Here is a 57,671-nt window from a genome sequence, read left to right as displayed (position 1 = left end):
TAAGTGCATATACCGCGAGTAAGAAAAATCTTAGAAAAACTTTTAAAATTAATTTTAAAAAAGATGTTTAGGAATGATTTGCATGGGTATACTATTACTACAAGGCAAACTGAAGGAGCTAGTCAGAGAAGTAAGCTGCTAGATCTGGAAGAGATGCACAGCCTTGGCGGAAAATTTTTCTTTACTGGCAAGTGGTACACTCGGTTTGGGAATCTGCTTTTTAGATTCCAATAGAAAGACAGGTTTACCAGGTAATGCGAAAGAAGTTTTTTGTGTAAGTGCAAGTGAAATACCTGCTTCAAAGAAGTTAAGCAGTGTAGGATGCAAGACGCATACGACGAGGGTACAATATCGTTAGTATGGAGTAATCGCAACATAAAATTTTCCGCATAGTAAGAAAAGAGCAGTCAGCGATTGAGAATTTTCAATCGCTGACTGCTTTTTGTTTTTCCCCTCTCCAAAGTGATTTGTTTAGCATGATTGAAAACTGGGAAAACAATGTATAAGAAACAATTACGAGGAGGAATACGTTATGAAAAAAAGAATGGCTTTGACTGCAATTGGTTTAGGTGCGGCATTTTTAATGCGCAACAAAGATGCGCGAGACAAATTGTCTCGACAATTTGACGAGTTCAATGACACTCCTATGCGCGGAGATCGTAAAGACCATCAACAGCAATCCGAACCTAATAAAGGATTACTAGGTAGATTTTTAAATTAAAACATTCGATTATAAAGGAGCAGATCTGCATGAGTGAAGATAAAAAAGTATTTACAGAAAAAGATCGCAACCAGGCAAAGGGCGGTTACATGGATAACCCTGAAAATTTAAAGACTGATAAAGAAAGTATTTACGATATGCATGAGGATATGCAGACCGTAGACGCTATTCCATTAGAAGATGTTCGTATGGAAGAGGAAGAAGAAAGAAATCATCGTGAGACAAAAGATCGTTCATCAAGCGAAGAAAAATTCGATAGAAAATAATCACATTAAACTCAAGACCACAGCCCACTCTTGAATTAAGAGCAGGCTGTGGTCTTTAGATTTCATTAGAAACTCTAGAATCATGATGCTGTCATTATTTCATGCAATGGTTTTTACACCATTTTCAAAAGCGCTTCCGACCCAATCATACCTGCTGTGATACCGTATTGTTCAGCCTCAAGTGTGACTGATTCCAGCGGTGCTGCAAGCAATTGCTCAATCGTTTTCACGCCAACAGCACGACCCGCAACAATTTTGCGGTCCGCTAGCACACTATTTAATAATCCTACATCGAGTGCACCACACATAATATACCCTTTGTCATTCGAAACTGTAAGTAACGTCGTTTTCGGTAATTTTACCGTGACTGCTTGAAATGACTTTCCATCTATAGAAATGCTTTGGTGTTCGATCAAGACACCCACCCCTTTCTTTATCAGCATATGATGAACCATTCAAAACGTGAGAAATTTTAAAACACTACACACTCTTCACTGCATACTGCATCAAATACTCAAAATACCTTCGGTCACCGAAGTAGGCTTTTGCATCCTGAATCATTTCATAAAGTCTAATAGTCACTGTTCCAAAACTCTATTCATTGTTAATGGTTTGTATTACCTGTCGTTTTATTAGTCAATTAGATACATATTAGAGCTTTTTTTAGTGTATCTATGTTTTTAACAAAATAAAAAAACAACTTAAGTCTTATTATTCTTTCAGAAAATAGAAGAAAACTCTTGTAATCTGCTTTCTTCAGCTTTATTATAGAAAAATGTTGCGAAGATGATTCGTACCAAACAATCATAAGGAGTGTGGTCTGATGGGAAATGTTACAAGAGAAGATATTTATCAATTCGTGAAAGAAAATAATGTCAATTTCATCCGTCTTCAGTTTACTGATATTTTTGGCATGATTAAGAATGTAGAGATTCCGATCAGCCAGCTCGAAAAGGCGCTGGACAATAAAATGATGTTTGACGGATCTTCTATTGAAGGTTTTGTACGGATTGAAGAATCGGATATGTATTTAGTACCTGATTTGGATACATGGATGGTATTTCCCTGGCCTTCAGGTACTGGAAGAGTGGCACGCTTAATATGCGATGTCTACTTAGCGAATGGTGAACCTTTTTCTGGAGATCCCCGCGGTAATTTAAAGCGGATAATTGAAGAAATGAAAGGGCTTGGATTTACTGATTTCAACTTAGGACCTGAACCGGAATTCTTTCTTTTTAAACTAGATGCAAATAAGCAACCGACAATGGAGCTGAATGACCATGGTGACTATTTTGATTTGGCACCCATCGATCTAGGTGAAAATTGTCGTAGAGATATTGTGTTGGAACTTGAAGAATTAGGATTTGAAGTGGAAGCTTCCCATCATGAAGCGGCGCCTGGACAACATGAAATTGATTTTAAATATGCTGATGTATTAACTGCTTGCGATCATATTCAAACCTTTAAACTAGTCGTTAAGACGATAGCACGTAAACACGGATTACATGCCACATTCATGCCTAAGCCCTTATACGGTGTGAGTGGCTCGGGCATGCATTGCAATGTTTCTCTATTTAAAGATGGTGAGAATGTCTTTTTTGATGAAAATGGCGAACGTCAATTAAGTGAAACTGCTTATCATTTCATGGCCGGAGTATTGGATCATGTACGGGGCTTCACCGCCATCACAAATCCAACCGTCAATTCTTATAAACGTTTGGTGCCTGGCTACGAAGCGCCTTGCTACGTCGCTTGGTCCTCACAGAACCGTAGTCCATTGATCCGCATACCCGCATCACGTGGAATGAGTACACGTGTTGAAGTGCGTTCTGTCGATTCTTCGGCTAACCCTTATTTGGCAATGGCCGTTATATTAAAAGCTGGTCTTGATGGTATTAAGCGCAAGCTGACTCCACCAGCTCCTGTTGATCGTAATATTTATGAGATGAAGGCAGATGAGCTTGCAGAAAATAACATTGGGTTATTACCGACTGACCTTGACCATGCACTCATCGCGCTATCAGAAGACTTGATTATACAAGACGCACTGGGTTCACATATTTATGCGAACTTCAGTGAAGCAAAACATCAAGAATGGGAAAGCTACCGAATTACGGTGCATCCATGGGAGCTTGAACGATATATGAAGATGTATTAATAGGACTTCGCAATAGTAGGATATACGATAAAGTAAACGGCTGTAAGTACAGCCGTTTTTTTAATAGAGAAAATTATATAGAATCCATTCTATTGTCGAATGGTCTTACTGCATTTACTATAAGAAGATAAGGAGGTTTCGCTATGATTACGATTTGGTTTAATGCACTCTTCTATACAATGCAAAATGAAGGACATACAATAGATGCTTTACTGACAAAAGAGGGGAAAATAGTAGCGACCGGCTCATATGATGAATTAAAAGATCGAGCCGATGAACACATGGACTTGCAAGGTGCTTTTGTTTATCCAGGATTTATCGATAACCATATGCACATAATAGGACAAGGTGAAAAGTTATTACGCCTTGATTTATCAAACACTACTTCTTCAGAGGACATGATGGAGTTACTTCTGAATGCGTATAAAGATTTGCCAATGGATGAGTGGTTTATTGGAGAAGGTTGGGATGAGAATAGTTTTCCTGACAAGAAAATCTTCACACGCTATGAGTTGGATGCTGTAACAGATTCACCTATGTTATTAAAACGCACTTGCTGGCATGCAGCGGTCGTGAATTCAAAGGCGCTCGAACTCGCTGGTATTACAAAAGATACACCTGATCCTGATGATGGTGTCATTGAGCGCGATCATAATGGAGAACCAACGGGGTTATTGAAAGAAGGCGCTATGCAACGAGTGCTTCAACTTTTACCAAATCCAACAGTGGCCTATGTCACGAAAGCATTGGAAACCTCTGTTGATCACCTACTGTCTGTTGGCTTGACAGGTGTTGTGACGGATGACTTAGGTTACTATGGTAACTATCAGACACCATTGAAAGCCTTCAATAACGTGCTTGGTGGCGATCGTAAATTCCGTGCCCATTTACTGCGTCATTTTAGCGTGTTTCCTGATTTGATAGAGGATCAGGCTCACTATAATACACCATGGGTAGAACCCGGCGAGATGAAGTTCTTTATTGATGGCGCTTTTGGCGGTAGTACCGCGTTGTTAAGTGAGCCTTACTCCGATGAACCTGATAATGTAGGAACCGCCGTATTAACTGATAAAGAGCTCGAGAACCATATGAAAATGGCAAGACACTATGGAGAAGCTGTTGCCATACATATGATTGGAGATTTGGCAGTCGAAAAAGCACTAGATGTCATTGAAAAGTACCCTGTTCCAGCCGGAAAGAAAGATCGGTTTATACATGTCATTTTATTACGAGAAGATTTAGTGGAGCGAATGCAAAAGCTTCCGATTGTTTTAGATATACAGCCCGCTTTCGTTCCTTCTGATTTCCCTTGGGTTGGAGACCGACTCGGTAAGGATCGGCTTGATTGGGCATATTCATGGAAGAAGCTTCTAACTAAAGGATTTATTTGTGGCGGTGGATCAGATGCACCTATTGAAGACCCGAATCCTTTGCTTGGAATGCACGCAGCGATCACAAGAAGATTAAGTATAGAAAAGCATGAAGGGTATTTGCCAGATGAAAAACTAAGTCGCTACGAGGCAGTACAATTATTTACTTCGGGTGCAGCAGCTACTATAGGTAAAGCTAATTCACGAGGAAAGCTTTCAGTTGGATTTGATGCAGACTTCACTGTCTTGAAAGAAGATCTTTTCACCGTAGAAGTGGATCGAATAGCCGAAGTACAAGTAGAGAAAACTATAGTCGCTGGTGAAGTGATGTATACAGCGAATACATGATAACTGTTTAGTAAGTAGCGAATGGGGAAAACTTTCCGAAAAGGAGGTTTTACTTTGGAATTGCTAAAAGTACAAGGAGAACTGGATTGGAAGAAGCTAACGCGTAACGTGTTGATTCCGGTCATCGGTGGATCTATTATCGGATATCTTGCCAACCGAAATACACAACAACAGTATGCTGAGCTGGAGAAGCCTTCATTTTCTCCTCCTGGGGCTACATTCCCTATTACTTGGACGGTCCTGTACACGATGATGGGTGTAGCGAATTACCGCGTAGAAATGAAGCAGAGTGCAAAAAGATACGATGCGGCTATCCCTCTATATGACGTTCAATTAGGTCTCAATTTTCTTTGGTCCTTCCTATTCTTCAAATGGAATTTACGAGGTACTGCATTGATCGAGATGACGATCATGTTAGGGGCAATTGCTATGACTGCTTATGAATTCAATAAAACGGATCGGACCGCTGGCGCATTAATGGTCCCGTATATCGGATGGGTCATGTTCGCTCTAGTATTAAATTACTCTACGTGGAAATTAAATAAGTGAAACAGAAAAATGTCCCTGCCACTTCCGGCTGGGACATTTTTCATTGTTACTTATAGTGATTTTGATTATAGTTCATACGCTCTGCAGTCTTATAAGCATCATACATTCCCCAAATCCATACAATCGGATACGTAATGAAACCAATACCTACAAACATGAGTAGACCGTTAATTCCTTGCAAGATAATAAGTAAAATCCCTTTAAGGATTTGTCCATTATAAATTTGACCGACGCCAGTCCAGAAAAAACTTAGCACGGCCGCAATACCTGGATGCTTAAACATGTCATCTCCCCTTCCTGGCTGTTACTTCTATCTTACATTATGCAGAAAGGGAATGACAAGGTGTTTACTATATGGTATATCAGAAACGGTCTTTATCCAATGGTGCGCCCTTGACGTCTACATCACCATCTTTTTCTAAATGCACTTCTTCACGTTTCACTGTTTCGTGAATCGTTTCATTTTCTACAACCTCACGTTTCTTGAGAATGATCTCTTCCGTGACGACTGGCTTCTTAGTTACTTCCACCCGTTCTTCAGTAATCGGAATACGTATCGTCTCATCATCTTCTCTAAACGCTGTCACATCTTGATCGTAGCGACTGTCAAGACTCGCTTCACCTTCTACTACAGGTCTACGTTCAATTGTTACTTCATCGTGTGATACGCTAACGTCTACTGACCTAGGTTCTTCCACTACTTCTTTTTCTACTCGGATTTCTCCACGCTGTGTTTCATGCTTTTCCACTTGAAGACGTTCTTCATGCAAACGTAAACTCTCTTCTTCTGTATTAGTATTAGAGAAGGCATGTTCATTTGTATGCAAGCCATGATCAACGTCACGATTCTGATGGTTAAGTGTTTGATCAGGTAATGTTTGGCTCAATCTGAATGCTGGATCTCCACCATTGAGTTCCTGGTCTGTTACGCTCATACCATTTGCTCCAAGATTGACGTCTGTACTTTTTCCATCTCTACCGTAGAAATCCGTATTGTCCATATAGTGTCGATTCGCTTCACCGGAGTCAACATAGAGCAGCATGCCGCCCTGTTCAATTTCCTGATAATATTTCAATGTGTCCTCTTTACCGAACTCTAAGCTATCTACCATACGACGTACATGATCTTCTCCCGTTACGAAGCCCATGAATCGATCCCACCATGAATCATCAGCGGATTTAATTTCTGCATCTGTATTACTTCTAACCATAGTTAATTGATCATCGTCTTTTACAACTACATAAATATTGTCTTCGGGCCATCCTTCTTTTTTCAGATCATCCAAACGATTCACCAATTCTGTTTCATTATAGTACATTCCAATATACCTATTCTTCCCCATCTAAATCTCCTCCTAATATTATAATGTATTATGTTAAATTCTTTTATCTTCGTGTTGATACATTTACCCCAGTAATTTAAGATAGAAACATTTTCAGTAAATTGTTTATGAGAGGTATAAATAATGACCTGGAAGGAATGCTAATATAAAGGAGTGATTTCATGCTGGAATTAGATACGTCGATTGAAGGCAAAATGGCTTGCTTTGGGACTTTACGGGATAAAGTGGATCAGCACGGGTATCATTTTGGCGGGGGCTGGGATTATGATAAAGGTAGTTTCGATTCGATCCTTCATAGAGAAGCTGGAGAAACCATTTATTTACGTGTTCCCTTTGAAGTCCATGACGGAGAACTTGATGATTTCAACACATCCATCAAATTCAAAAAGCCATACGTAATCAAACATGTGGTCAATACAGGACTAGATCCTGACTCAAGCTCTTTAATAAGTGGTTCTTTCAATCAATTCCAAGAACCATTGGATCGGGATGCAGAAATTCGTGATAAGAGTCGTTGGGAAATTGCTGGGGAACTCGCCATTGAAGAAATATTGCAGTACTTGGAATAAAAAAGAGGATCTTCTTGCCGGCTTCGGTAGAAGATCCTCTCTTTATTATTCTGTTATATTTTGTACCTTTTCATCCATCTCATTTGAACTCAACACTTCTTTAGGAAATTTCACGAAAACCGGTTCAAGTTCACTCATTAACTCTTCTAATTCAGCTCCAGTATAGAAAAATGATTCGAAGTATTTAGCATTTCCATTTGACTCCACTACTATTCTCAGCCGTTGCAAAGGTTCTTTACCAGCTAAATCTTCATCTGACATGATCACTTCTTCACCGACATAATTGGCTTGATGGATCCAAGATGTTCCTGATTGATCTTCTCCTCTAGCAAACGAAAGGAGTTCTTCTGTATCGATCGTTTGTTTTTTCAATGAAATCCCTCACTTTACCTGTTTGCTTTAGTGTTCCCTGTTGATGATTCTTAAAACACTTCAATTTTCGAAGTATAGGTCTCTATGAAGACTGCAGCCTGGATTAAAGTTCGCTTTACAGGAAGGACATTGATAGGAGCTATGAAAGTATTCGTTGATCGTGAGTTCATGATCACACGCACCACAAAGTATGGCTTTCATGTCAAACCGACTAGCTGGCCAAACGGCAAGTTGACCGCAACCAGTTTCTTCATGGCATAAGTGACATGGGAAGTAGGTATCGCAGCAATAGAACTTGATGGCAATTCGGTCTGTTTCTGTTGCGTAATGAATGCAGCGCGTTTCATCATCAACTAGTAGCCCCCGAACTTCATGTCTGTGTTTTTTCATTTTACCCACTCCTTACGTTCATCATAAAAGCGGAATAGTCAGTATGCAAGATAAAAAGACATCTCAGCAACCGTAAGTTTACGACTACTAAGACATCCTGTGTCTACATATCTTTATGAGTAAATGGACACTTTCCAGTTAGCGGCACGCTGTCGTCACCGATGAAAAATTGTTTCCATTCGTTATGTGTTGGGTCTCCAAAATGACTAATGTCGGGATGCTTTGGTAGGTCATCCCACAGCTCTACACGTTCACGAACTTTCTCGCGCGAGTTGATTCCACCTTTTTCCGTACCGGTAAGACCTTTGAAAATTTTGCGCGGCTGAAACCCGATGACCATTGCATTTCCTAAGTCACGAGTCTTTCGCTGCTTATAGGCTGGCGCATTACCGAAAGCAAAAACCGGCTCTCCTTGGAAATGAAAATCCCATAGATAATGGTCAGGATCTCGTGGCGCTTCAACAGGCCATTGTTCTTGGTCTTCTGTATGCAAATACTGCAAAATATCCCAAAACTGCTGGCGATACTCCTCTATTGTTCCTTCTTTTTCAAAAGGTTCGACAAATACAAAGAGACCATGGCGTTTATGCTTTGGATTTTCAAATAGCATCAAAAATGCTTCCAATGCCTGGGGCAAGTTCGACCAGTCATTTTTAGACACGTAAGCGTATCGTAGTTCGCCTTTATTTTCGCCAGCCATTCCAAAATAGCATGGGAATGTCTTATCAGTCACGATAGTATGAAACGTCTGATATTCTCTCAGTAACCATTCTGGCAAATCATTGCGTTCTGCGAAGTCTTCCTTTGTTAATAAAGCGCTTGATGTTTGAATCAACGTTTTATCCCCCTCTAACTTACTATGCTGTATATCCTTTACCCTGTCGTTTGCAATATAACACATGCGTTTCTCGAATTCAGGATAGTAACCTATATACTATACAGAAGATGATGAGGCATTATGAGTGTTATATTCACTTTCATTTCAGCTCTATACTTTCTACTTCATTTCCGTAATATTTGATTTAATCTAATTGAAGAGATATCTAGATCCAATCAAAAAACACCTTATCGATTTTCATTCGACAAGGTGTTCTTTCATTGTAAAGGTTTTGGGGTTTCCTGTATTTCATCTATTGTCTGCATAACTAATGTAACTGCCTGACTTAAGGCACTACCACCGCCAAGCGCTGCAGCGACACCGACTGCTTCCAAGACTTCAGGAACAGTAGAACCAGCATCCATAGAAGCTTTTGTATGGTAAATGATGCAATACTCACTATGTGCATAGACACTTACAGCCAATGCAATTAGCTGCTTATATTTCTGGCTGATTTCTCCTTCTTCAAAACTGATCTCTGTGAATTCATGGAATGATTTCATTAACTTAGGTAATTTTTCACTCATTGCGCCCATACCGGTTTTGTAATCTTGCAGTACTGCATCCGTAAATGTATAGTCTTCCATAAAATTGCCTCCCGTCATAGCAACAGTATGTCCAATTCTTTGTTTGCTATTCAGCGATAACGGAAATGGTATAAGCAATCACAAATCAAGGAGGCTCCTCATGAAAATTGTTGTCACGGGTGATACCCATATTCCAGGAAGAGGCAAAGCTTTGCCTGTTAGATTGATAAAAGAATGTAAAACAGCTGATTTGATTTTACATACAGGTGATTGGAAATCCATCGAAGTCGTACAGATGCTTTCTGAACTCGCAGAGGTGCAAGGTGTTTCAGGAAATGTGGATGGCGAGGATATAAAAAGACAATTCCCATTGCAACAAGTGATTCAAGTGGGTCACGTGAAAATCGGCTTAGTACATGGTCACGGGGAGAAACAGACAACCGAAAAACGTGCGATTGCAGCATTTGAAGGAGTGCCACTAGACATCATTATTTTTGGACACTCCCACATTCCTATGCTTCGGTATATGAATAAAACCCTATTGTTAAATCCCGGATCTTCAACCGACAAGCGTAAACTACCTCATTACTCGTTCGCTATCTTACATATTGAGGAGGAGATTCGTGCAGAGTTAGTATTTTTTGATGATAAAACGTGAATTACAGAACGAATGGATTAATAGGTCCAGCCGCGATTGTATTGAACAGGGGATTCAATTTCAACACCGAGTTCTTTAGCTGCTGTATATGGCCAGTAAGGATCTCGTAATAATTCACGAGCAAGCAATACCATATCCGCACGGTCATTTTGTAGAATTTCTTCTGCTTGTAGCGCTGACGTAATCAATCCTACTGCACCTGTAGCAATATTTGCTTGCTGGCGAATCACATCCGCAAACGGCACTTGATAGCCTGGGAATGGATGGATAGCAGCTGGAACTACACCACCAGAGCTCACGTCGACTAGATCGACGCCCTGTTCTTTCATCCAACCCGCCATTTCTGCATACTGCGAAGGATCCATGCCCCCCTCTTGATAATCTTCTGCTGAGATTCTGACAAATAATGGACCTTCCCAAACAGAACGGATGGCATCGATCACTTGGCCTAGTATACGGTAACGATTTTCTGCTGATCCACCGTATTCATCCTCACGATGATTACATAGTGGAGTCAAGAACTCATTAAGTAAATAACCATGTGCACCATGGATTTCAATCACGTCAAAACCAGCTTGTTTGGAACGGATTGCTCCTTGTTTGAATGCTTCAATCGTTTCCTTAATATCAGCGATAGTCATTTCTGCTGGTGTTTTATATTTCTCATTGAACGCAATGGGGCTTGGCGCATGAATGGTTCCATCCACTGTCGCCTTTCTTCCTGCATGTGCTAATTGGATACCGGTACGGGCACCATGTTGTTTCATCAAACGAACGATTTCAGTTAGACCTTCAATATGCTCATCTGACCAGATTCCTAAATCTTCACTTGAGATTCTTCCTTGCGGTTGAACGGCTGTTGCTTCAACGATGATCAGGCCGACTTGTCCTACCGCACGGGCAGCATAATGGGTTTTATGCCAATCCTCTACTTTTCCATCCTGATTATGTGAAGAATACATACACATCGGTGCCATTGCAATACGATTTTTAAACTCTACGCCACGTATAGTATAAGGGCTAAATAATTTTGTCATGAATAATTCCTCCTCTGCTAGTCGCTAGGGAAAGTATAGCAAATCTATATGTTTTTTTAATGTTTGAGGATTTTAAACCAACTTTATGAAACATTTGGTAGTACTTGAACGTATAGTAGACTATATAAAAGGAGGTATTCTCATGAACCCACTCATTACGATATGGACACAACCTAAGCAAACAATTCGTTATGTTCTCGAATACAAAACATGGAGTTATAGTTTTTTCATCTTATTCCTTGTTTCAGTCAGCGTCGGTATGACATCCTTTGCTGAAACGGATATCTTACCTGACCTTTCATTGCCTGTAATTATTCTGCTCAGTATCGTGTCGTCGTTCATTGGGACGATTATCAGCCTGTTTATCAGTTCTGCTCTCTACACATGGGTAGGTAAATGGCTTGGAGGTAAAGGGAATTTCAAGGATATGGTGCAAATGTCGCCGATCGCTTCGATTCCGATGATTTGGATGATGCCGATTAACTTGCTACTAGTCATTATTTTCGGTAAGAATTTATTTGTTGATATGATGAACAACGCAGATGCTGATGTATTTGGAACATTATCTGTTGTATTAATGCTTACCAACTTACTCACACTAGGGTTAGGCATTTTCGGTACCGTGATTTTATCTAAAGGTATTGGGATTGTCCATCACTTTTCTTCTTGGCGCGGATTTGGTACGATTCTAATTGTTACTGGTTTATTTTTAGCATTAATGATTCCATTTATCATCTTTTTGGTATTTGTACTACTTGCTTACTAAATTCAACAATAAAAAAAACTGAAGACGACTCCATTTCTGGATTTGTCTTCAGTCTGATGCAAAGCTTAACGAGCTTTGCATTCTTTTATTTATTAACCATTTTCATGAATTCTCTCATTAATCCTGGAAGATCTGGCCAAGCATGTCCTGATACTAGATTTCCTTCTGTATGAAGATCTTTTTCAATATACGTGGCACCAGATGCTATGACGTCCGGCTTACATGCGATATAGGCTGTGTATTCTCTACCTTTCATAAGATCCGGAATGACGGATAACACCTGTGCAGCATGGCAAACTGCCGCCACTGGTTTATTCTCTTCAAAGAAATGACGGACAATAGCTGGTAAGGATTCGTCTAGACGAATATACTCCGGTGCACGTCCACCTGGAATAATGAGCGCGTCGTAGTCTACAGGATTGACATCTTTGAAGGCAATATGTGAATCCAAACCATATGCTGGCTTTTCAACATATGTTTCCATTCCATCGATGAAGTCATGGGTAACGGTATGTAATTTCTTTACCGATGGTGAAGCAATAGTCGTGTCAAATCCTTCTTCCAAACAACGGTAGTACGGATAGAAAATTTCCAATGCTTCTACTGCATCTCCGCCAAGAATCAATACTTTTTTACTCATATGCAGATCCACTCCCTATTCTGAATTGTATTACTACTTCACTTCATTCGACAATTTAACAATGAACCCTCTTTCTTTAACTGAAATTCTATTCTTTATGTATGGTTATCTCAAATTAAACCATATTACGACGAGGAGGGATTTCTATGGATAAAGATATACGCCATTTGTTTCATAAAGGAACGATCAACGAGGAAATGGGTATGGAGTTTGAAGCAACTGCGGAGGAAGCTTCACGCGCTCGAGAAAATGCAAGTGGTAAAGAGTATCGAGATGCTCTGAAAGAAGTCTATCGCGCAACAGAGGATAAAAGAAAATAATTCGTAAAAAGGCCCAACAGCTCACACTGTTGGGCTTTTTTACATCTTACTATACGTATTCCTTTGTCTTCTGCGTATCATATATTGCTCAATAATGATCGCGAGGATCGTTCCTGTAATCAATCCGTTAGATAATGTGGAAGCTACAATGGCAGGGAGTTGAGACAAACTTTCTGCTGGTACAAACATTGTACCTACACCTACCATCAATCCAAATGCTACAGCTTGGCGCGCACGTTCTTTTTCTGGATCTGCATCGAGTTCATTGAATGCCATCGACACCATTTTCGTAAAGATGGCAAAAGTTACAGCGTATGCAACGGGCGCCGGTAAAGCCGCAAAAATGGCCATGACACTTGGAAATAATGTAATGAATACTAATAGCGCACTACCAATAATAAATGGTTTTATCGACGGCATGCGTGTCGTGCCGACAAATCCTGCAGACCCTGAAATCGGTACGGAACCAATAGCAGAAAAAGCTCCCGCAATCAGATGGATAAATCCTGAAGCAAATGCTCCTTGGCGTAATCGATCAGGGGGATTAATTTTAAATGATTCCTTCAATAAATGTTCCATGACACGGATCGATGCGAGCATATTCGCTACTAATAATAATGTAATAAAGATCGCTGTAACGAGTACACCACTATCCCATACCGGTTTTCCGTAGACGAACATTTTCGGTAGCTGAATTAACTGATCGGACACTTTCGCAATAGCTGGTGTTTTTCCTAGCAATAAGAAAATCCCCCAGCCAAGTGCAATCGAAATCAATATAGCGTATTTAGATATGGATGGCCGTTTATTAGCCATCGCAATAAAAGTAATCAATAAAACAATGAAACTTCCGAATAAAATGACTGGATCCAGATGGTCTCCTGCTTCTTCTACACCCATCATTCCTTTAATAAAGGTACCGCTTAATTGTAAGATCAGTAGCATTAAATAAGTGAACGTAATCGCTGGTGTGAAGAGCACTTTCATTTTTGTGATAATTCCCGTAGCTGCTAGGATAATGAATAGCACACCGCTGTACAACATACCACTTTGCAATGCTTGCAGTGCGTCTGTTGACGTTGTATAAAAAATACCGACCATGCCTGCATAGACAACATAGATTCCCCACCATAAACCTGCGGGTCCTTCATTTATTGGCATTCGATGTCCGAAAAATGCTTGGATCAGACAGGCGATACCGAGAACGAATATGGTTCGTTGCATGAATAGTGACGTGGCTACTGGGTCCATACCGAAGACATGTGCGATCGCGATAGGAGCTGCAATAGATGATGCAATGAGAAAGACGGTCCATTGTATGCCGCCTGCTAGATGTTTCATTTGACGATTCCTCCGATAGTGCAGTGCAAATTAGAATTCATTTAGTATACCATGTGAAATGCTTTTTTTGCTTTTTGTAATTAATCTGTGTTTTTTGGAGTTACTAGAACTAAAGAGGGCGGGGGTTTGGACCCGAAGGATGTTACATAGTGAGTGGATCGGCAAGATCATTTATTTGTATGTTTTGTACAGAGCTACCCGTTTGACTGCCTATAGAAGTTTACTACTCTTTGGCAACGGTGCTATTATTCTTCCTATTAGAATCACAACCTACATAAATGACTCTGCAGTAGTGCATACAACTGCCGGGGAGGCCGTTCATGCCGGCTCAGACCCTCTACTAACTGCAGTAGCCAGCAACCAGTCGAGCGACGGACCTAACCCAAGCACCCGCAGCGCAACTAAAAAAAGGACCATTGCGAGAAGCAGTAAAATCACTACTTCAACGAAATGGTCCTAAACAATCCCGATTACTTCCCTTTCGGTTGTAGCGTAAGTACACGTCCGTCAGGAATCTCTTGTGTCATGAATGTTTCATGGTATTGGCCTTTTGCCCAGTCTTCTGCTTGGTCATGGAACCATTTAGATTTCAGGTGTCCACTTTGGCCAGGTCCGACGACGTGATAGGTTTTGTTTAAGTCGTCTAGGTCTGCAACGAAACGCCATGATGCGCCGTGGTTGACAGATCCGTCATCCTTGAAGGCAGCGGCTTGTACTGTGATATTGGATCCGCCGATTGGTTGTTTTTCTGGGTTTAATAATTTTGCAAATATAGGTGATGCGCTTGCTAGTGGGTGAGGGAATGTCAGTTGGTGATAGTCTCCCCATGCCCACTTTTGTTGTTTGTCGCCAAAGTCATTGGCGATATTTTTCATTGCATTGCTAAATGAATTATACACCCACTGATCGACACCTTGCTTTTCTTCTACCCAGACGCTTTCTTCTCCACTATAGCCTTTACGCAGAAGCTCGTCTGTAATTTGGTTTTTGCCTGGCATGAGTTCATATACATCCGCCGGCATCTCTTCGCGGAACATGTCAATTTGCAGTTGTTTCATCCACTTATGGTAAATTAGCGGAGCACTGCTGTCTTTTGAATCGACTTGATCCCATTGTTTTAACGTATTCAATACTTCTTTATAGTCACCTGATTGATCTTTGTTCTCTACTGAGCCAATCATGGAATCAAGGAACTCTGCAGCATAGAGATTTTTTTGGTCCATTTGCAGTTCCATCATGTCATCCACTGTGAAATTATCCCCTTCTCGTAGCACTTCCGCAATCCGTTCGAAGCGGTATGGTTGTGCCCAGAACTTCGTGATGTGATACGGATACTGTTCATCCACCACTTCATTATTTGCTGTGGCGATGAAACCTTCTTTCGGATTCACTACACGTGGTAATTCATCATAAGGAATATAGCTTTCCCAACCGTAGTCGGAAGAATCTCCTGGCACTGCCAATTGTGCGTCACCTTGTTTACGGATGGGAATTCGACCGTTCGCTTTATACGCGATTGTGCCATCTGTAGAAGCGAAGACGAAATTTTGTGCTGGTGCGTGAAATTTCTCTAATGCTTTCTCAAAACTTTCCCAATCTGAGGATTTATTCATCTCCATAATCGCTTCGAGTTCAAGTGTAGGCTCTAGTGCCGTCCACTGCATGGAGAATAATGCTTCAGGATCTTCTTCTTTATACATTATGTCTGAAACAATGGGCCCGTGTTTCGTGACGATTACTTCATATGGGATGTCTTCTGCACCTTTAACTTTAATCGTCTCATCCCGCACTTCTGCCTGTTCCCACTTTCCATCATAACGGAATTGAGCTTTTTCACTTGGATGCGGAACTTCAATATACAGATCTTGCACATCTGGTCCAACGTTCGTGACACCCCAAGCAATGTCTTCATTATTCCCTAAAATGATTCCTGGAATTCCCGCAAAAATTACACCTTCCACATTTTGTTCAGGGGATTGTAAATGCATTTGATACCAAATAGACGGAGTACTTAATCCTAAATGCGGATCATCAGCCAGTAGAGGTTTACCGGAAGCTGTCTTTTCTCCTGATACTACCCAGTTGTTACTACCATTAAATTCTGGTGGTGAAAGTTCTGGTAGGAAGCGTCCCGCCACTTCTACGCTATGTTCTTTATTAGCCGTCATAATAGATTCTGCGTTTTTTGGATACGTGAGGAATAAATCTTTCACTTTCTCTTCTGGAAATGCATTAATTGCCCAGTGGCGGAATGCTTGCGGTTGCCATCTACCACCCAAGTCATACGCCATGTACTTCCCGATGGTTAACGAATCAATAGGCGTCCACTCTTCAGGCTCATATCCAAGAAGCGCAAATTCATAGGACAACTTCTTTTCAGATGTAGCTTCTTCAATGAATGCATTGACCCCTTCTGCGTACCAACCAAGCACCGCTTTTGCATGTTCTCCATATCCTTCATATGAAGCTTCCGCAGCTTTACGCAAACTAAATGTACGGAATAACTTATCTGTATCGACTGCCTTTTCCCCAATGACTTCTGCCAAGCGACCACTCGCCTGCCTGCGTGCTAAATCCATTTGGAATAAACGGTCTTGCGCTTGCACATAACCTTGCGCTCGGTACAAATCTTCATCCGAAGCAGCGTTGATATGCGGGACTCCGTTGTGATCTCGCGTAACAACTACTTCTTGATCAATGAATGAGACTTGATGCTCACCTGCTTCAAGTGGTTTTGATTTTGAAATATAAGCGTTTGCAAATATAGCAACAAGCACCGCTATAATGGATAGTATACTAAGCACCCACAACGTAATTTTTCTGCCTCTCCCCATATTACTCCCCCCTCTTTAGAACTTAGTATACTATTAATATTCTGAAATTACTTTAGTTATTATTCTTTAATAGAAAGTATGAAACACAGTGCATGAAATTGATAAGGAGGAATAGGTGTTGGGTCTGGGATTTGCAATGCGAGTAGGTGATACTAGTTGTAGTTCACTGTCAGTGGGCTAGTAGTTGTTTGAAACTTGAGTTTGAGTTTGAGTTTGAGTTTGAACTTGATCAGAACTTGAACTTAAATAAGTTCGAATACATCAACAAGTTACACACTACCTTCAGTGAGTGATCTAAGTACTTCTACTTTTAACGTAGGATTGAAGCGGAAGCTGGGGCGACTCCTGGGGAATAAGAGTGATCTTGAGACCTCACAGGGAGCGTAGCGGACGAGGAGGCTCAAGATTACTCCGCCGGAAAGCATCCCCAGCTGGAGCTTCAATCGCCTTGTACTCACTACTTTCTTTCACTGTATATAAAATTTGAGGTTGATGTAATATCTTAAAACCACGTAAAAAAGAATGTCCCTTAAAGTCACTGACTTCTGGGACATCCTCTTTTGAGTCTACTTAACGGGATTCGAAAATCTTTTGGATGACGTGATTATTGTTCGATTTTCCAAAGTTTTTATGAATACAGCTTTCGGGTTTTTCACGCAAGATAGACGCAAAGCTTTTGGCCAATTCCGCTTCCCCTGCCACATGCACTTCTTTCCATCCACGCTTCTTCTTCATGTTACCAACCACAGAGCCCATGTCTTTATAAAAACGATCCAGATTTACTTTTAAACGCTGATCAAAGCCGTCTGTATGCCCTCCAACTCCCCGCTGTATGGAAGACTTGATGTCCTTTTGTTCTTTCCAGACATCGAGACCCGAATCAAATTCATACACTGTTTCGTCATGGACTCTTCCCATTGCTGTATCCAAAATCCGGACATTGCTGTAACTTGGGAGTATTATTCCCGCTTCAGGATATGCTTGTAACATATACTCGAATTCATTCGTCATCGCCTGGTTCTCCCAATGAAAGCTCGTCTTGACAGCCACTTGAACATAATGAACAGACCAAATTTCAGGATCTGCTGCCGCAAAAATGATAACGCCTTTCGCCAAATCATTTTGCTTATCTTCAACTTCCTTCATCACACGGTCTTTCACTGAACGAAATGCTGTCAATTCCTTTTCATCTCCGGATGCGACGAGATATTCATCAAGCCTTTTCAAACCTGATTTCAAATGAATTCTCCACGCTGCTTGCTGTTGTTCAGGATCTGCAGGATTCGTGTTTAAGTATACTGACAGCACACATCGGTCATCACAGTGAAATGCTTTCAACTTTTTCAATTCTTCGCTAATACTCATCCAATCATCCTCCTTATTCCCTCAGCTGTAGCATGCCCGCTGAAATGAATATTACAAGGCGATTAGAGCTGTGAATTTTTTCAAGTAGAAAAAATTTGTATCAAAAATGCCCAGTTTGTAAAAAACGTGCAGTTAATTCAGCTACTTCTTTTTGGTGATGGATTTCTTTATGTCCATATGGCAACGTTATAAAATCAGCTAGTCCCGGATAGTAAACTGAATTCAACTCTATTCTTCCATCATTTTCTCCTCGGAGTAACATTCCAAGACATAAATGGTTACGGTTTCCTGCTATTGCGCCAATTAAAAAAGGAGTCATGTCCGGCAAATTCAGCTGCTAAATATACGTTGCGTTCAATGACCGTAATGTTCTATAGTACTCAGTGTATCCTAAAATTTTGCTCGCCACGAATGCAAGCTGACTTCCTTTGTTGGGCGTGGCAATTTGCACACAATGACCAATTGAATCCATCCATTGTGTTTCCTGCAATACTTTTCGAATAAGAAGGCCGCCTGTACTGTGACCAACCAAATGAATAGGCCCATCTTTTTTTGAAACCATATCGGATAAATGTTTTTCCACATAATAAAAAGATTGATCAAATTCATGATATGTTAACGGTAAGTCGAGCGATCTGCATTGAAAACCGAGATGTTCTAAATAGGTAGACAATGTCTGCATATCGCGTGAGTTTTTATTAAAACCATGAAGTAAAAGGACTCGTTTTTCCATACGATCACTCCTTTATCGTTAATTACCTGATTCGATTTTCTTAATAAGTTCCTTCGTTTGTTGATTCAGCTCTTCTACGTTCACTTGCTCTCGTTGAATATCCTTCACTTCATACTGTTGCTTCATCAGTAAAATACGCTCGACACTTTGATTAATTCGCTGTTCTGTAATCACTCCCTCATTTATAGCCTCTTGTAATGCGGTGAGTAGCTCGTTTACTGGCGTATATTTATGCCCAACGAGCAAAATATCTCCACCCGCTACAATAGATTGGACTCCCACCTCTCCAATCGAATAGTTTTCAACGATAGCTCCCATAACCAAGTCGTCTGTAATAACAACACCGTCAAACTGTAATTCATCACGCAATAAGTCTTGAATAATTATTTTTGAAAATGATGCAGGTGTTTTCGGATCATATGCCTCTACAAGTAAATGGCCGACCATTACCGCATTTACGCCGCCCTTAATCGCCTGTTTAAAGGGAAGCAGCTCTACATTCTGCAAGCGCTCCTTATTATGCGTGATTACGGGCAAATCAATATGCGAGTCTACACTTGTATCACCATGTCCCGGAAAGTGTTTGACGACAGGAATGACATATTCTGATGTCATTCCGTTCGCTTGCTGGATCCCTGCTTTACTGACTAGCTGTGCATCATTACCATACGAACGGTCACCAATCACTGGATTATTTGAATTGCTATCTACGTCAAGTACAGGTGCAAAATCCATATTCAACCCGAATGCACTCATTTTCCGACCAATTAACTCTCCAACATCGTATGCATATTTCCCATTTGCAGCATTTCCCACTTTACGATTGGAAGGAGTTTTCATGAGCCCTTTTGGCAAACGCGTAACGCGCCCTCCTTCTTCATCTGCACCGATGAATAACGGCGTTTTTGAATTCGCATTGGCCTGTTTTAACTCATTAATCAAGTTAAGCGACTGCGAAACAGAAACGAAATTACGTTTAAATAAAATGATGCCACCGACATGTCTGTCTTGAATAAATGTTTTCGCTACTGAATCCAACTGTGGACCTTGCACACCCATCATAATCATCTGACCTAGCTTCTCATCTAGTTGCATTCCTTCTATGACAGCCTGAATCTCAGCACTTGGCTTATGGAGCACAGCGATTTCTGCAATGGATGCATGGTTTTCTGAAGAAGTAAACAGCAAGGTTAATCGATATTCATCATTCAACTCATAAATAAATGCCGTTTGCTCATCTACTTGTCTCAGCTTATCCGGAGCTCCTAGTATTTCCTTGGTTTGAGTCTGCGTAACATTATCGAGTGTGGATTCCACTGTACGTAATTTATAGACCTGATTATTCTCTGTCAAACGAAGCTTCAGCTGTTCTTTTTCATAAACCACATGCGTTCCTTTACTATCACGTTCTACATTATCTGCTCCTCCTATTTGATCTTGGATTTGTTGAAAAGTAGATTTCCCTACCTGCCACTGTTGGTTGGGCAATTTTCCTTTTTCAGCCGCATCGCGGATCCCAATCAACGCTTGTTCGTTCTGTTTATTTCGTATTTCTATTTGTTTAGATTGTTCATTCTGATTGCTCTTTTGATTTGAACACCCTATTGCTATCATAAAAATTGCACCGACGACGAGTAACAGCAATATTCTAGATACTTTTTGCATAGCTCCACCTCATCTTTTAGTCATGATAACATTTTTCAGACTTCTATTGATATCGTTAGCTGTCGCATAAAACTTCGAATTTTGTCCATTCTAGTCTGTAGGAGGTGGACGAACATGACGAATAAAAATAATAAAAAGACCATGAATGAACGGACACACAACCCGTTGAATACGTATGAAAATAAAAACAAAGAAGCGAGTAACAGTAATAATCAAAATCCGGAGGGGCATTCATTAGAAGAATTTTCTGCAGAGTTTGGGTCTAGGCCCAAAAATAAGAAGAAGAAAAAATAAAACAACTGCCGCCTTCTGATTTTTAGAATGGCGGCAGTTGTTTTATTTTATACCTCTTCATTAATTCTGAAATGACGTCTTCCATACCAATTCCCTACCTTATTGTATACAGAGGCAAGTACTTGCTGGAATAGCATACCCAAAACGACAGGCATTGCGACTTTCGCTGGGAAGAAAGTCGTCGCTATAACAACACCTGTAGCGATATTTCGCATGCCCCCAACAAACATGAACGTCATAGCAATTATTGGATCCTTCCATAGTACATGCGCGATCCATAAGGCAGTTGCATAGCCCGTTAACGCTATGAACAATACTAGAGCAATAATGCCGACAAGCTCTAAAGAAACCTTCTGTACATGAGGCGCTACGGCACTACCATTGATCGCAACAATCGCAAATAGACTTAATTTAGAGAATGGAGCTAAAAAGGGGCCCCATTTATTTTGAATGCTTCCCTTTGATAGTTCATTTAACGTAATACCTAGTATGGTAGGTAGTACAATCATCCAAAGTAGATTAAGTATTAGTGACATCGTATCAATTGTTACATTTTCTCCTACGACGAAATATAGAATAGCCGGTAAAACGATAGGTGCCAGTAATGTATCAATTAATATGATCGATAAGCAAAGAGGAAGATTACCTTTCGAGATAGTTACCCAAATCACACTCGTAACACCCGTCGGAATAGCTACCGCCAACACAAAACCTACCGTCAGTAAATGATCATCAAAAAAGATCGTGGATAAAAAATAAGCCCATGCAGGCATTACTATATGCAGAAAGGCGATGCTTACAAGCACTACGGCAGGATACTTCCTTACCATACGAATTTCTTTAACATTCATACCAAGACTACCTACGAACGTCATAAACGCAAACAGCCAGGAGACGATAAATAATAACTGCTCCCCTACTTGATGAAACAATACACCTATAACTAAGCTAAGAGGTGTCAAGATGGCAATCCATCGTTGTAAAAAGGTATTCAATTTACTAAACATATAATTCCCTTCTTTACTAGCCTGACGTCATAGTTGATATAGTCGTATTCTAGCATAGTAGATTGTGTGAAAAGCAATACTCTATCTTAAAAATAAAAAGAGATATAAAAAACCCGCAGCAGTAAATCGCTACGGGTGTGTGATGACGAAATTATTTTGTGTATGAAAGAACTGCATATTTGCTAAAGTTCTTCATTGCATCTGTCGCTTCTGCTTTTTCAGCATATTCAAAAATACGTACGTTTGCTTGATCGAATAATGTAATTACCCACATGTTTTCCAGTCTCCTTTTAATTTGTATTCATTTATCAATAGGTAAGGCAGCGCTTAGTATGTGTATGTTAAAACTGCGTAATTGTTAAAGTTCTTCATTGCGCTAGTTGCTTCTGCCTTCTCAGCATATTCAAAGATCCTTACGTTTTTTTGATCAAATAATGTAATAACCCACATGTTGTCAGTCTCCTTTTAATTTGTATTTATTTATCAATATAAAAGCCAATGCTTAGTATGTGTATGTTAGGACTGCGTAATTGTTAAAATTTTTCATTGCTTTTATTGCTTCGGCCTTTTCAGCATATTCAAAGAACCTTACGTTTGCTCGGTCAAACAATGTGATAACCCACATATTGTGTAGTCTCCCTTTTGTTTGGCAGCATACTTCCTTGAATGGAATCTGCTAACCAATTTCTTTTGTTACTCTTATCATACTCTGTTCTACAACAAAATAAACCGCCATGTGAAACATTTCACATTTTATTCAAAGTCAAAACGCTTACATATGTCATAACTGTGTCTGCAAACGTTTTCTTATAAGTGAAATACAATTTATGCATCTTTTTAAAATATAATTTGATTTTTTCATCAACACAAAATTACATCCTTCGACATTCTCTGTGAACTGGTATCTTCAATTATAAATATTCCAATTCAATATACATGTAAAAAACCGTAGCGAAGTATGCTACGGATTAAAGTACTAACTGTTTATTTTATATAAGTTAGAATGGTATATTTACTGAAATTCTTCATGGCATTCATCGCTTCTATCTTCTCCGCATACTCAAATATTCGTACGTTTTCTTGATCAAATAAAGTAATGGTTGCTTTGTGAATTCTAGTCACAATTGGTTTAGCTATTTGCTCACATTTCTGTTGAACACAAAAAGTGTTGATAGACATATACTATGATGAAAACATAAAGAAAGGGATGAGTTCAATCAATCAACCTGTTTCTAATTTCATGTTAGTGTGTTGGTATCAACCAATATATGTATGGCCTTGTTTCAATTTTTATCCTACACAACAAATGAATCAAGCTGAGCATCCATCTGTACTAACACAACATCGTCAAACAGATTTTGGTCCTATGCCCTTCACGATCAATATAGAAGAAGCAACCAAACGAAACCAAACGTTCCGCACTGCATTATGGACGGGTGACCATTTGCAACTCACGCTTATGAGTATTGCACCCGGAGAGGATATTGGTTTAGAAATACATCCGCATGTTGATCAATTTATTCGGCTTGAGGAAGGGAAAGGAATTGTTCAGATGGGAAGTAGAAAAGATCAAGTAGATTTCGAGCGGCACGTTCAGGAGGATGATATTATTATTATTCCAGCTGGAACTTGGCATAATCTTACGAACACTGGTGTAGTGCCCATCAAATTATATTCTATTTATGCGCCGCCAAATCATCCACACGGTACGGTACACGAAACAAAAGCTATTGCGGAAGAAATGGAGTCCACACATACTACTCACAATACAGATATATAGTCATCTGAAGTGCACTGTTGCTGTGATAGTAAAAGTTAAAAAGACAAGACACCCATTTACAGGGCGTCTTGTCTTTGCTATTTCTATTCATAGTGTAAAACTTTTCACAAAAATAATAAGGCTAAGCTAACAACGATAGAAATTGAGAGCGCAATTTTACTTAATAACACAAGTTCCTCACTTCTGAACTTTATAACAACTGCCAATATAGCTACAATCCCCATTACGACGGCTAATGTTCTTTGAATTGCAAAGTTTGTAGGAAAAGTTGTAAACGCTAGGTAGGATAAAAGCAGACCAAATAACATATTGATTATTATTATACTGTTATTGGATTTACTTTTATACAATAAGACTTGAATTCCTATCGCTAGGACTATTAAAACTATATACATGATTTCCAATATGCCTAATGCCATATGAGTTCACTCCTTCTTATTAGAATTACTAATTCAATAATTGTAACATGAAGTCAATATTTACGAAATTTCTGCATTAGTTGTTTCATTAATTATTCAAATTCAGTATCAGTTTTATCATGTCCATGTTTTATGAGTGTATTCATCCGAATGACGTCGGATATATTGAATTTATTAAAACTTGTAAAAGTTATAGGATACGCATGATGTTTGAAATAAGAAGATAAGTGAAAGCATTGGACTAATTTGAAATCATCACGCCAAACTTATAAATATATTTTCATAATGAGAAGATCACAAGTGGAAATGCATGAATACCAAATATTGATAAAGCAATTAGTCCTAACATCAATGTCGCAAAAGATTATGGTGATTGAATCAATGTCGCTATGGCAATTTTCCGCTCATCTTTAGTAGCTTTAGCTTTGACATGAATCGGTCCAGAAATTTTTCCTGCTGCATTAATATCACCAAGGATATTATAATCACTAGGGATTAACAGATGGATTTATTTTCAGCCATATCATAACTGGAACAAATAGTCTGATTAAGCCATCAGTAAAACCTAACCGTTCCAATAATCGCCCAAAAATAACACCAACGATAATCGCAAAGCCTACTTCGCTTGTTAAAAATACATCTACTACGCCCTACCGCCGTTTTACTAATTCATCTGCGAATGCAACGGTTTGTGTTTGTCTAAGTATAGAGTACCTACGTTACAAACAAATTGGTATGCAAAATCACCTGCCCACGTTCTATTTCACAATTACCTTCATAAAATGATTGTATATGAACACTCATCTTAAATAAGGGGATTAGAAAATGTATGCCATTCATTATTTTGAAAACAGAATTGAGGTACTCAATGTAGCATCACGGATAATTCCAGCCGTGGATGAAAAAGTAAGGATAAAAGGCCGTAATGGAAAAATCATAAGTGTTGAGAAGATAGGAGAAACTAAGTATATTGTAGATGTCGAGTTTGAAAAGAATGTTGAAAAAAGCAACACAAACTTCAGAAGTATTGGTATGAAAAGAAAATGACTTTTTATTGATACCGTGCATTGTGATAATTCAAAATGCCTGTGCAACATTGAATTCAATGTTGCACAGGCATTATTTATTAGTCTCTGCTGACCATCCACAATATTATATTGTTCATTTTCCTTATGTAAAATCACAGAAACAATTCTAGGTTCTTCTATACCTTCTTGGTATACGTTATAGGTATCAAGATAAGCCTGTTTATAGACTTTACACTTCACCTATATGTACGTTGATATGACGGCAAGGCTAATTTCATATCAGGTATCTCTTGAATACTTTTTATTTTAAATTCATCTTGAACTATAACCTTCCTTAAATCCCCCAGACCATTAGTCCGAGGGAATATAAAGCACACTTCACTATTCATCTAAAAACCGATAAACCTATTGCCACCAAGCTATCCCAACTCTATCAATGCGACGCACTCCACATGACTGCTATGCGGGAACATATCTACCGGCTGGATTTCCTTCGTGCGATAGCCACCATCTTCAAGAATGCGTAAATCTCGCGCTAATGTTCCTGGATTACAAGACACATACACAATCTTCTTCGGTTTATACGTTAGAATGGTTTCTAGTAATTTTTCATCGCACCCTTTACGTGGTGGATCGACGACTAATACATCAAACTGTTTACCTTGCTCGTACCATTTTGGAATAATCTCTTCTGCTGGTCCTGCTTCAAAATGGGCGTTGGTAATGCTGTTTAGTTCCGCGTTACGTTTTGCATCTTCTATCGCCTGCGGTACTATTTCGACTCCGTATACTTCCTTCGCTTGTTTAGCTAAGAACAATGAAATAGTTCCTATTCCACAATACGCATCGACTACCGTTTCATTACCGGTAAGGTTGGCATAGTCAAGTGCCTGTCGGTACAATACTTCCGTTTGAACAGGATTAATTTGATAGAATGAACGTGCTGAAATTTCAAATTCAGTCTCTCCAATTCGATCAATAATGACATCCGCTCCATATAGATTAATCATTTCATTCCCCATAATGACATTCGTATTCGCTGTATTCACATTTTGCATAATAGACGTCACATTCGGTAACTGTTGCTGAATTAATTCGACTACCGCTTCTTTTTGCGGGAATTTTTTATGTCGAGTCACTAGTACAACCATCACCTGACCCGTCTGACGTGCTTTTCTCACGATCAAGTGACGAAGCATACCTTTGTGTGTATGTTCATCATATGTATCGATACCAAGCTGTTGAAGCTTATACTTAAGCATCGTCATCAATTCGTCTGCTTCTTTCGTTTGGATCAGACAAACATCTGTATCCACGATGTGATGCGTACGGGCTTTATAAAAGCCTGTAATTACGCGGTCGTTTTCCGTATCAAATGGTATTTGTGATTTATTGCGGTAACGCCACGGATCATCCATCCCTTTTACTACATGCACAGGTACGTCAGGAAGCTTAGCAATCCGGTCCATTACATCGCGGACAGATTTACGTTTCTGAATCAACTGGCTTTCATAAGATATATGCTGCAATTGGCAGCCTCCACATGTCGGGAATACATGACAAGGAGGTGTCACACGGGAAGAGGATGGTTCCACGATATTTAGTAACTTCGCGAAGCCGTATTTCTTCAATGTCTTCAAAACGTGGACATCGACTGTTTCCCCAGGCAATGTTCCTGGAATGAATAGAGGATAGCCTTCTACTTTCGCTACGCCCGCTCCATCATGTGTTAGATCTTCTATAGTCACTCGAATCTTTTCGTTTTTATTTACTGCAAAGCTCATGATTTTTCCTCCATCTTTCAGATACTTCTAGTGTACCATGGGAAGCCAACAAAAAAACAGACGTAATCATACGTCTGTTTTTTTACTGTTTTTATACTCATTCTTTGTCACTGCATCGTCTTTCAAAACCACAAAGAACGATAGTACAATACCTGCGATGATGACTAAAAAAGGTGCATAGAAAATCAAAAATTCATTCATCTTAATGCCCCCTTATGCATGGTGATTTTCTTTTCCTTTTACATATTCTTTATTGAATAGGAACATACGTAATAGTAAATAAAGCGATGGAATTAGCAGAAACAATCCACAGATGAACGCAATGATTAAAGCGATCGCCATTGCTTGGTTCGTAAAGCTATCGTAAATAGTCAAGTACGGGTAGAGCAAATATGGATAATGCGATGCACCATAACCAAAGAAGGCGAATATGAATTGTCCCATTAGTAATCCAAATGCCACACCATACTGACGCTGTTTCCATATGAGAAAAACCGTACCTAGGAACAATAGGAGCGATATCAGGAACATTGGCCAGAATGTTTGGATGCTTTCGTAATGTAGCGGATTATGCTTACGTAATTCAAATATAATCCCTCCAGCTGCGATGATCGTCGGCAATGCCCAGATGAGCGCGTATTTCCTCAAAAGTTGTGTCGCCTCGCGATCTCCAGCTTTATTCGCATACCATGTTAAAAATGCTGATGAAATATACAATGTGGCTGCTATGCTAAGCACTACAATTGACCAAGTGAGCGGGCTTGTGAACAACTTCCAATAATCTAATACCGGTTGCCCATCCACTAATTCAATAAACCCACCTTCAGAAATCGTCAATACGATCGACAGAGATGCTGGAAGTAATAAACCCGTCGAACCGTAGGCAAAAGAATATCCTTTATGTCCACGGGCTCCGTATGTCTCAAATGCATAGTATGAACCTCGGACTGCCAGTAGTATAATGGCAAAGCTAACAGGGACTAACAATGTGGTGCCATAATAAAAAGCGGTTTTTGGGAAGAATCCAATGATCCCCACGAAAAAGAATACTAGAAATACATTTGTCACTTCCCAAACTGGTGACAAATAGCGCTGAATGACATTAGTCAATATTCGTTGTCGACCCGTAAATAAACTGTAAGCGTTGAAAAAACCTGCTCCAAAATCAATCGCACCAATCATAATGTAGCCAAACAAAAATACCCACAATACCGTAATCCCTAGAATTTCAATATTCATCGAATGTCACCGCCTTTCTCCTGCTGCCGATCTATGATTTCTTGTTCCACAGGATTCCGGATGAACATTCTCCTTAATACAACCACACTACCGATACCGAGAACTAGATAAAGAAGTGCAAAGAGTACAAGCATAGTCGGTACTTGCCCACTAGTTGTCGCACCTTCTGAGGTCCGCATTATATTGCGTAGTATCCACGGCTGACGACCTACTTCTGCTAACCACCAACCTGCTTCAAGTGAAATAAATACGAGTGGCCCCCCTATAACGATTAGCCATCGGAATAAGCGAGACTGGACAAAGGACCATCTTCGCCACATACCAATCCAGTAGACAGCCGACAACATCATCAATAGCATTCCAATGGTTACCATAATATCAAACAGGTAATGGATATATAATGGGGGTGTATCTTCTTCAGGAAACTGATCCAATCCAACGACTTCAGCACTAGGTACACCATGCGCTAAAATAGAAAGTGCATACGGTATTTTAATGGCATATTTAACTTCTCCATCGTCTAACACGCCATACAAAATTAAAGGAGCATTTTCTTCCGTCTCAAAATGCCATTCAGCCGCTGCTAGCTTTTCAGGTTGATACTCCGCTAAATACTTACCTGAAAAATCACCAATCAGCGCTGCACTCACACTAAAAATGAATCCCACTTTCAAAGTCAGGTATAAAGCTTTTTTATGGTAGACATGATCCGACCCACGCAACAAACGAAACGCGGCAATGGCAGCCAACAAAAAGGCAGACGTCATATAAGCTGTCCCAACCACGTGAGCCACCTTTGTCGGCATAGCAGGATTGAACATTGCCACAAGTGGATTGACGTTAATCAATTCACCATTAACTAAATTAAAGCCTTGTGGTGCATTCATGAAGGCGTTTACAATGGTAATGAATACTGCGGAGAATGACGCTCCGAGCGCGACTGGAATAAGAAGTAGAAAATGTTTCTTTTGATTCTCAAAGCGATCCCATGTATATAAGTAAATACCGAGGAAAATCGCTTCAAAGAAGAAGGCGAATGTCTCCATAAATAATGGTAAGGCAATCACATTTCCAGCCAGCTCCATAAAATTAGGCCATAATAGAGAAAGCTGCAACCCAATTGCTGTTCCCGTCACAACCCCAACAGCAACTGTAATGACGAAACCCCGTGCCCAACGTCTAGCCAACAAAATATAATGTTCATCGTTCTTCTTGATACCAACCCATTGGGCTAGCATAATCATAAGTGGGACACCCACCCCAATTGTTGCATAGATAATATGAAACGATAATGTTAGTTCAGTCAATATTCTGGAATAAAAAACTGGATCCACACAGTCCACCTCCTCTTTTCACGAGAACAATCTTCCAACAATAGATAATAACATTATACCCGCGACAATAAATGCCAACCACATCAGACGCTTTTCTTGTCTTTTATACACACCATCACTCCTTGCACAGTTCTATTTTAGGGTTTCCCTTAAAACTCATTAAAATAACCTATTTAAAACAATTTGTTGAAATTTAGACGTATTTTCATATTCATAGTACGTCTACTTGTTGTATACTAATCGATTAACCCATTTTACTTGTAATTAGTAAGGATTTAAAGTATAATTAATTAACTATTGAGAGGTGAAAGTCAATGAAAAGAGTAAAAAGAAAAGTCTTAGCGTATATTACAAAAGGGGAAGGCAGACACCGTAAATTGCTTGTTTATGAGCAAAAGGATCAGCCTGAAGCAGGTTTACAAGTTCCTGGTGGTACAATCGAACGCAACGAACTATTATTGGATGCATTATATCGAGAAATCGAAGAAGAATCCGGTATCGTGCGTGATGAACTTATACTAGAAGGTAAAGTTAAAGCTTCGAAATACTTCCCAGAAGACAAAAACGTAATTTATGAACGTACGATTTTCCATTTTTCTTATCTAGGAGAAAACAAGCACGAATGGGAATATATCGTAGAAGGTGAAGGTAAAGACGCAGGTCAATTATTCAGTTATCGTTGGATGCCGTTGCAAGAAGTGCCAAAGTTAGCTGCTAAACAAGGAGAAGCGATTGAATACATTTAATATCGACCTGATACGATGCGTATTGCATCGGGCTCACCCAATTAATTTTTCACAATAAAAGACTATTCCATCCGAACGTTAGAACTTCGACTGGAATAGTCTTTTTACTTTTTCTTTTATTTGATTTGTTTGGCTTGATCCTGCGGACGTAGTTTCTGTAAAGGTACGAACATTTCGACATGTTGATATAAGTTTTGGAAAGTAGCAGGCAACACGCCACCGTATTCTCCATCCAAATTCAATAATACCTCGTCTTTCGAAGTCACAACAATTTTTTCCGCCTTCGCCGAAACAACTAAAGGATCATCCATATGTTCTCCCCGAGAAGCTAGTGTAACCACACGAATAAATTCTGCAATATTGCATTTCTTTAAAATAAGCAATGTGAAATATCCATCGTTAATACTAGAGTTAGGTGCTAATTTCTCAAAACCACCAACTGAGTTAGTCAATCCTATCAAAAACATCATGGCTTCTTCATCAAATACATTTCCATCATACTCAATACGAAGATGACTGGAATGTATAGAAGGCAACATTTCAATTCCTTTTAAATAATAAGCCAGCTGACCTATTACTGTTTTCAAACGGCTTGGAACTTCATATGTCAATTCCGTCATTCGGCCGCCACCCGCGATATTAATAAAATAGCGATCATTCATTAAACCTACATCGACCGGAATAGAATCTCCTTGGCAAATTATATCTACAGCGTCATCAATTTCTCTAGGAATACGTAAAGCCCTAGCAAAATCATTCGTTGTACCCATAGGAATCAAACCGATTTTTGGACGTTTATCAAAATGTCCGACACCCGCAACTACTTCATTGAGCGTCCCATCGCCACCAGCAGCAATAATCACATCGAATCCTCTGCGAACCGCGTCTCGCGCTGCTACAGTTGCATCACCTTCGCAGCTTGTAGCATGAGCGGATGTTTCATAACCCGCTTTCTCCAATTTTTCGAGGACTTCTGCTAAATGTTTACGGAAGACTTCTCTTCCTGCAGTAGGATTATAAATAATGCGTGCACGTTTCATACACTTTCCCCTCGATCCTTTCGCGTCTGAAATAAGTCAGACCTCTACCATTTTCAAATGGTTTCTTGCAAATTGTTACTTAGACATTTGTAAAACAGGAAGCCACGTCGAACGCATGTCACTATAAACAGCAAGCCAATTTTCGGGCTTAGATGTATATTCAGACATCAACTGAGAATAAAACACTTTTTGCTTTTCTTCAAAATCAGATGCATCTTTAGTCGGTAACTTCGCGCGACCATCCATCACATACTTCTGAAGAACCGGTGCCCGTGGTCCCCACTTTTCGACTACTTCACCTGCTGCATTTAATAGTAGGTACATCGGAATCGAACGCCCACCATTCGTCAAATATCGGTCAATCAGTTCTGGATTTTCATCCCTCAACACAGCGCGAACATCTATATTGGCAGCTTCCGTAATTTTTCGAAGGATTGGATTATTCAGCATTGCATCGCCACACCAGTCCTCTGTAATGACTAATATATGGGGTTTCTTTTCTTTCAGCAATTCAATAAATTCATCATCCTGTGGTACTTCAAATGCATTATAGATCAAAAAACTGTTTTCCTTATGTGTTTCCATTTTGTCCATATACGTTTGAAGTGATACAGCATCTTCAAAATATTGTTGTTCTGTTTTCAATATAATCCCCCCTGTTTCACTGTGTAAGTTAACGTGGAAAAACGTCCAGGATCAGACTATTTTGGCCTCTCCTGGAACGTTTTCATTGGATTGATAGATTAACGTTTCTTGATCTCTTCCATCAATAATTTATTTACAAGCGGCGGATTGGCTTGTCCTTTTGTTGCTTTCATAACTTGTCCAACTAAGAATCCAACTGCACGATCTTTACCATTTTTAAAGTCTTCAATTGATTGTTCATTATTGTCCAGGATCTCAGTAATGATTGTACGTAATGTACCTTCATCTGAAATTTGAACAAGTCCTTTTTCTTTGACGATATCAGCAGGATTTCCACCTTTTTTCACGAGATCAGTAAATACTTTTTTCGCGATTTTAGAAGAAATCGTACCATCTGTAATCAATTTTACAAGTTGTGCTAAGTTTTCAGGTGTCAGCGGAGTATCATGCAGTTCTTTCGATTCTGCATTTAGATAAGCTGATACATCCCCCATCAACCAGTTAGAAGCCAATTTGGGTTCCGCTCCAGCTTTTACGGTTGCATCAAAGAAATCAGACATTTCTTTCGTCAACGTTAATACGTGTGCATCATATTCTGGAAGATCCATTTCGGATACATAACGTTCTTTACGCGCATCCGGTAACTCAGGAATTTCATTACGAACACGATCCATCCATTCTTGTTCAATATGAACGTCCGGTAAGTCTGGATCGTTGATGAAACGATAGTCATTGGCACTACCTTTGATACGCATCAATACTGTATCGCCAGTTGCTTCATCGTAACGACGTGTTTCTTGTTGAATGGTACCGCCAGACAATAGGATTTTTTCTTGACGTGCTACTTCATTCGCAATACCGCGGCGAATAAAGTTGAATGAGTTCAAGTTTTTCAATTCTGTTTTTGTTCCGAATTTCTCTTGGCCAAATGGACGTAATGAAATATTCGCGTCACAGCGAAGTGAGCCTTCTTCCATACGAACGTCAGATACGCCTGTGTATTGAATGATTGCTTTTAGTTTTTCCAAGAATGCATAGGCTTCTTCAGGAGAGCGGACATCTGCTTCTGTTACGATTTCGATTAGCGGTGTACCCTGACGGTTTAAATCGACCAATGAGTGGCCGTTTTCAGTGTGCGTTAATTTCCCTGCGTCTTCTTCTAGATGTACACGCTCAATACGAATTTTCTTTTTCTTGCCATCCACTTCAATTTCAATCCAACCATTCGCTCCAACAGGGCGCTTGTCCTGAGTGATTTGATATGCTTTTGGGTTATCTGGATAAAAGTAATGCTTACGATCGAAGTTCATAATCGGCGCGATGTCACAGTTCAATGCCATGGAAGCTTTCATTCCGTATTCGATTGCTTTTTTATTTAACGTAGGTAAAACACCTGGATATGCGATGTCTGTTACGTGAATGTTTTTATTTGGCTCTGCACCGAAATGTGCGGGTGCAGGAGACATAATTTTAGTATCTGTTTTTAGCTCTACGTGGATTTCTAATCCAACAATTGTCTCAAAGTTCATGATTATTTCCCCTCCTGAATCGATGGAGTACGCTTGTGGAAATCTGTAGCTTGCTCATAGGCATGAGCGACTTTGTACAATGTTTCCTCGTCAAAGTGTTTACCCATGATTTGCATTCCAACCGGTAGTTCGTTAACGAAACCACATGGTACCGATAGTGCCGGACGACCTGTTAGGTTAGCTGGCACAGCCAAGACATCATTAGCATAATGAACGAGCTGATCTCCACCAGTTTCGCCAAGCTTAAATGCAGTTGTAGCAGCAGTTGGTCCGATGACTACATCATACTTTTCAAATACCGAATCAAAGTCTTGCGCAATTAACGTACGTGTTTTTTGTGCACGCACATATACATCTTCATGATGATCCGCACTCATTGCATACGTACCGAAAATAATACGTTTTTTTACTTCGTCGCCGAATCCTTCTTGACGCGTACGGAAATATGCTTGCTCCAAGTTCTCAGCATTTTCTGTGTGATATCCATAACGCAATCCGTCAAAACGTGAAAGATTGGATTGTGCTTCCGAAGAAGAGATTACATAATACGTAGTGGGCGCGTATTGAATATGCGGTAATTCCACTTCTTCACAAACCGCACCAAGTGATTCCAATACAGCAATTGCTTCTTTTACTGTTTTCGCGATTTCTGCATCCACACCTTCACCTAGATAAGGTTTGGGAACTGCAACTTTCAACCCTTTAATATCTCCTGTAAGTGCTGCTGTGAAATCAGGAACTGCTTTTGCGGAAGATGAACTGTCATTGTAATCTTCTCCTGCGATTACGCTAAGCAATAATGCATTATCTTCTACCGTGCGTGACAGTGTACCGATTTGATCGAGTGAAGAAGCGAATGCTGTTAAACCAAAACGTGAAATACGACCGTATGTAGGTTTCATTCCAACAATTCCACAGAATGCAGCTGGTTGACGAACCGAACCGCCAGTATCTGACCCAAGAGAAAGCGGAACTTCTCCTGCTGCGACTGCCGCTGCAGAACCACCTGAAGAACCACCTGGTACATAGTCTGTATTCCAAGGATTCAATGTATTGCCGAAATAGGATGTTTCTGTCGTGGATCCCATTGCAAACTCATCCATATTGAGTTTCCCCATATTAACTGCACCCGCGGCTTCTAATTTTTCTATAGCTGTAGCGTTATAAACGGGTACGAAGTCTTCCAACATCTTACTTGCACATGTTGTCGTCATATCTTTTGTTACAATATTGTCCTTAATACCGATTGGAACTCCAAAGAGACGTCCGCGTGTATCTGCAGCCTCTTGATCAAGCTGTTCCGCACGTTTCGTTGCTTCTTCCTTTGCAACATGAATGAACGCGTGAATTTTCTCTTCGCGTTGTTCAATCGTTTGTAATGTTGCTTCTGTTACTTCTGTAGCAGTAACTTCCCCTTTTTGTAAAAGAGCTTGAAGTTCTGTTGCTGTTTTACTAGTTAACGTCATCACTTTTCCTCCTACTATCATTGTGCCATGAATGGTATTCTATACTGCGAATTCGATTATAGGATATCTGGAACCTTAATAAGTCCGTCTTCCTGATCTTCTGCACTGGCTAGCATTACTTCACGGTCCAAGATATCTTTTGGCTGATCTTCACGTAAGACGTTGATCATAGCAACAGGATGTGTCATAGGCTCTACACCTGTTACATCTACTTCATTTAAATTACTTACACTTTCAATCAAATCTGCTATTTTAACAGAGAAATTTTCTTTGTCTTCCTCGGAGAGGCCAATACGGACGAAATCCGCAAAATACTTGACGTCTTCTTTCGAAAATGTTGTCATACATCGTTCCTCCTCATTTTGCAATCGTACAATTAATCATACCATTTAATCAGTTTCTTGGAAAGTTCGTGTTACTACCTAAAATATGTCAATATCCATAGACGTGTACAAACGGTTCTTCTCGATCATTATCATTGACAATTAACACTTCCGGTCCATTAACTGACGTTACACTTACTTCGATGGGTACATCTTTAAAATGTGTTTTAACCAACGAAGTCAAGTATTGTGAAAATCCAATCAGCTCCGTCTTGCCGAAAAATTGTATAGGAATTTCTACACGTAATGAATGTAGCTTCTGATCTTTATAGAAAGCTGTTCCAATGACATTCACAAAACTTGGGAAGTAATCATCAATGTCTTGTTTGAAGTTCTTGAATGTCGTATTTAAGTCACGATAATTCCCTGTTGATGAAGACGCGGGAAGTAATACATACTGCTCATCTACTTCTTTCCAACCAGTGAATTCATTTTTTCCTTTTGCAGCAAATGAAGTGGCAAAATATGTGCCTGGTACTATATCGTTTCGACTTTCTTGCTTGAACAATCCAACTGCTATTGGTATATCCGCAAGATCGGGGTTACTGCGCAACCTACTTAAAATAATATCAGCCATCTTCTTACCTTTTTCTTCGATTGTTTTATCATCAATCCGGCGTTCATTGCCTTCACGTGGATAATAAATCGAATTCATTGCTAGTCCAATAGTAATGCCAGCCAATTTCACTTTTTTATCGTCGGTCATCTGTAAATAGTTTTGCTCGACGATATGCGCAAGATAAATCGGTGCCTCATCCGCAATTTGGGCCGGTGACATATCATCAGTTATTGCCGGATTGAGACCTGCTTCAAAGTTTGATTTTCTGGAAATCCATTGCTTCGCAGTATCGCGGTCTATATACTGACCCTCCTGGAAGAAATAATCTTTAGGGTCATAATACAATGAAGACAGGCGCAATAAGCCTTCCTCGGTTTCCTGAATATCGTACTTCGTATTGAGGTTATTGACTACCAACCCTCGGCTTGCGCTCTTTTTAAATGGAACCGGTGTCCGGTAGTACTCTTTTTTAACTTGAGCATCAGGAATGAGCACCATTTCCTGCTCACTTTCCTCTGTTTCCTGTACTGCTTTTTCCTGATCATCGCTCGGCGCCGGTACACATCCTGTCAGCAAGACTGCCGACAGAATTCCCGTTATAAGCCACTTAGTCGTTCTTTTCATTCGTATCCACTCCAAGGGCATCAAGCATAGCTTGTTCATCCCAAATTTCAATCTCTAATTCTTGTGCTTTCGTCAATTTGGAGCCCGCATCTTCGCCGGCAATGACCAGATCCGTTTTCTTACTGACACTGCCACTAACAGTCCCGCCAAGCGATTCAATCTGTTCTTTAGCTTCTCCACGGGTCAATTCTGTGAGCTTTCCTGTCAATACGATCGTTTTTCCAGCAAAAGGTCCAGTAGTTGGCAACTCTTCACGTGTGGCACCTTTATAAACCGTATTCACGCCATAAGAACGTAACTTGTTCATTACTTCCTGAACTTCTTCCGTACTAAAGTACGTTGTCACAGAATCAGCAACAATCGCACCGATTTCAAAAATATTTACAAGTTCTTCTTCTGTTGCTTGTTCTAATGCATCGAGGGTACGGTACTCTTCCGCTAAGATTCTTGCGACTTTTTCACCGACATGGCGAACGCCCAACCCAAATAGCAATTTTTCTAATGAATTCTCTTTGGACTGTTCAATAGCCGTCAAAATATTCGTTGCGGACTTCTCTCCAATCCGTTCCAAGCTCAATAGCGACTCTTTCGTTAACGTATATAAATCGGATACATCTTGTACCAAATCAGCTGTATACAATTGTTCAACCAGCTTTTCTCCAACACCCTCGATATTCATTGCTCTTCTTGAAACGAAATGGATTAACGCTTCTTTCATCTGCGCAGGGCATTTAGGATTCACACAACGCAGAGCCACTTCTCCTTCAATCCTCACAAGTTCTGAATCGCATACAGGACAGTTATCAGGCATATGGAAAGGTTCTTCTTCACCCGTCCGCTGTTCTTTCAATGACATGACGATTTCAGGAATGATATCTCCAGCCTTTCGCAACACGACGTGATCACCTATACGAATATCTTTCTCACGGATCAAGTCTTCGTTATGCAAAGATGCTCGTCCTACTGTCGTACCTGCTACAAGAACTGGTTCAAGAATAGCTGTCGGCGTAACTACACCTGTCCGGCCTACGCTTAACTCAATATCCAACAGTTGAGTATGCACTTCCTCTGCAGGAAACTTATAGGCTATAGCCCATTTAGGACTCTTTGCTGTATAGCCAAGTTGTTCCTGCGATTCGAAGTTATCAACTTTTATTACAATACCATCAATTTCATAATCGAGGTTTAGTCTATTTTCCGTCCAGTAGGCTACGTATTCCAATACTTCTTCAATCGTCGTACAACGCTTACGTTCCGTATTCGTCGTCAATCCTAGCTCATCCACTTTATTGAGCGCATCCGAGTGACTGTCCAAGCCATATACTTCCGCATCGCCACCTACCGCATAAATGAACGTAGCTAAATTTCTGCTCTCTGCTACTTTTGAATCCAACTGACGAAGTGATCCCGCAGCTGCATTTCGCGGATTGGCAAAAGGTACTTCACCCGCTTCATCACGGTCTTCATTCAATTTAACAAATGAATTCTTCGGCATATACGCTTCGCCACGAACTTCAATCGTTAAGGACTCATTCAATTTATGTGGTATCGAGCGGATGGTTTTTAAATTAGCTGTGATGTCTTCTCCAACTGCACCGTCTCCACGAGTAGCGCCTTGTACAAGACGACCTTCTTCATATTGTAATGAAACGGCAAGTCCATCGATCTTCAGTTCACAAACATACACAGCGTCCCCCGTCGCTTCTTTTACACGTCTGTCAAAATCCTTTAAATCTTCTTCATTAAAAGCATTTGCCAAACTTAGCATCGGATGACGATGAACGACTTTATTAAACACCTCAAGTGGTGCTCCGCCAACCCGTTGTGTCGGTGAATCAGGATAGATTAAGTCAGGATGTTCTTCTTCAATCGCCAACAATTCCTTCATCTTCTCATCGTATTCTGAATCGGGAACAATAGGTGCATCCAAGTCATAGTATGCACGCCCATATTCATGTAAGGTTTTATTGAGCTCCGCTACCCGCTTCTCTAGTTTTAGAACATCATCCATCTATTTTCCACGCTCCTTAGGGACGCTTTATTCTTTTTCAATCGGTGCAAATTTGGCTAATAATCGCTTGATTCCTACTGGATTAGGGAATGCAATGTCCAGCTCCATATCATCTGCTTTACCTTTAACACTCACTACCGTTCCAATTCCCCATATTTTATGGGACGCCTTGTCTCCTGGCTTCCACTGCATTTTCTCTCCGCCACTTTCATTATAAACTGGACGTTTAACTGCAGGACGTTTGGCTTTTGCTTTGGGTGCTTGAGCGAAAGGTACACTCATGCCATTCCCATCCGCTAATAGCTCTGTCAGTTCTTCCGAGATTTCATTGAGGAAACGAGATGGTTGATTAAAGTTTGACTTACCGAACAACATCCTGTGACCTGCACTCGTCAGGTAAAGGCGTTGTTCTGCCCGTGTGATTGCCACATACGCAAGTCTTCGTTCTTCTTCCATTTCTTCCGGATCTGCAAGTGCACGAATGTGCGGGAATATGTTTTCTTCCATGCCAAGCACGAAGACCACAGGAAATTCCAAGCCTTTTGCAGCGTGCATCGTCATTAGGACGATTTTTTCAGTGGAAGTGTTCTCTTCTTTATCCAATGTATCAATATCCGCTACTAAAGCGAGGTCAGTCAAGAATGCAACAAGTGAAGGTTCTTCCTCTTCTTCTGCTGCACGTTTCTCAAACGCTTCTGTGACCGATAAAAACTCTTCAATGTTTTCAAGACGGCTTTCTGCCTCGATTGATTTTTCTTTTTCCAACATCTCACGATAACCCGATTTATCAATGACTTCTTTCACTAGTTCGGTGATTGATAAAAACTCTTGCATTTGAGTAAATCCATTGATTAGTTCATGGAATTTCACCGCTTCCGTTAATGCTCTTTTCGGTAAGCCCATGAAATCCACTTCCTGCAATGAATCAAACATGGAGCGGTCATTTTGTAATGCAAACGTAGCCATACGTTCGAATGAAGTAGCACCGATGCTTCGTTTCGGTTCATTAATGATTCTTGCTAACGCTAGGTCATCGTCGTTATTCGCAATCAGACGTAAATAGGCAAGTAAATCTTTAATCTCTTTTCGATCATAGAACTTCGTACCGCCTACAATTGTGTAATCAAGATTTGACTTCAATAAGTATTCCTCAATTAGACGGGACTGTGCGTTAGTTCGGTATAGGATGGCAAATTGATCCAATGTTAAACCGAGTTTTTCTTTCAACTCGATAATTTGTTGGACAACAAATTGTGATTCGTCTTTTTCATCGCGCGCTTTATAGATCGAGATTAATTCGCCTTCGGGGTTATCTGTACGTAATTTCTTATCATAGCGACTTTTATTATTGTCGATCACTTCATTTGCTGCTTGCAAAATCCTCTTGGTGGAACGGTAGTTTTGCTCTAAAAGAATGACATTCGCTTCTTTATAATCTTTTTCAAAAGATAGTATGTTGCCGATATCCGCACCACGCCAGCGATAGATTGACTGATCGGAGTCACCTACTACGCAGACATTACGGAATTTTGAAGCCAGCATTTTGACGAGACGATACTGCGCATTGTTTGTATCTTGGTACTCATCCACATGAATATACTGAAATTTATTTTGGTAATACTCGAGCACTTCAGGAACTCGTTCAAACAAGACTGTTGTCATCATAATTAAGTCATCAAAATCCATTGATTGATTCTGACGCAGTTTTTTAGTATAACGATCGTAAATATCTGCTACTGTACGTTCATGAGGATTTTGAGGATTTGAATTTTTACGGAATTCAATTGCATCAATACATTCGTTTTTCGCATTGCCAATAATTCCGAGCATTGCCCGGGGATCATTCTGTTTCGGGTCGAGGTTCAGTTCTTTCAATACACGTTTCATTGCTGTCATTTGATCAGCACTGTCAAGGATAGTGAAGTTTTTAGATAGGCCGATTCGATCTACGAACCTGCGAAGAATTCGAACGCACATCGAGTGGAAAGTTGAAACCCACATACGTTCTCCAGAGCCTGGACCCAGTAATCCATCAATTCGGTCACGCATTTCACGTGCCGCCTTATTTGTAAATGTAATGGCTAAAATATTGGACGGATACACTTGTTTTTCTACAACCAAATACGCAATTCGGTGTGTTAATACACGAGTCTTTCCTGAACCGGCACCCGCCATAATAAGCAACGGTCCTTCAGTCGTTTTGACTGCACGCGCTTGCTCAGGATTCATGCCTTTTAGTAAATCATCCGATAGTTTATTCATATTAGTACCGCCTTTTAGGAACATTTGTTCTTATTATATACTACTTACACAGGTAAAGGAACAGATTTCACAGCATCGACTGTTTTTAGAGCCACTTGTAAATCATCATATACAACATTTCCTACCACTACAGTATCTGCAATGGCTGCCATTTCTTTTGCTTGTTCTGTTGAGCGTATTCCACCGCCATAAAAGAGACGGGTATTAGTAAGTAATTCTTTCGCCGACCTAACAATTTGTGGATCGCCGTATTGTCCACTGTACTCTAAATAAAATATCGGCAACGAAAATAAATGTTCAGCCATACGTGCATATGCTTGTACGTCTTCTTCATCCGGAACACGGTCGACCCCTGTCACCTTCGCAGCTGTACAATCTAGATTTAAAATGCAGTAACCTTCTGTAACTAGTTCATCAAAATTCATCATATGACCATATTCACGAAGAGCTTCGTGATGCAAGCCGTTCAACCACTTTGAATCCGTTGTATTTAAGACCGTTGGAATGAAGTAATAATCGAATCCTGGTGTAACCGATTCAACAGTAGATACTTCCAATGCTAGTGGCACCGAAAAACGACGGAAACGTGCAAGTAAATCAAGTACGTTTTCCAATGTGACTCCGTCAGATCCACCAATGATGACTCCATCCGTTCCAGATTCGGCTATCGCTTCTACGTGTTCATCTGAGATACCTTTCGCTGGATCGATTTTAAATGCATGCCGCCATGTTTTATAGTCCATTTTTTATTTCCCCCTTCACTTGTCATAGTAGGTTTATATAACTTTTAAAAAACCGGTGGGGTTTTATCCCTGGCCGGTTGTGTTAGTTGTTTTTTGTTTGGTTGTTTTGAAGTTCAGGATAAAGTCGATCCAACATGAGGTTGTACCCACCAGACCCGTAGTCTACGCAACGGCGTATGCGGGAGATCGTAGCTGTGCTTGCGCCTGTTTCTTGTTGGATGCTGTCATAGGTTTTTTTCAGTTTAAGTTTGTGGGCTACGTCCAGTCTTTGTGCTAGTGATTGGACTTCGCTCATAGTGCAGAGGTCATCAAAAAACTTATAGCATTCTTCTACATCCTTTAGTTCTAGGATTGCTTGAAACAACTGATCTATTTGTTCTCCGCGAATTTTATCTATTTGCATGTTCTCGCCCTCTCTCTAAGTCGATCTTACGGAGTATAAGTGACGGAAGTAGAAGGACCCGATAATGATGGAACAATGTGGATCCAGGTTTTTCCAACTGTTAATTTAACAGGCACGCCTTGTTCCACTGGAGTTAAAAATCCATCTTTATTTTGCCATTCAATCGGTTTAGCGATCCCTTCATGAAACAGCATAGCTTGGCCGCCAGATTCTAGGTCAATTGCGAGCCTGCCTTGTTGATCAACTGTTTGATGATCCATTTCCATCACGATAATATTCGCCAGTTCTATACGTTGTTCGTTTAACTTATCCACTGTATCAATACCGTTAACAGATCGATAATAACGATTTGCTTCTTGATTATATTGATACGTACTAATAAAATTCGGATCTGAACTGTACGATACTTGTACCGTTGATGCGATATCCCCTATTTTATCACTTTCATCGGGATTTAGGAAAGAAAAGGACGGCTGTGCAGTGATCTTTTTGGAAGCGTTCACGAGACTAAATGCTTCTGCAATATGTTCCTTTGAAATATACGAGTTATGTGGTGCCCTGCGGTCTGCTGAACGTTCGAATAAAGTCCCGTCATGATGTATGCCGTTGATATAATCGACTACCCGATCATCAAGTAATTTCTTTGCATCTGGACTATAACCATGAGCGATATAAAATGCATCCATACCTTCTGCTAAGTGTACAAAATAATCGCGAGCACTTCGAACAGGACCTATCTGATTAGGCACTTTACTTTGAAATAGTGCAGCGTATCGCGTTACTTGACCTTCTGCTAAGAATTCGTATATCTGATCCGCATCCGAAAGTCCGGACTGTGGCCGAGCAGCAGGGATATTACTAATTGTCGCTAAAATAGGACGGTTGTCCATGGAATCTGTAATCATCTCACCTGTAAACCATGACACATCATTCGGTTTTTCTTGTTCTTCTGGTTCAGATTGCTCTTTCGAAGAACAACCTCCTAGACATAATAAGCTAGCTGCGGCTACCAAGAGTAACTTGCGTCCATTCCATATCAATATACGTTCCTACCTTTCTATATGAGGAATTAATAGTTCATTTTTCATTACTTGTAAGACACCAGCCGGCGTGATTCGGACATACGGCAAGTGAACAGATTGAAGGAATAATAATGTATATACAGCATCTCCATGTGCATAGCCACGTTCTCCTAACGCCTTTTTCATTGCTAGCTCTTCTTCGATGATTACTTCCATCGGTTGAACAGACAATCCGCCTGCGACCGCTAGTTGTAATGTTTCAATAATCTTACCATTTTCAGCGAGTGCCATGCCTCCGCCTATATTCTTGATTTCATCAAATGCTCTTTTCATCTCTTGCCAATTCTGTCCTATCAATAATACATCTCCAGTATTTGAATAGGAAGATGCAAAACCTTGCAGATCATTCCCAAAGCCTTTCAACATAGTATTGACTCGCCATTTCCCGTTCTTATCTAGTAATATCAAATAGCATTCATCGCCAGAAGCAATAGTTGGACTACTGAGATCCAGCTCACTTTCGTATACTTTCGTAATCACATCATTTACCATCTGAATCCCCGTTGAAGATAGGAATGTGAAGTCTTCATCTGTCAGTTCATAAGGCAAGTCGAATGCCGGCATCGCTTTCCAATCTACCGCTTTGAATGCAGTAGACGATGTACTATCTCGAAGTACCCACTTCCCCTTTGATAATACATCAGTCGGCACAGGATTATGTTCATCTTCTAAAAAGTTCAACGTCGCAAAGCGGCCTGTCGCAATTACACTATGCAAGTCCGTAATATCGTAGTACCTCGCCACGTTATATGACGCCATTTGATATGCATCGATCGGTGGTACTCCCGCGTCAAGGGCTATTTGGATGCATTGGTCCATTACACCGTCTCGGTAGAACGAAGGAGTGGAACCATCAGTCGTCATCATCAAATGATCAAAAACATTCCACCCCTTCTCTACAATACCTTTCAATATAACTGGCAGGTCGGGACGAATTGAAGAATACCGTAATGTAGCAGCATACCCTTGTTGCAAACGTCTTTCCACTTCGTCTACAGTCATCGCCTCATGATCACCGTCCGCTCCAAGCAATTTCATTCGGGCTAATGTACGTTCCGATGCACCTGGAAAATGTCCTTCGATCTTTTTACCGAGTCGTTTCGATTCCCGTAAAGACTCCATCATTTTTTGATCGCCTCGTATCAATCTTGGCCAACCTGTTAGCTCACCTGTCATTAATACATCAGGGCGCTCCATCCATTTGGCAATATCAGCAGGATTGAAAAGTTCTTTTTCATTTTGTAGTACGGTTTGCGAATCTACACGTGCCCACCAATAAAATGAGAATGGTAGTTCATTCAGTTGATCAATGAATGTAAATGCTGTTTGCTGATCCAACATCGAGAACAAGATGAGATTGTCTGATATGAAAGTTGTTGTTCCTCGACGGGATGCATAGTCTGCAAATGTTTCTGGATTATATAATTGGAATGGATGGACATGCGGCTCGATGTATCCCGGAACTATTTTCTTTCCGGAAGCGTCAACACATTCTGTTCCTTCAAGCATAGTCGGCATGCGCTTCCCTACATAAACGATCCGGTCACCTTGAATCCAAATGTTTCCTTGCATCCATTTCTTGAATATAGAATGTAAGTATGTAGCATTTTCAATTACGATATCAGGCGCTTTCTGTCCATTAATAATCGCAAGTTGTGACTGTATTTCTTTTGTACTCCACATGCCGATCACCGTCCCTTAAAAGTAGTTTTCCTGTTTGTTAACTATTGCTTTATAGTAACATAGCAATCCAATCTGGAATAGCTCTGTCATGCAAAGGTTATGCACAAGCGGTTTTTCATTAATCCACAAGATAACAGACGCTTATACACATTACTAACAACTTACTCACACTTTCTCCACTAATAAACCACAGATTATCAAAGACGCTGTGGGTAACCTAGATTCCGCGCGAACTAAATAGTATGTAACATCAAAGAACAGGTCGCAGTTTGTAGTCGTCATTCTTTAGCATTAAAAAAGACTGTGCTAGAAGTAATATCACACTTCTAGCACAGTCCTGTTTCATCCTTTATTCAAATGTACGCCATCCAATATCCGTACGGTGGAAGAATCCATCCCATTTTTGATCGGCAAGGCCAGTGTAAACTTTCTCTTGTGCTTCCTTTAATGTAGCTGCTTTCGCCGCAACAAGAAGTACACGTCCACCGTTTCCAACAAAGTGATCATCCTCTAGCTTCGTTCCTGCATGGAAGACGTCAAGTTCTTGATTAGTCAGTACATCAAGGTTTGGAAGTGCGTGACCATTCACTACATCAGAAGGATACCCTTCCGATGCAATGACAACGCCTAACATCGCTTCTTCATGCCACTCAAGATCGAACGATTCTCCAGCCAGTAGAGCTTCCATGAACTTACCAAAATCTGATTTCATACGCGGTAAGACAACTTGTGTTTCCGGATCGCCAAATCGGGCATTGAATTCAATAACTTTGGGACCTTGCTCCGTAAGTATTAATCCTGCATAGAGGATGCCTGTGAAGGGAATTCCTTCTTCCGTCATAGCATCGACTGTTGGTACGACTACGCGATCGTATGCTTCCTGCACAATTGCATCCGAAATTTGTGGAACTGGGGAATAAGCCCCCATTCCGCCTGTATTCGGACCGCGATCTCCGTCATACGCACGTTTATGATCTTGTGCGATCACCATTGGGTAGATTTGTCCGTCATGGACGAACGACATATAAGAGAACTCTTCGCCGTCGAGAAATTCTTCTACCACAACACGTGATGATGATTCACCGAACTTTTGATTGCCGATCATGTCATCAACCGCATCTAATGCTTCCTGTAATTCCATCGCAACAATTACGCCTTTTCCAGCTGCCAATCCGTCAGCCTTCACTACGATTGGGGCACCTTGTTCGCGGATGAATGACTTTGCTTCTTCAGCATCCGTGAATGTTCCATAACCTGCTGTTGGAATATCATACTTGTCCATGATTTCCTTGGCGAATGACTTACTGCCTTCGATGCGAGCAGCTGCCTGAGTCGGTCCAAATACTGTTAAACCTTTATCTAGGAAGTAATCAACAATTCCTTCCGCTAGCGGCTGTTCCGGTCCAACGAACGTCAAGGTGACACGCTGTTCGATTGCAAAATCTGCCAAAGCCTCAAAGTCTGTAGCTGCAATGTGCACACATGTTGCATCTTGCTGCATACCGTCGTTGCCAGGCGCCACAAATACTTCTGATACAGAAGGCGATTGGTTGAACTGTTTAGCTATTGCATGTTCACGACCGCCACTTCCAATTACAAGAACTTTCATGTTCATCTACTCCCTGCACTCTTAATGTTTGAAATGACGTACGCCTGTGAATACCATCGTAATGCCGTATTCATTGGCTTTTTTAATGGAATCCGCATCTTTTACAGAACCACCTGGTTGAATGATTGCCGTAATACCTGCTTTTGCCGCTGCTTCAACTGTATCATCCATAGGGAAGAATGCGTCAGAAGCAAGAGCTGCCCCTTTTGCACGTTCGCCTGCTTGTGTCAGAGCGATTTTAGCAGCACCTACACGGTTCATCTGACCTGCGCCTACACCGATTGTCATATGCTCGTCTGTTACGACGATTGCATTAGACTTCACGTGTTTCACAACTGCCCAACCGAGTTTCATCGCATTCCATTCAGCTTCAGTCGGCTCTCGATCTGTTGCCACTTTGATATCTGCTTCTTCAAAACCGTGAGCATCAGGCTGTTGCATTAATAATCCACCTTCAACAGATACCGTGTTCCACTGATCTTTTTTCTGCTGTTTAAATGAAATTGTTAGAAGACGTATGTTTTTCTTCTTTGTCAAAGTCTCAAGTGCTTCTTCTGTAATTGAAGGAGCAATGACGATTTCAAGGAATATATCAGCAAGTTGCACAGCTGTTTCCTGATCAACTTCTTTATTCAATGCAATAATTCCACCAAAAATAGATGTAGAATCTGCTTCATAAGCTTTTTGGAAAGCTTCAGCGATAGTCTCTCCTGTACCTACACCACATGGATTCATATGCTTAACCGCTACAGCCGCGGGCTCAGTAAATTCTTTTACTATTTGAATCGCTGCATTCGCATCCTGGATATTATTATATGACAATTCTTTTCCATGAAGCTGTTCAGCATAGGCAATCGAGAAATCAGATCCAAGTGGACGACTATAGAATGCCGCCTGCTGGTGAGGATTTTCTCCATAACGCAATGGTTGCTTCAACTCGTATGTATACGTAACTTGTTCTGGGAATTGTTCTCCCGCTAGGTCTGTCAAGTAGCCTGAAATTAATGAATCATAAGCTGCCGTATGACGGAACACTTTAGCTGCTAAACGTCGGCGTGTTTCAAGAGTCGTCTTGCCATCCGCTTTCAGTTCGTCGAGTACTGCACTGTAGTCAGCTGCATCCACAATGACAGTCACGTATGCGTGGTTCTTTGCAGACGCGCGAAGCATTGCTGGTCCACCGATATCGATATTTTCGATTGCATCTTCAGCTGATACATCTGGTTTGGAAATCGTTTCTTTGAAAGGATACAAGTTTACACAGACTACATCGATCGGCTGGATGCCGTGCTCTTCCATTTGTGCCTGATGTCCAGGGTCATCTTGTTTTGCAAGTAATCCACCGTGAATCATCGGGTTCAACGTTTTCACGCGCCCTTCCATGATTTCAGGAAATCCCGTTACTTCATCTACAGCTGTTACGGCAACACCATTGTCTTTCAAATGCTTCATCGTACCACCAGTTGACAATAATTCGTACCCAAGCTGTTCGAGTTCTTTCGCAAATTCTAATACTCCACTTTTATCCGATACGCTTAGCAATGCGCGTTTTTTCAAAGGAATTCCCTCCAGTTTATAAAAAAAGCCTGTCATCTCAACAGGCTCATCATTTTTTAAATAAGTTTTGCAAGGTTACTGTATATAATTCATGTTCCACGGCATGGATAGCTAACGAAGTCTGTTCGACATCTCCATCGACAACGTCCACTGCGTGCTGTGCTAAAATTGGACCCGTATCCATTCCTTCATCTACAAGATGAACTGTGACACCCGTTATTTTAACGCCGGCAGCTACTGCTTGTCCTATCGCATCCTTACCTGGGAAGGAAGGCAATAGAGACGGATGGATATTGATGATCCGTTCAGGATACGCTGCCAATAATACAGGACCGATCAATCGCATGTAGCCAGCTAATAGTAACCATTCTACTTGTGCTTCTTGTAATGCTTTGAGTATAGCTTGTTCATATGCATCCTTCGTTTCGAAGTCACGAGGACGAATGGCTGCAATTGGAATCCCTATTTCGTTCGCTCGTTCATTGACGAAAGCATCCGGTTTATCTGTCACCATCAAAACAATTTCAGCTGGAATGCGCTCCGCTTTACATGCTTCTGCCAAAGCGGCAAAGTTACTGCCGCTGCCTGAAGCAAATACTGCGATCTTTACTTTATTCATTATGACAATGTCCCGTCATGTTCACCGTTAAATGTTACGCCTTCTTGCTTCGTAACACGTCCGATTACATATGCTTCTTCACCATGTGCTTTAGCGATTTCGATTGCTTTTTCAGCTTCTGCTTCCGGTAAGGCTACGACAAATCCAACACCCATGTTGAATACACTATATAAATCGCGATCCGTTAATTCGCCTTTTTCTTTTAACATGTGGAATACGGGAAGTACAGGCCAAGCACCTAAATCTACTTCTACTCCAAATCCTTCTGAGAACATACGTGGAAGGTTTTCGAAGAATCCGCCGCCTGTAATATGACCCATAGAGTGCACATCAAGCTGTTGGTGCATTTCAAGTACCGGCTTGGCATAGATCTTAGTCGGCTTTAATAACGCATCCGCTACTGTGCCAAGATCTTCAAAGCCTTCAATTGTGCCGTTAATATCCGCGCCCAATTGTTCAAATACGATATGGCGTACTAAAGAGTAGCCGTTCGAGTGAATACCGCTCGATGCGATTCCAACTAGCACGTCACCTTCTTGCACACGTTCGCCTGTAACCAGCTTGCTCTTTTCACAAGCTCCTACTGCAAAACCAGCCAAATCATATTCATCTTCTTCGTAGAGACCTGGCATTTCAGCCGTTTCTCCACCTATCAATGCCGCACCCGATTGTACACAACCATCCGCTACTCCTTTGACGATTGCTTCCACTTTTTCAGGTACTGCTTTACCCAGTGCTACATAGTCAAGGAAATACAGAGGCTCTGCACCTTGTGCTACGATATCATTCACACACATTGCGACACAGTCAATCCCGATTGTGTCATGACGATCCGCCATGAAAGCCAATTTCAACTTCGTACCAACACCGTCTGTACCAGAAATGAGGACTGGTTCTTTATATTCCAGCGCAGATAGATCGAACATTCCGCCGAACCCACCAAATGCACCTGCCACCCCTTTACGAGATGTTCGTGCTACGTGAGACTTCATGCGTTCAACTGACTCATAGCCAGCTTCAATATTAACTCCCGCTTTTTCATATGCCTTCGACATGGAAAGGCCTCCTATCGTACGATTTCTTTTTCGTGCGGCATTGCCGTATCCGAATATATCTCTGTCGGATACTCACCTGTGAAACAAGCCAAACATTGTCCGCAGTTTTTCATTTCTGATGACCGGCCATTCGATTCCAACATTCCATCAATTGAAAGGAATGATAGTGAATCTGCGCCAATCTCATCACGCATTTCATCTATAGTACGACCTGTCGCAAGTAATTCTGAATCAGAACTAATATCCACACCGTAATAACATGGAGCAATTAAAGGTGGTGAAGCAATGACGACATGTATTTCTTTAGCGCCCGCATCGCGAAGCATAGTGACGATTCGTTTAGATGTTGTACCACGTACAATTGAATCATCGACCATTACGACCCGCTTACCGTCCACGACTTGGTGTACTGGTGATAGTTTCATCTTCACGCCTTGTTCACGCAACGCTTGAGATGGTTGTATAAATGTTCGTCCGACATAGCGGTTTTTGATTAATCCCAACTCATATGGAATGCCACTTTGTTCAGAGAATCCAATGGCAGCAGAAATGCTGGAATCTGGAACCCCTGTGACGACGTCTGCACTAATCTGTACTTCACGAGCCAATTGTTTACCGCAACGTTTACGTGCAGCATGAATATTAATGCCATCGATATTTGAATCTGGACGAGAGAAGTAGACATATTCCATAGAACACATCGCATTATCTGCCGGTTCTGCAAAACGCTCGGACGTTAATCCGTCATCATTGATAATAAGCAATTCACCCGGTTCTACTGAACGAACATGTTCAGCACCGATAATTTCAAATGCGCAAGTTTCTGATGCAACGACCCACGCATCACCAATTTTCCCTAAAGATAATGGGCGCATACCGTTTGGATCTTGTGCAACCATCAACCCTTCATCTGTCATTAACACGAATGCAAATGCACCTTTTAGAATACTAAGAGCCTTTTTCACCCTGTCTCGGTGATTACGTGAACCACTGCTACGTTTGATCAAGTGAGCGAGTACTTCTGTATCAGATGTACTTTGGAAGATACTGCCTTGACGCTCCAAATGTTCTTTCAAATCTGTCGCATTGATCAGGTTACCGTTATGTGCGATAGCCAAGCTACCCGTTGTTGAACGGAAAACTAGTGGCTGAACATTTTCTATACCACGTCCGTCTTTTGTTGTATAGCGAACTTGGCCAATTGCGCCACGTCCTTCAAGTGAATTCAGTTTTTCGCCTGAGAACACTTCATTGACTAGACCTTCCCCTTTGACTGCATGGAGACCGTTCTCGCCTTTTACGACGATACCGGCTCCTTCCTGTCCACGATGCTGAAGAGCATGCAATGCGTAATAGCTGAGCTGTGCAGCATCGTCATGTCCCCAAATACCAAATACGCCGCACTCTTCGTTTAGTCCTCTGAGTTCAGCAAGCATGCAATTGCCCCTTTCCAAGCAGTTTGGAATTCTTCTACCGTCCCTTCTACTAGGACAGTTCCTTCTGCATCTTTGATGACGATTTCTTCGCCATCTGTCACTGTTCCGATTTTCACTGCATCTTGAACTTTCTCTTCAAACGCAGCTACTTGATCAGCTTGTACCGTAACCAAGAAACGTGACTGTGTTTCACTAAACAATGCAGTGATTGCTGAGCCTTCCACTGTTACATCAGCGCCCAAACCTTGTGAGCCAAATGTACCTTCACAAAGCGCTACTGCAAATCCGCCTTCTGACAAATCATCAGCCGATTGAATCATTCCAGCTTGGATTGCTTCGAGAAGTTGTTGTTGACGAGTTGCTTCTATGTCCAAATCGATTGCAGGTGATTTACCGAAGATCTTTCCTTCGATCATTTGTTGCAATTCACTGCCACCAAATTCTGTTTCTGTTTGACCAATCAAGTAAATGGCATCTCCAGCTTGTTTGAAACCAGGTGTTGTCACTTGGCTTAAATCATGAACGATTCCTACCAAACCAATTGTTGGCGTTGGATAGATTGGCACACCGTTTACTTCATTGGAAAGAGATACGTTACCGCCAATGACTGGTGCATTCAGTTTACGACAAGCTTCAGAAATACCGTCAGCTGATTTTTCCAACTGCCAGAATACTTCTGGCTTGTCCGGGCTACCAAAGTTCAAGCAGTCAGTCAGTGCGATTGGCTCTGCGCCTGAACATACAAGGTTACGTGCAGCTTCAGCAACTGCAATCTTACCGCCAACTTCCGGATCCAAATAGATGAATCGAGAGTTACAATCTGCTGTCATCGCAATACCTTTGTTTGTTCCTCTAACACGGATTACACCTGCAGATGCTCCTGGCGCTAGTACTGTATTCGTTCTTGCACCTGTATCGAATTGATTGTAGACCCACTCTTTTGAAGCAATCGTTGGACGTTGCAATAAATCGAGTAGTGTTTCTTTCAAGTTCGTAACTTGTGGTTCTGTATTTTCAATCGCCTGGTTTTCCGCAAACGATGCAGGTTCTTTTGATTCTTTCTGATAGCTAGGTGCATCTTCAGCTAGTAGATCTGCTGAAACTTCTGCTGCGACTTCGCCTTTATGAAGCAAACGGAGCATTTTATCATCTGTTACATGACCGATTGTCGCTGCAGTAATTCCGTACTTCGTGAATAATGCAATAACTTCTTCTTCGCGACCCTTTTTCACAACGATCAACATACGTTCCTGAGATTCGGACAACATCATTTCATACGCTGTCATATTCTCTTCACGCTGTGGTACAAGATCCAAGTTCAATTCCACACCATAGCCAGCTTTTGAAGCCATCTCTGCTGCTGAAGAAGTAAGACCTGCTGCACCCATATCTTGAATACCAATCAACGCATCTGATTGAACTAGCTCTAAGCAAGCTTCCATCAATAGCTTTTCAATGAATGGATCTCCTGCTTGCATTACCGGCAGTTCTTGCTCTTCTTCAATAGATAGTTCGGAAGAAGACATTGTAGCTCCGTGAATTCCATCACGACCTGTTGTAGCCCCTGCGTATATCACTGTGTTGCCAATACCAGCTGCGACACCTTTTTGAATATCTTCATGATTCAACAAACCGACTGCCATCGCGTTGACCAACGGCCGCTTCGAATAGCACTGATCAAACTGAACTTCACCAGCTACTGTCGGGATTCCCATTGCGTTACCGTAACTCGCAATTCCAGCAACTGCTTCTTCAAACAAGAATTTATCTCGAGGATCTGTTAAATCTCCAAAACGAAGTGAATTGACTAATGCTACCGGTCGCGCACCCATAGAAAATACGTCACGAATGATTCCGCCAGCACCTGTTGCTGCACCAATGAAAGGTTCGATTGCTGATGGTGAGTTATGAGATTCCATTTTAAACACGGCAGCTTGATTATCACCGATGTCTACAATTCCAGCACCTTCACCTGGTCCTTGTAGTACACGTGCACCTTCAGTAGGAAATCTGCGTAATACAGACTTTGAGCTTTTATACGAACAATGCTCTGACCACATAGCAGAAAACAGACCTGTTTCTACGTAATTCGGAGTACGTCCAAGTTTTTCTACTGCACGCTCATACTCTGCATCTGTCATGCCCATTTGGAGATATAGTCGATTTTCTTTGATTTGCTCCGCTGTAGGTTCGTGATTAATTGACATGCTGTTCACCCCGATTGTTCATGATTGATTGGAATAAAGCTGTTCCATCTGTTCCACCGATGATTTCTTCTACTGCACGTTCAGGTAGTGGCATCATACCGAGTACATTACCTCTTTTATTCATGATTCCCGCGATTGCTTCTGTACTGCCATCAGTATTTTCATTCGCGTATGTGAAAACGATTTGATTATTATTCTTCAGCTCTTCTACTGTCTGCTCGTCAGCGTAGTAGTTACCAAATTCGTTAGCTACTGGCAATGTGAGCACTTGACCTTGTGTATAGTCTTTTGTGAAAGCTGTATTATTATTTTCCACTCGTACCGTTTCACGAGCTGAACGGAATTTCAAACTCTGATTACGTAAGAATCCACCTGGAAGGATACCTGCTTCTACTAAGATATGAAAACCATTACCTACACCCAGAACCAATTTACCGGATTCAGCAAATGCTTGTAACTGTTTGCATGCAGGTGAACTTTTCGCCAATGCACCCGGCCGTAAGTAGTTGCCGTATGAAGTGCCTGTCGGTAATAGAACCGCATCGAATTGATCGAGTTGATCAGCTTCAGTATGCCAAACGTATTCAACATCTTGCTTTACTGTTTCCTTAATTGCATGGTACATATCAAGATCACAAGTAAGACCTGGGAATACTAGAACGGCGAACTTCATTTGCTGGCAACCTCCCCGATTTCAAAGCGATAATCTTCAATGACTTTATTAATCAATAGATCGTTACACATTTCATTCACACGTGCTTCGATCGTCTCTTCTGATCCATCAAGCTGTAATTCGATTAATTTCCCAACTCGTACACTTTTCACTTCTTCATAGCCCATCTTTTGAAGTGCTTCAGTCGTCGCGATGCCTTGTGGATCTACAACACTTTCACGTAGTGTTACATAAATAGTTACATTCGTCATTGTCGGTTCCTCCCAAAGTGGAAATAATAGTTTTTTATTAGTTATTATCTTGCCAAATACCAGACTGCTCAATTTCTTGCAGAGTTTCTTCAAGATTTTCCGTCATAATCGTGACATGACCCATTTTACGTTTTTCTTTCACTTCTGCTTTGCCGTATAAATGGATTGACCAATCTGGATAATCCGCGATGCGCTCTTGAAGCGGTGCTACATGTTCTCCAAGTACATTCACCATAATGGATGGTGCCCATAACTTCGGCTCGCGTAACGGCCAACCACAGACCGCACGGACATGCTGATGAAATTGTGAGATGTTACATGCCTCAATCGAGTAGTGACCAGAGTTATGTGGACGTGGAGCTAATTCATTAATAATGATTGTCCCGTCGTGCAGTACGAACATTTCAACTGCTAGTGTCCCTACTAACTCTAAATGGCCCGCAATTTTCTTTGCCGCATCTTCGGCTTGCTCCAAAACCGCTTGATCCACTCTTGCCGGTACAATCGATTCGTGCAAGATATGATGCTTATGAATGTTCTCTGCAATTGGCAGGCAATAGGTTTGTCCTGCTGGATTTCTTTGAATGATAACGGAAATCTCTTTATCAAACGGAACGAAAGCTTCTGCTATACAAGAAGAGTGTGTAAACAGATCTTTGGCACTTTCAATTTGCTCTTTGGCTTCAAGCTTTACTTGACCTTTACCGTCATAGCCACCAAAAGCTGTTTTCACGATACAAGGGAACCCAAGATCATCAATTTTCTGTACTAACTCTTCATATGTCTCAGCAGTTATGTAAGGCGCAACGGGTACTCCAGCTGCTTGAATCTCAGCTTTTTCATTAATACGATTTTGCGTGATACGGACTAGTTCAGCACCTTGAGGTACATAAGCTTTCTTTGTCAGCCGTTTCAATCCCTCATAATCGATGTTTTCAAATTCGAATGTAATGACATCACTTACTTGGCTTAATTCATTCAGCGCTTCTTCATCATTATACGGTGCAACAATTTCGATATCAGCTAACTGTCCGCAAGGGGAATTTTTTGTTGGATCAAGTACCGCAATCTTGAACCCAGCCTCTTTTGCTGCAAGTCCCATCATCCGCCCCAATTGACCACCACCGATGATACCGATCGTTTGTCCTGGCTTAATCATTTTCAATTCAGTTCACCACTGCTTTCCAGCGAGATTTTCTTCATTTCATCGCGTCTTTGCTGCAGTTTTTTACGTAATTCTTCATCTTGTACACAGAGCATTTGAGCCGCTAGGAGGCCTGCGTTTGTAGCACCCGCTTTACCGATTGACACAGTCGCGACAGGTACACCTCCTGGCATTTGAACGATGGATAAAAGTGAGTCCATACCATTCAATGCTTTAGATTGCACAGGCACACCAATAACAGGAACTAGCGTTTTTGCTGCAACCATCCCTGGTAGATGGGCAGCTCCGCCTGCTCCTGCGATAATAGCGTGTAATCCTTTTTTCTCTGCTTGTTCTGCATAGTCAAACATGAAATCCGGCGTACGGTGGGCTGATACTACTTTCTTTTCATAAGGAACTCCTAGTTCATCCAATATGTCGCATGCATGCTTCATTGTTTCCCAGTCGCTCTTACTGCCCATTATGACACCAATCTTCGGTTCCAAATCTAATCCGCTCCTTCATGCACAACATGATTTAATATAAAACAATAAAAAGGTCCTTGAAAACTCCACTTTTCACATGCACAAAAAGCAGAACTTTCAAGGACCCTTACCAAAATGGTTACATAGCTATCGTAACTTAGCCATTCCCCATGATTATCCAAGAAAAATTGCTTTCCCACATAGTGTAGACATTTACGGTGTCTTGGTAGAAACGCCACAGCCAATTCTGTAGCATATACGGGGAACTCATTTACTCTTATTATATTATCAATTAATACATAATCCGTCAACTAAAAGACGAACATTACATTATAAGTCTTTTACAATCATTCGCCTTTAAGTTGACATATGAAGGATTAAACATCAGTTCTCTTTATCTCGACAGTTATTAGCTATTTTTGATAGCTTGAAATTGTGTTTGTTGTCTAATTGGAATATACTCTTCCCCAACCTGTTTAAATAGTGGTTTCTCTCTTCTGGCAACAACGGTATATCCTAAACTTTGAATTCTCGCCAAACATTCATCGAGTGTTTCATCTTCTTCTCTATCAAACCAGACCTTTTGTTTACTCATTTAAATAACTTGCCTCTTTTCACACTTTTCACCCAGAAGCCACCGTGTATCGACTTAGGCTCATACGATATAATAAATGCTTTCGGATCGAGTTCCGTTATCGTTTTATACAGTTGCATTTCATACTTACGAGGCGTCAGAATCTGCATAGTTGAACGATTACCACTTAACCCATTAGCTGATGAGTCAGTAACACCATATCCAAGTCGTCGTAATACGGCGGGCATTTCCTTATCGACATCTGCCGTGATCACGTTAACCGTTATATAACCAAGTGCTAAGCGCTCTTCAATTTTTGAACCGATAATAACACCTATACCATACCCAAGCGCATAAGCTATTAAGTTTTGGATTTGATCTAAATTATCAAGTACCAAACCAAGCCCTATGACGTATACTACTGTTTCTATCATACTCACTGCTGCAGCAATATAACGATAACCTTTCAGTGTGAGGATTATTCGTATTGTCATAAACGTTACATAGACAATATTGATTGCGAAAATAATTAATATCATTACCATTGCACCACTCCTTTAAACAAGTAGCATAATCGTATCGCGCCTTAGTTAAAAACTCAAGGAAAGTCTTTTAAATAGTAGATTGCGGCGAAAGATTGTGAAGATTGCGAGATGGATAGAGTTATTGACTCAGTTTGTAGAGCGGAGTGTGGGATGTATAGAGCAGCACTGCTTGTCTTAGGCGATAGAGCGCTTGTCTGGGGCATTGAGCGGATACGCGCGGCGATAGAGCGCTTGTCCGGATTTATTGAGCGGATACGCGGGGGGATAGAGCACATGACCGGATTTATTGAGCGGATCACCATAAACATAGAGCACATGACCAAATTTATAGAGCGGATATTGAAAATGCATGAGCATTTACTGACTTTACAGGTTAGGTATTGATAGATTATGTATAAAATCCTTACAACTCATTAAGCAACAGTATTTCATAAAACACAAAAAAGCCACTCCCCATAAGGAATGGCTTTGGGCCTAGCAACGTCCTACTCTCACAGGGGGAAACCCCCAACTACCATCGGCGCTGAAGAGCTTAACTTCCGTGTTCGGTATGGGAACGGGTGTGACCTCTTCGCCATCGTTACTAGACTCTTTGAGTAAAGCTTG

Annotated in this window: 59 protein-coding genes, 1 rRNA gene and 1 riboswitch; of the genes, 13 read left to right on the top strand and 47 right to left on the bottom strand. The window is 40.9% G+C overall.

The window, feature by feature from the left end; genetic code table 11:
* The first annotated feature begins 532 nt into the window (after positions 1-532).
* Both CSV72_RS12005 and CSV72_RS12000 read left to right on the top strand, forming a co-directional pair.
* On the top strand, positions 533-721 hold the full coding sequence (locus CSV72_RS12005; RefSeq protein ID WP_099662239.1) for a hypothetical protein: 189 nt from the start codon (positions 533-535) through the stop codon (positions 719-721).
* 29 nt (positions 722-750) lie between these two features.
* Positions 751-987 (top strand): hypothetical protein, encoded by a 237-nt coding sequence (locus tag CSV72_RS12000; RefSeq protein WP_099634763.1) that lies wholly within the window; start codon positions 751-753, stop codon positions 985-987.
* Between the two features lie 113 nt (positions 988-1,100).
* Here the strand turns inward: CSV72_RS12000 and CSV72_RS11995 are convergent, their stop codons facing one another.
* Positions 1,101-1,430, bottom strand: a complete 330-nt coding sequence (locus tag CSV72_RS11995; protein WP_099678546.1) for a YunC family protein — start codon at positions 1,428-1,430, stop codon at positions 1,101-1,103.
* Between the two features lie 380 nt (positions 1,431-1,810).
* Here CSV72_RS11995 and glnA point away from each other — a divergent pair, with 380 nt between their 5' ends.
* The 3 genes from glnA (at position 1,811) to CSV72_RS11980 (ending at position 5,412) form a co-directional block, all read left to right on the top strand.
* A complete protein-coding gene (glnA, locus tag CSV72_RS11990) occupies positions 1,811-3,145 on the top strand; it encodes a type I glutamate--ammonia ligase (protein WP_099678541.1) in 1,335 nt (444 codons plus the stop codon).
* Between the two features lie 143 nt (positions 3,146-3,288).
* Entirely contained in the window at positions 3,289-4,863 is a 1,575-nt protein-coding gene (locus tag CSV72_RS11985; RefSeq protein ID WP_099678540.1) for an amidohydrolase, read from the top strand.
* A gap of 54 nt (positions 4,864-4,917) precedes the next feature.
* A complete protein-coding gene (locus tag CSV72_RS11980) occupies positions 4,918-5,412 on the top strand; it encodes a TspO/MBR family protein (RefSeq protein WP_099678539.1) in 495 nt (164 codons plus the stop codon).
* 46 nt (positions 5,413-5,458) lie between these two features.
* On the opposite strand, the gene CSV72_RS11975 is transcribed toward CSV72_RS11980, so the two are convergent.
* On the bottom strand, positions 5,459-5,695 hold the full coding sequence (locus tag CSV72_RS11975; RefSeq protein WP_099634770.1) for a hypothetical protein: 237 nt from the start codon (positions 5,693-5,695) through the stop codon (positions 5,459-5,461).
* 79 nt (positions 5,696-5,774) lie between these two features.
* The gene (locus CSV72_RS11970; protein ID WP_099678538.1) at positions 5,775-6,755 is read right to left on the bottom strand and encodes a YsnF/AvaK domain-containing protein; all 981 of its coding nucleotides are present in this window, start codon (positions 6,753-6,755) and stop codon (positions 5,775-5,777) included.
* A 161-nt stretch (positions 6,756-6,916) separates the two neighbouring features.
* Here CSV72_RS11970 and CSV72_RS11965 point away from each other — a divergent pair, with 161 nt between their 5' ends.
* The gene (locus tag CSV72_RS11965; protein ID WP_099634772.1) at positions 6,917-7,324 is read left to right on the top strand and encodes a YugN family protein; all 408 of its coding nucleotides are present in this window, start codon (positions 6,917-6,919) and stop codon (positions 7,322-7,324) included.
* Between the two features lie 45 nt (positions 7,325-7,369).
* Here the strand turns inward: CSV72_RS11965 and CSV72_RS11960 are convergent, their stop codons facing one another.
* The 4 genes from CSV72_RS11960 to CSV72_RS11945 form a co-directional block, all read right to left on the bottom strand.
* Complete coding sequence (locus CSV72_RS11960) at positions 7,370-7,696, bottom strand: hypothetical protein (protein WP_099678537.1); 327 nt, start codon at positions 7,694-7,696, stop codon at positions 7,370-7,372.
* A gap of 60 nt (positions 7,697-7,756) precedes the next feature.
* Positions 7,757-8,086, bottom strand: a complete 330-nt coding sequence (locus CSV72_RS11955; protein WP_099678536.1) for a CHY zinc finger protein — start codon at positions 8,084-8,086, stop codon at positions 7,757-7,759.
* Positions 8,087-8,189: 103 nt separating this feature from the next.
* Positions 8,190-8,921 (bottom strand): YqcI/YcgG family protein, encoded by a 732-nt coding sequence (locus tag CSV72_RS11950; RefSeq protein WP_099678535.1) that lies wholly within the window; start codon positions 8,919-8,921, stop codon positions 8,190-8,192.
* 260 nt (positions 8,922-9,181) lie between these two features.
* A complete protein-coding gene (locus tag CSV72_RS11945) occupies positions 9,182-9,550 on the bottom strand; it encodes a carboxymuconolactone decarboxylase family protein (RefSeq protein ID WP_099678534.1) in 369 nt (122 codons plus the stop codon).
* Between the two features lie 100 nt (positions 9,551-9,650).
* Between CSV72_RS11945 and CSV72_RS11940 the strand changes: the two genes are divergently transcribed.
* Positions 9,651-10,148 (top strand): metallophosphoesterase family protein, encoded by a 498-nt coding sequence (locus CSV72_RS11940; protein WP_099678533.1) that lies wholly within the window; start codon positions 9,651-9,653, stop codon positions 10,146-10,148.
* Positions 10,149-10,165: 17 nt separating this feature from the next.
* Here the strand turns inward: CSV72_RS11940 and namA are convergent, their stop codons facing one another.
* Positions 10,166-11,185: an NADPH dehydrogenase NamA gene (namA, locus tag CSV72_RS11935; RefSeq protein WP_099678532.1), complete on the bottom strand. Its 1,020-nt coding sequence runs from the start codon at positions 11,183-11,185 to the stop codon at positions 10,166-10,168.
* A gap of 142 nt (positions 11,186-11,327) precedes the next feature.
* Here namA and CSV72_RS11930 point away from each other — a divergent pair, with 142 nt between their 5' ends.
* Positions 11,328-11,951, top strand: coding sequence for a Yip1 family protein (locus tag CSV72_RS11930; RefSeq protein ID WP_158232209.1), 624 nt, complete (start codon positions 11,328-11,330; stop codon positions 11,949-11,951).
* 85 nt (positions 11,952-12,036) lie between these two features.
* On the opposite strand, the gene CSV72_RS11925 is transcribed toward CSV72_RS11930, so the two are convergent.
* The gene (locus CSV72_RS11925) at positions 12,037-12,591 is read right to left on the bottom strand and encodes a DJ-1/PfpI family protein (protein WP_099678530.1); all 555 of its coding nucleotides are present in this window, start codon (positions 12,589-12,591) and stop codon (positions 12,037-12,039) included.
* Positions 12,592-12,737: 146 nt separating this feature from the next.
* Between CSV72_RS11925 and CSV72_RS16770 the strand changes: the two genes are divergently transcribed.
* Positions 12,738-12,911, top strand: coding sequence for a hypothetical protein (locus tag CSV72_RS16770; RefSeq protein WP_158232208.1), 174 nt, complete (start codon positions 12,738-12,740; stop codon positions 12,909-12,911).
* A 39-nt stretch (positions 12,912-12,950) separates the two neighbouring features.
* Here CSV72_RS16770 and CSV72_RS11920 read toward each other — a convergent pair whose 3' ends face one another.
* From CSV72_RS11920 to nagZ, 6 genes are all read right to left on the bottom strand, one after another.
* Positions 12,951-14,252, bottom strand: coding sequence for a purine/pyrimidine permease (locus CSV72_RS11920; RefSeq protein WP_099678529.1), 1,302 nt, complete (start codon positions 14,250-14,252; stop codon positions 12,951-12,953).
* Positions 14,253-14,722: 470 nt separating this feature from the next.
* Positions 14,723-17,086, bottom strand: a complete 2,364-nt coding sequence (locus CSV72_RS11915) for a penicillin acylase family protein (protein WP_099678528.1) — start codon at positions 17,084-17,086, stop codon at positions 14,723-14,725.
* Between the two features lie 570 nt (positions 17,087-17,656).
* Positions 17,657-18,451 carry a VLRF1 family aeRF1-type release factor gene (locus CSV72_RS11910; RefSeq protein ID WP_099634783.1) on the bottom strand — a complete coding sequence of 265 codons (795 nt, stop codon included), beginning with the start codon at positions 18,449-18,451 and terminating at the stop codon, positions 17,657-17,659.
* 100 nt (positions 18,452-18,551) lie between these two features.
* Positions 18,552-18,770: a hypothetical protein gene (locus CSV72_RS16765; protein ID WP_233191264.1), complete on the bottom strand. Its 219-nt coding sequence runs from the start codon at positions 18,768-18,770 to the stop codon at positions 18,552-18,554.
* Between the two features lie 18 nt (positions 18,771-18,788).
* Positions 18,789-19,184: an esterase/lipase family protein gene (locus CSV72_RS11905; protein WP_099678527.1), complete on the bottom strand. Its 396-nt coding sequence runs from the start codon at positions 19,182-19,184 to the stop codon at positions 18,789-18,791.
* 18 nt (positions 19,185-19,202) lie between these two features.
* Positions 19,203-20,849, bottom strand: coding sequence for a beta-N-acetylhexosaminidase (nagZ, locus tag CSV72_RS11900; protein WP_099678526.1), 1,647 nt, complete (start codon positions 20,847-20,849; stop codon positions 19,203-19,205).
* A gap of 114 nt (positions 20,850-20,963) precedes the next feature.
* Between nagZ and CSV72_RS11895 the strand changes: the two genes are divergently transcribed.
* Entirely contained in the window at positions 20,964-21,143 is a 180-nt protein-coding gene (locus CSV72_RS11895) for a hypothetical protein (protein ID WP_099678525.1), read from the top strand.
* Positions 21,144-21,190: 47 nt separating this feature from the next.
* On the opposite strand, the gene CSV72_RS11890 is transcribed toward CSV72_RS11895, so the two are convergent.
* Together CSV72_RS11890 and CSV72_RS17170 are read right to left on the bottom strand one after the other, a co-directional pair.
* Complete coding sequence (locus CSV72_RS11890) at positions 21,191-22,150, bottom strand: bile acid:sodium symporter family protein (protein WP_099678524.1); 960 nt, start codon at positions 22,148-22,150, stop codon at positions 21,191-21,193.
* Between the two features lie 151 nt (positions 22,151-22,301).
* Positions 22,302-22,424, bottom strand: coding sequence for a hypothetical protein (locus CSV72_RS17170; RefSeq protein WP_255397466.1), 123 nt, complete (start codon positions 22,422-22,424; stop codon positions 22,302-22,304).
* 1,032 nt (positions 22,425-23,456) lie between these two features.
* On the opposite strand from CSV72_RS17170, the gene CSV72_RS11880 reads away from it, so the two are divergent.
* Positions 23,457-23,930 carry a cupin domain-containing protein gene (locus CSV72_RS11880; RefSeq protein ID WP_233191262.1) on the top strand — a complete coding sequence of 158 codons (474 nt, stop codon included), beginning with the start codon at positions 23,457-23,459 and terminating at the stop codon, positions 23,928-23,930.
* 104 nt (positions 23,931-24,034) lie between these two features.
* Here CSV72_RS11880 and CSV72_RS11875 read toward each other — a convergent pair whose 3' ends face one another.
* A complete protein-coding gene (locus CSV72_RS11875) occupies positions 24,035-24,349 on the bottom strand; it encodes a hypothetical protein (RefSeq protein ID WP_099678521.1) in 315 nt (104 codons plus the stop codon).
* 825 nt (positions 24,350-25,174) lie between these two features.
* On the opposite strand from CSV72_RS11875, the gene CSV72_RS11870 reads away from it, so the two are divergent.
* A complete protein-coding gene (locus tag CSV72_RS11870; protein ID WP_099678520.1) occupies positions 25,175-25,396 on the top strand; it encodes a hypothetical protein in 222 nt (73 codons plus the stop codon).
* Between the two features lie 400 nt (positions 25,397-25,796).
* On the opposite strand, the gene rlmD is transcribed toward CSV72_RS11870, so the two are convergent.
* The 4 genes from rlmD to CSV72_RS11855 all read right to left on the bottom strand — a co-directional run bounded on the left by rlmD (position 25,797) and on the right by CSV72_RS11855 (position 29,734).
* On the bottom strand, positions 25,797-27,161 hold the full coding sequence (gene rlmD / locus CSV72_RS11865) for a 23S rRNA (uracil(1939)-C(5))-methyltransferase RlmD (RefSeq protein ID WP_099678519.1): 1,365 nt from the start codon (positions 27,159-27,161) through the stop codon (positions 25,797-25,799).
* Between the two features lie 66 nt (positions 27,162-27,227).
* Positions 27,228-27,362: a cytochrome bd oxidase small subunit CydS family protein gene (gene cydS, locus CSV72_RS17165; protein ID WP_255396873.1), complete on the bottom strand. Its 135-nt coding sequence runs from the start codon at positions 27,360-27,362 to the stop codon at positions 27,228-27,230.
* A 12-nt stretch (positions 27,363-27,374) separates the two neighbouring features.
* Positions 27,375-28,400, bottom strand: a complete 1,026-nt coding sequence (locus CSV72_RS11860; protein WP_099678518.1) for a cytochrome d ubiquinol oxidase subunit II — start codon at positions 28,398-28,400, stop codon at positions 27,375-27,377.
* Positions 28,397-29,734, bottom strand: a complete 1,338-nt coding sequence (locus CSV72_RS11855) for a cytochrome ubiquinol oxidase subunit I (RefSeq protein WP_199170093.1) — start codon at positions 29,732-29,734, stop codon at positions 28,397-28,399. Before CSV72_RS11855 ends, CSV72_RS11860 begins: the two co-directional genes overlap by 4 nt.
* A 314-nt stretch (positions 29,735-30,048) precedes the next feature.
* Between CSV72_RS11855 and CSV72_RS11850 the strand changes: the two genes are divergently transcribed.
* Positions 30,049-30,480: an NUDIX hydrolase gene (locus CSV72_RS11850; protein ID WP_099635282.1), complete on the top strand. Its 432-nt coding sequence runs from the start codon at positions 30,049-30,051 to the stop codon at positions 30,478-30,480.
* Between the two features lie 116 nt (positions 30,481-30,596).
* Here CSV72_RS11850 and CSV72_RS11845 read toward each other — a convergent pair whose 3' ends face one another.
* The 25 genes from CSV72_RS11845 to rrf all read right to left on the bottom strand — a co-directional run bounded on the left by CSV72_RS11845 (position 30,597) and on the right by rrf (position 57,653).
* Positions 30,597-31,520 carry a diacylglycerol kinase gene (locus tag CSV72_RS11845; RefSeq protein ID WP_099678516.1) on the bottom strand — a complete coding sequence of 308 codons (924 nt, stop codon included), beginning with the start codon at positions 31,518-31,520 and terminating at the stop codon, positions 30,597-30,599.
* A 75-nt stretch (positions 31,521-31,595) separates the two neighbouring features.
* Complete coding sequence (locus tag CSV72_RS11840; protein WP_099678515.1) at positions 31,596-32,165, bottom strand: thioredoxin family protein; 570 nt, start codon at positions 32,163-32,165, stop codon at positions 31,596-31,598.
* Positions 32,166-32,263: 98 nt separating this feature from the next.
* Positions 32,264-33,694 (bottom strand): Asp-tRNA(Asn)/Glu-tRNA(Gln) amidotransferase subunit GatB, encoded by a 1,431-nt coding sequence (gene gatB / locus CSV72_RS11835; protein ID WP_099635285.1) that lies wholly within the window; start codon positions 33,692-33,694, stop codon positions 32,264-32,266.
* A gap of 2 nt (positions 33,695-33,696) precedes the next feature.
* Complete coding sequence (gatA, locus tag CSV72_RS11830) at positions 33,697-35,160, bottom strand: Asp-tRNA(Asn)/Glu-tRNA(Gln) amidotransferase subunit GatA (protein WP_099662215.1); 1,464 nt, start codon at positions 35,158-35,160, stop codon at positions 33,697-33,699.
* A gap of 56 nt (positions 35,161-35,216) precedes the next feature.
* Positions 35,217-35,504, bottom strand: a complete 288-nt coding sequence (gatC, locus tag CSV72_RS11825; protein WP_099635287.1) for an Asp-tRNA(Asn)/Glu-tRNA(Gln) amidotransferase subunit GatC — start codon at positions 35,502-35,504, stop codon at positions 35,217-35,219.
* Positions 35,505-35,592: 88 nt separating this feature from the next.
* Positions 35,593-36,726, bottom strand: coding sequence for a CamS family sex pheromone protein (locus tag CSV72_RS11820; protein WP_099678514.1), 1,134 nt, complete (start codon positions 36,724-36,726; stop codon positions 35,593-35,595).
* Positions 36,710-38,737 (bottom strand): NAD-dependent DNA ligase LigA, encoded by a 2,028-nt coding sequence (gene ligA, locus CSV72_RS11815; protein WP_099678513.1) that lies wholly within the window; start codon positions 38,735-38,737, stop codon positions 36,710-36,712. Before ligA ends, CSV72_RS11820 begins: the two co-directional genes overlap by 17 nt.
* A 27-nt stretch (positions 38,738-38,764) precedes the next feature.
* On the bottom strand, positions 38,765-40,999 hold the full coding sequence (gene pcrA / locus CSV72_RS11810) for a DNA helicase PcrA (RefSeq protein WP_099662212.1): 2,235 nt from the start codon (positions 40,997-40,999) through the stop codon (positions 38,765-38,767).
* A gap of 44 nt (positions 41,000-41,043) precedes the next feature.
* Positions 41,044-41,742 carry a heptaprenylglyceryl phosphate synthase gene (gene pcrB / locus CSV72_RS11805; RefSeq protein ID WP_099678512.1) on the bottom strand — a complete coding sequence of 233 codons (699 nt, stop codon included), beginning with the start codon at positions 41,740-41,742 and terminating at the stop codon, positions 41,044-41,046.
* Positions 41,743-41,824: 82 nt separating this feature from the next.
* Positions 41,825-42,145: a YerC/YecD family TrpR-related protein gene (locus CSV72_RS11800; protein ID WP_099678511.1), complete on the bottom strand. Its 321-nt coding sequence runs from the start codon at positions 42,143-42,145 to the stop codon at positions 41,825-41,827.
* 26 nt (positions 42,146-42,171) lie between these two features.
* On the bottom strand, positions 42,172-43,158 hold the full coding sequence (locus tag CSV72_RS11795; protein WP_233191260.1) for a DUF3048 domain-containing protein: 987 nt from the start codon (positions 43,156-43,158) through the stop codon (positions 42,172-42,174).
* A 36-nt stretch (positions 43,159-43,194) separates the two neighbouring features.
* Positions 43,195-44,910, bottom strand: a complete 1,716-nt coding sequence (locus tag CSV72_RS11790; protein ID WP_099678510.1) for an adenine deaminase C-terminal domain-containing protein — start codon at positions 44,908-44,910, stop codon at positions 43,195-43,197.
* Between the two features lie 349 nt (positions 44,911-45,259).
* On the bottom strand, positions 45,260-46,519 hold the full coding sequence (gene purD, locus CSV72_RS11785; RefSeq protein ID WP_099662207.1) for a phosphoribosylamine--glycine ligase: 1,260 nt from the start codon (positions 46,517-46,519) through the stop codon (positions 45,260-45,262).
* Positions 46,520-46,540: 21 nt separating this feature from the next.
* On the bottom strand, positions 46,541-48,076 hold the full coding sequence (gene purH / locus CSV72_RS11780; RefSeq protein WP_099678509.1) for a bifunctional phosphoribosylaminoimidazolecarboxamide formyltransferase/IMP cyclohydrolase: 1,536 nt from the start codon (positions 48,074-48,076) through the stop codon (positions 46,541-46,543).
* Positions 48,077-48,125: 49 nt separating this feature from the next.
* Complete coding sequence (purN, locus tag CSV72_RS11775) at positions 48,126-48,698, bottom strand: phosphoribosylglycinamide formyltransferase (protein WP_369802915.1); 573 nt, start codon at positions 48,696-48,698, stop codon at positions 48,126-48,128.
* A complete protein-coding gene (purM, locus tag CSV72_RS11770) occupies positions 48,695-49,750 on the bottom strand; it encodes a phosphoribosylformylglycinamidine cyclo-ligase (RefSeq protein ID WP_099678507.1) in 1,056 nt (351 codons plus the stop codon). Before purM ends, purN begins: the two co-directional genes overlap by 4 nt.
* A gap of 11 nt (positions 49,751-49,761) precedes the next feature.
* Complete coding sequence (gene purF / locus CSV72_RS11765) at positions 49,762-51,186, bottom strand: amidophosphoribosyltransferase (RefSeq protein ID WP_099662203.1); 1,425 nt, start codon at positions 51,184-51,186, stop codon at positions 49,762-49,764.
* Complete coding sequence (gene purL / locus CSV72_RS11760) at positions 51,162-53,393, bottom strand: phosphoribosylformylglycinamidine synthase subunit PurL (protein WP_099678506.1); 2,232 nt, start codon at positions 53,391-53,393, stop codon at positions 51,162-51,164. Before purL ends, purF begins: the two co-directional genes overlap by 25 nt.
* A complete protein-coding gene (purQ, locus tag CSV72_RS11755; protein ID WP_099678505.1) occupies positions 53,383-54,066 on the bottom strand; it encodes a phosphoribosylformylglycinamidine synthase subunit PurQ in 684 nt (227 codons plus the stop codon). Before purQ ends, purL begins: the two co-directional genes overlap by 11 nt.
* Positions 54,063-54,317 carry a phosphoribosylformylglycinamidine synthase subunit PurS gene (gene purS, locus CSV72_RS11750; RefSeq protein ID WP_099662200.1) on the bottom strand — a complete coding sequence of 85 codons (255 nt, stop codon included), beginning with the start codon at positions 54,315-54,317 and terminating at the stop codon, positions 54,063-54,065. Before purS ends, purQ begins: the two co-directional genes overlap by 4 nt.
* A gap of 37 nt (positions 54,318-54,354) precedes the next feature.
* Entirely contained in the window at positions 54,355-55,476 is a 1,122-nt protein-coding gene (gene purK / locus CSV72_RS11745) for a 5-(carboxyamino)imidazole ribonucleotide synthase (RefSeq protein WP_099662246.1), read from the bottom strand.
* Positions 55,477-55,478: 2 nt separating this feature from the next.
* Positions 55,479-55,967: a 5-(carboxyamino)imidazole ribonucleotide mutase gene (purE, locus tag CSV72_RS11740; RefSeq protein ID WP_099635303.1), complete on the bottom strand. Its 489-nt coding sequence runs from the start codon at positions 55,965-55,967 to the stop codon at positions 55,479-55,481.
* Positions 55,968-56,127: 160 nt separating this feature from the next.
* A riboswitch (purine riboswitch) is annotated at positions 56,128-56,228 on the bottom strand.
* Positions 56,229-56,355: 127 nt separating this feature from the next.
* The gene (locus tag CSV72_RS11735) at positions 56,356-56,541 is read right to left on the bottom strand and encodes an NETI motif-containing protein (RefSeq protein WP_099635304.1); all 186 of its coding nucleotides are present in this window, start codon (positions 56,539-56,541) and stop codon (positions 56,356-56,358) included.
* On the bottom strand, positions 56,538-57,065 hold the full coding sequence (locus tag CSV72_RS11730; RefSeq protein ID WP_099635305.1) for a DUF2179 domain-containing protein: 528 nt from the start codon (positions 57,063-57,065) through the stop codon (positions 56,538-56,540). The genes CSV72_RS11735 and CSV72_RS11730 overlap by 4 nt, the downstream gene beginning before the upstream one ends.
* 472 nt (positions 57,066-57,537) lie before the next feature.
* Positions 57,538-57,653, bottom strand: a 5S ribosomal RNA gene (gene rrf, locus CSV72_RS11720).
* Positions 57,654-57,671 lie beyond the last annotated feature (18 nt).

It is taken from the genome of Sporosarcina sp. P20a, from assembly GCF_002743175.1.
Taxonomy (GTDB): Bacteria; Bacillota; Bacilli; order Bacillales_A; family Planococcaceae; genus Sporosarcina.
Note: the sequence above shows the minus strand (reverse complement) of the source record. Positions and strands in the feature narration are given on the sequence as shown.

Bases quoted from the DNA above. Each gene is read 5' to 3' on its own strand.
- CSV72_RS12005 (WP_099662239.1), top strand. From the start codon at position 533: ATGAAAAAAAGAATGGCTTTGACTGCAATTGGTTTAGGTGCGGCATTT.
- CSV72_RS12000 (WP_099634763.1), top strand. From the start codon at position 751: ATGAGTGAAGATAAAAAAGTATTTACAGAAAAAGATCGCAACCAGGCA.
- CSV72_RS11995 (WP_099678546.1), bottom strand. From the start codon at position 1,430: ATGCTGATAAAGAAAGGGGTGGGTGTCTTGATCGAACACCAAAGCATT.
- glnA (WP_099678541.1), top strand. From the start codon at position 1,811: ATGGGAAATGTTACAAGAGAAGATATTTATCAATTCGTGAAAGAAAAT.
- CSV72_RS11985 (WP_099678540.1), top strand. From the start codon at position 3,289: ATGATTACGATTTGGTTTAATGCACTCTTCTATACAATGCAAAATGAA.
- CSV72_RS11975 (WP_099634770.1), bottom strand. From the start codon at position 5,695: ATGTTTAAGCATCCAGGTATTGCGGCCGTGCTAAGTTTTTTCTGGACT.
- CSV72_RS11970 (WP_099678538.1), bottom strand. From the start codon at position 6,755: ATGGGGAAGAATAGGTATATTGGAATGTACTATAATGAAACAGAATTG.
- CSV72_RS11965 (WP_099634772.1), top strand. From the start codon at position 6,917: ATGCTGGAATTAGATACGTCGATTGAAGGCAAAATGGCTTGCTTTGGG.
- CSV72_RS11955 (WP_099678536.1), bottom strand. From the start codon at position 8,086: ATGAAAAAACACAGACATGAAGTTCGGGGGCTACTAGTTGATGATGAA.
- CSV72_RS11945 (WP_099678534.1), bottom strand. From the start codon at position 9,550: ATGGAAGACTATACATTTACGGATGCAGTACTGCAAGATTACAAAACC.
- CSV72_RS11940 (WP_099678533.1), top strand. From the start codon at position 9,651: ATGAAAATTGTTGTCACGGGTGATACCCATATTCCAGGAAGAGGCAAA.
- namA (WP_099678532.1), bottom strand. From the start codon at position 11,185: ATGACAAAATTATTTAGCCCTTATACTATACGTGGCGTAGAGTTTAAA.
- CSV72_RS11930 (WP_158232209.1), top strand. From the start codon at position 11,328: ATGAACCCACTCATTACGATATGGACACAACCTAAGCAAACAATTCGT.
- CSV72_RS11925 (WP_099678530.1), bottom strand. From the start codon at position 12,591: ATGAGTAAAAAAGTATTGATTCTTGGCGGAGATGCAGTAGAAGCATTG.
- CSV72_RS16770 (WP_158232208.1), top strand. From the start codon at position 12,738: ATGGATAAAGATATACGCCATTTGTTTCATAAAGGAACGATCAACGAG.
- CSV72_RS11920 (WP_099678529.1), bottom strand. From the start codon at position 14,252: ATGAAACATCTAGCAGGCGGCATACAATGGACCGTCTTTCTCATTGCA.
- CSV72_RS11915 (WP_099678528.1), bottom strand. From the start codon at position 17,086: ATGGGGAGAGGCAGAAAAATTACGTTGTGGGTGCTTAGTATACTATCC.
- CSV72_RS11910 (WP_099634783.1), bottom strand. From the start codon at position 18,451: ATGAGTATTAGCGAAGAATTGAAAAAGTTGAAAGCATTTCACTGTGAT.
- CSV72_RS16765 (WP_233191264.1), bottom strand. From the start codon at position 18,770: ATGACTCCTTTTTTAATTGGCGCAATAGCAGGAAACCGTAACCATTTA.
- CSV72_RS11905 (WP_099678527.1), bottom strand. From the start codon at position 19,184: ATGGAAAAACGAGTCCTTTTACTTCATGGTTTTAATAAAAACTCACGC.
- nagZ (WP_099678526.1), bottom strand. From the start codon at position 20,849: ATGCAAAAAGTATCTAGAATATTGCTGTTACTCGTCGTCGGTGCAATT.
- CSV72_RS11895 (WP_099678525.1), top strand. From the start codon at position 20,964: ATGACGAATAAAAATAATAAAAAGACCATGAATGAACGGACACACAAC.
- CSV72_RS11890 (WP_099678524.1), bottom strand. From the start codon at position 22,150: ATGTTTAGTAAATTGAATACCTTTTTACAACGATGGATTGCCATCTTG.
- CSV72_RS17170 (WP_255397466.1), bottom strand. From the start codon at position 22,424: ATGTGGGTAATTACATTATTCGATCAAGCAAACGTACGTATTTTTGAA.
- CSV72_RS11880 (WP_233191262.1), top strand. From the start codon at position 23,457: ATGAATCAAGCTGAGCATCCATCTGTACTAACACAACATCGTCAAACA.
- CSV72_RS11875 (WP_099678521.1), bottom strand. From the start codon at position 24,349: ATGGCATTAGGCATATTGGAAATCATGTATATAGTTTTAATAGTCCTA.
- CSV72_RS11870 (WP_099678520.1), top strand. From the start codon at position 25,175: ATGTATGCCATTCATTATTTTGAAAACAGAATTGAGGTACTCAATGTA.
- rlmD (WP_099678519.1), bottom strand. From the start codon at position 27,161: ATGAGCTTTGCAGTAAATAAAAACGAAAAGATTCGAGTGACTATAGAA.
- cydS (WP_255396873.1), bottom strand. From the start codon at position 27,362: ATGAATGAATTTTTGATTTTCTATGCACCTTTTTTAGTCATCATCGCA.
- CSV72_RS11860 (WP_099678518.1), bottom strand. From the start codon at position 28,400: ATGAATATTGAAATTCTAGGGATTACGGTATTGTGGGTATTTTTGTTT.
- CSV72_RS11850 (WP_099635282.1), top strand. From the start codon at position 30,049: ATGAAAAGAGTAAAAAGAAAAGTCTTAGCGTATATTACAAAAGGGGAA.
- CSV72_RS11845 (WP_099678516.1), bottom strand. From the start codon at position 31,520: ATGAAACGTGCACGCATTATTTATAATCCTACTGCAGGAAGAGAAGTC.
- gatB (WP_099635285.1), bottom strand. From the start codon at position 33,694: ATGAACTTTGAGACAATTGTTGGATTAGAAATCCACGTAGAGCTAAAA.
- gatA (WP_099662215.1), bottom strand. From the start codon at position 35,160: ATGACGTTAACTAGTAAAACAGCAACAGAACTTCAAGCTCTTTTACAA.
- gatC (WP_099635287.1), bottom strand. From the start codon at position 35,504: ATGACAACATTTTCGAAAGAAGACGTCAAGTATTTTGCGGATTTCGTC.
- CSV72_RS11820 (WP_099678514.1), bottom strand. From the start codon at position 36,726: ATGAAAAGAACGACTAAGTGGCTTATAACGGGAATTCTGTCGGCAGTC.
- ligA (WP_099678513.1), bottom strand. From the start codon at position 38,737: ATGGATGATGTTCTAAAACTAGAGAAGCGGGTAGCGGAGCTCAATAAA.
- pcrA (WP_099662212.1), bottom strand. From the start codon at position 40,999: ATGAATAAACTATCGGATGATTTACTAAAAGGCATGAATCCTGAGCAA.
- pcrB (WP_099678512.1), bottom strand. From the start codon at position 41,742: ATGGACTATAAAACATGGCGGCATGCATTTAAAATCGATCCAGCGAAA.
- CSV72_RS11800 (WP_099678511.1), bottom strand. From the start codon at position 42,145: ATGCAAATAGATAAAATTCGCGGAGAACAAATAGATCAGTTGTTTCAA.
- CSV72_RS11790 (WP_099678510.1), bottom strand. From the start codon at position 44,910: ATGTGGAGTACAAAAGAAATACAGTCACAACTTGCGATTATTAATGGA.
- purD (WP_099662207.1), bottom strand. From the start codon at position 46,519: ATGAAAGTTCTTGTAATTGGAAGTGGCGGTCGTGAACATGCAATAGCT.
- purM (WP_099678507.1), bottom strand. From the start codon at position 49,750: ATGTCGAAGGCATATGAAAAAGCGGGAGTTAATATTGAAGCTGGCTAT.
- purF (WP_099662203.1), bottom strand. From the start codon at position 51,186: ATGCTTGCTGAACTCAGAGGACTAAACGAAGAGTGCGGCGTATTTGGT.
- purL (WP_099678506.1), bottom strand. From the start codon at position 53,393: ATGTCAATTAATCACGAACCTACAGCGGAGCAAATCAAAGAAAATCGA.
- purQ (WP_099678505.1), bottom strand. From the start codon at position 54,066: ATGAAGTTCGCCGTTCTAGTATTCCCAGGTCTTACTTGTGATCTTGAT.
- purS (WP_099662200.1), bottom strand. From the start codon at position 54,317: ATGACGAATGTAACTATTTATGTAACACTACGTGAAAGTGTTGTAGAT.
- purK (WP_099662246.1), bottom strand. From the start codon at position 55,476: ATGATTAAGCCAGGACAAACGATCGGTATCATCGGTGGTGGTCAATTG.
- CSV72_RS11735 (WP_099635304.1), bottom strand. From the start codon at position 56,541: ATGAGTAAACAAAAGGTCTGGTTTGATAGAGAAGAAGATGAAACACTC.
- CSV72_RS11730 (WP_099635305.1), bottom strand. From the start codon at position 57,065: ATGGTAATGATATTAATTATTTTCGCAATCAATATTGTCTATGTAACG.